This window comes from Actinomadura sp. NPDC047616 (genome assembly GCF_040642915.1).
GTDB classification, from domain to species: Bacteria; Actinomycetota; Actinomycetes; order Streptosporangiales; family Streptosporangiaceae; genus Spirillospora; species Spirillospora miaoliensis.
Genome location: NZ_JBEYTB010000013.1, coordinates 113,914 through 168,064, shown reverse-complemented (window position 1 = coordinate 168,064; position 54,151 = coordinate 113,914). Strand labels below are relative to the sequence as shown.

General features: G+C 73.9%; 60 protein-coding genes, 1 pseudogene and 1 riboswitch (2 of these 62 running past the window's edge). Of the genes and pseudogenes, 24 read left to right on the top strand and 37 right to left on the bottom strand.

Annotation, left to right across the window (positions count from 1 at the left end; genetic code table 11):
- The 7 genes from ABZ801_RS28685 to ABZ801_RS28655 form a co-directional block, all read right to left on the bottom strand.
- A protein-coding gene (locus ABZ801_RS28685) for an ATP-dependent DNA helicase (protein WP_360703494.1) crosses the window boundary here: on the bottom strand, positions 1–1,806 show its 5' portion. Its footprint begins 1,320 nt before the window's first position; 1,806 of the gene's 3,126 nt are visible here — the first part of the coding sequence; the start codon lies at positions 1,804–1,806; its stop codon lies off the left edge, out of view.
- A gap of 181 nt (positions 1,807–1,987) precedes the next feature.
- A complete protein-coding gene (locus ABZ801_RS28680) occupies positions 1,988–2,671 on the bottom strand; it encodes a PucR family transcriptional regulator ligand-binding domain-containing protein (protein WP_344954049.1) in 684 nt (227 codons plus the stop codon).
- A gap of 106 nt (positions 2,672–2,777) precedes the next feature.
- The gene (locus ABZ801_RS28675) at positions 2,778–3,101 is read right to left on the bottom strand and encodes an MGMT family protein (protein ID WP_344954047.1); all 324 of its coding nucleotides are present in this window, start codon (positions 3,099–3,101) and stop codon (positions 2,778–2,780) included.
- Positions 3,102–3,151: 50 nt separating this feature from the next.
- Positions 3,152–4,393 (bottom strand): S8 family serine peptidase, encoded by a 1,242-nt coding sequence (locus tag ABZ801_RS28670; protein WP_344954045.1) that lies wholly within the window; start codon positions 4,391–4,393, stop codon positions 3,152–3,154.
- Between the two features lie 25 nt (positions 4,394–4,418).
- Positions 4,419–5,246: a hypothetical protein gene (locus ABZ801_RS28665; RefSeq protein ID WP_360703489.1), complete on the bottom strand. Its 828-nt coding sequence runs from the start codon at positions 5,244–5,246 to the stop codon at positions 4,419–4,421.
- Positions 5,247–5,504: 258 nt separating this feature from the next.
- Entirely contained in the window at positions 5,505–5,699 is a 195-nt protein-coding gene (locus tag ABZ801_RS28660; RefSeq protein ID WP_344954041.1) for a CsbD family protein, read from the bottom strand.
- A gap of 108 nt (positions 5,700–5,807) precedes the next feature.
- A complete protein-coding gene (locus ABZ801_RS28655) occupies positions 5,808–5,999 on the bottom strand; it encodes a hypothetical protein (RefSeq protein ID WP_344954039.1) in 192 nt (63 codons plus the stop codon).
- 215 nt (positions 6,000–6,214) lie between these two features.
- Here ABZ801_RS28655 and moeZ point away from each other — a divergent pair, with 215 nt between their 5' ends.
- Entirely contained in the window at positions 6,215–7,396 is a 1,182-nt protein-coding gene (gene moeZ, locus ABZ801_RS28650) for an adenylyltransferase/sulfurtransferase MoeZ (RefSeq protein ID WP_360703485.1), read from the top strand.
- A 109-nt stretch (positions 7,397–7,505) separates the two neighbouring features.
- Here moeZ and ABZ801_RS28645 read toward each other — a convergent pair whose 3' ends face one another.
- Together ABZ801_RS28645 and ABZ801_RS28640 are read right to left on the bottom strand one after the other, a co-directional pair.
- On the bottom strand, positions 7,506–7,814 hold the full coding sequence (locus ABZ801_RS28645; protein WP_360703482.1) for a transcription initiation protein: 309 nt from the start codon (positions 7,812–7,814) through the stop codon (positions 7,506–7,508).
- Positions 7,811–8,530 carry a TetR/AcrR family transcriptional regulator gene (locus ABZ801_RS28640; RefSeq protein ID WP_344954029.1) on the bottom strand — a complete coding sequence of 240 codons (720 nt, stop codon included), beginning with the start codon at positions 8,528–8,530 and terminating at the stop codon, positions 7,811–7,813. The genes ABZ801_RS28645 and ABZ801_RS28640 overlap by 4 nt, the downstream gene beginning before the upstream one ends.
- A gap of 155 nt (positions 8,531–8,685) precedes the next feature.
- Here ABZ801_RS28640 and ABZ801_RS28635 point away from each other — a divergent pair, with 155 nt between their 5' ends.
- Both ABZ801_RS28635 and ABZ801_RS28630 read left to right on the top strand, forming a co-directional pair.
- Entirely contained in the window at positions 8,686–10,854 is a 2,169-nt protein-coding gene (locus ABZ801_RS28635) for an MMPL family transporter (RefSeq protein WP_360703479.1), read from the top strand.
- Between the two features lie 195 nt (positions 10,855–11,049).
- Entirely contained in the window at positions 11,050–11,571 is a 522-nt protein-coding gene (locus ABZ801_RS28630) for a superoxide dismutase family protein (RefSeq protein WP_344954025.1), read from the top strand.
- 40 nt (positions 11,572–11,611) lie between these two features.
- On the opposite strand, the gene ABZ801_RS28625 is transcribed toward ABZ801_RS28630, so the two are convergent.
- The gene (locus ABZ801_RS28625; RefSeq protein WP_360703476.1) at positions 11,612–12,550 is read right to left on the bottom strand and encodes a Ku protein; all 939 of its coding nucleotides are present in this window, start codon (positions 12,548–12,550) and stop codon (positions 11,612–11,614) included.
- Between the two features lie 183 nt (positions 12,551–12,733).
- Here ABZ801_RS28625 and ligD (ABZ801_RS28620) point away from each other — a divergent pair, with 183 nt between their 5' ends.
- From ligD (ABZ801_RS28620) to ABZ801_RS28580, 9 genes are all read left to right on the top strand, one after another.
- The gene (gene ligD / locus ABZ801_RS28620; RefSeq protein ID WP_360703473.1) at positions 12,734–13,708 is read left to right on the top strand and encodes a non-homologous end-joining DNA ligase; all 975 of its coding nucleotides are present in this window, start codon (positions 12,734–12,736) and stop codon (positions 13,706–13,708) included.
- The gene (ligD, locus tag ABZ801_RS28615; protein WP_360703470.1) at positions 13,698–14,597 is read left to right on the top strand and encodes a non-homologous end-joining DNA ligase; all 900 of its coding nucleotides are present in this window, start codon (positions 13,698–13,700) and stop codon (positions 14,595–14,597) included. The genes ligD (ABZ801_RS28620) and ligD (ABZ801_RS28615) overlap by 11 nt, the downstream gene beginning before the upstream one ends.
- Before the next feature lie 135 nt (positions 14,598–14,732).
- The gene (locus tag ABZ801_RS28610) at positions 14,733–16,097 is read left to right on the top strand and encodes an NAD(P)/FAD-dependent oxidoreductase (RefSeq protein ID WP_360703467.1); all 1,365 of its coding nucleotides are present in this window, start codon (positions 14,733–14,735) and stop codon (positions 16,095–16,097) included.
- 62 nt (positions 16,098–16,159) lie between these two features.
- Positions 16,160–16,354, top strand: coding sequence for a hypothetical protein (locus ABZ801_RS28605; protein WP_344954015.1), 195 nt, complete (start codon positions 16,160–16,162; stop codon positions 16,352–16,354).
- Positions 16,355–16,491: 137 nt separating this feature from the next.
- Positions 16,492–17,112 carry a TetR/AcrR family transcriptional regulator gene (locus ABZ801_RS28600; RefSeq protein WP_344954013.1) on the top strand — a complete coding sequence of 207 codons (621 nt, stop codon included), beginning with the start codon at positions 16,492–16,494 and terminating at the stop codon, positions 17,110–17,112.
- 32 nt (positions 17,113–17,144) lie between these two features.
- Positions 17,145–17,378, top strand: coding sequence for a DUF3107 domain-containing protein (locus ABZ801_RS28595; RefSeq protein WP_344954011.1), 234 nt, complete (start codon positions 17,145–17,147; stop codon positions 17,376–17,378).
- A 216-nt stretch (positions 17,379–17,594) separates the two neighbouring features.
- Positions 17,595–17,876 (top strand): hypothetical protein, encoded by a 282-nt coding sequence (locus ABZ801_RS28590; RefSeq protein WP_360703462.1) that lies wholly within the window; start codon positions 17,595–17,597, stop codon positions 17,874–17,876.
- A gap of 538 nt (positions 17,877–18,414) precedes the next feature.
- Positions 18,415–19,950 carry a DEAD/DEAH box helicase gene (locus tag ABZ801_RS28585; RefSeq protein ID WP_360703714.1) on the top strand — a complete coding sequence of 512 codons (1,536 nt, stop codon included), beginning with the start codon at positions 18,415–18,417 and terminating at the stop codon, positions 19,948–19,950.
- Between the two features lie 212 nt (positions 19,951–20,162).
- A complete protein-coding gene (locus tag ABZ801_RS28580; protein ID WP_360703459.1) occupies positions 20,163–20,318 on the top strand; it encodes a hypothetical protein in 156 nt (51 codons plus the stop codon).
- 196 nt (positions 20,319–20,514) lie between these two features.
- Here ABZ801_RS28580 and ABZ801_RS28575 read toward each other — a convergent pair whose 3' ends face one another.
- Both ABZ801_RS28575 and ABZ801_RS28570 read right to left on the bottom strand, forming a co-directional pair.
- Positions 20,515–20,709 carry a hypothetical protein gene (locus tag ABZ801_RS28575; RefSeq protein ID WP_360703456.1) on the bottom strand — a complete coding sequence of 65 codons (195 nt, stop codon included), beginning with the start codon at positions 20,707–20,709 and terminating at the stop codon, positions 20,515–20,517.
- 229 nt (positions 20,710–20,938) lie between these two features.
- The gene (locus tag ABZ801_RS28570; protein WP_360703453.1) at positions 20,939–21,628 is read right to left on the bottom strand and encodes a glycerophosphodiester phosphodiesterase; all 690 of its coding nucleotides are present in this window, start codon (positions 21,626–21,628) and stop codon (positions 20,939–20,941) included.
- A 69-nt stretch (positions 21,629–21,697) separates the two neighbouring features.
- Here ABZ801_RS28570 and ABZ801_RS28565 point away from each other — a divergent pair, with 69 nt between their 5' ends.
- Together ABZ801_RS28565 and ABZ801_RS28560 are read left to right on the top strand one after the other, a co-directional pair.
- Entirely contained in the window at positions 21,698–22,594 is an 897-nt protein-coding gene (locus ABZ801_RS28565) for an alpha/beta hydrolase (protein WP_360703450.1), read from the top strand.
- A gap of 137 nt (positions 22,595–22,731) precedes the next feature.
- A complete protein-coding gene (locus ABZ801_RS28560) occupies positions 22,732–23,640 on the top strand; it encodes an oxygenase MpaB family protein (RefSeq protein ID WP_360703447.1) in 909 nt (302 codons plus the stop codon).
- Between the two features lie 45 nt (positions 23,641–23,685).
- Here the strand turns inward: ABZ801_RS28560 and ABZ801_RS28555 are convergent, their stop codons facing one another.
- From ABZ801_RS28555 to ABZ801_RS28540, 4 genes are all read right to left on the bottom strand, one after another.
- On the bottom strand, positions 23,686–23,877 hold the full coding sequence (locus tag ABZ801_RS28555; RefSeq protein ID WP_360703445.1) for a hypothetical protein: 192 nt from the start codon (positions 23,875–23,877) through the stop codon (positions 23,686–23,688).
- Positions 23,859–23,924: riboswitch (guanidine-III (ykkC-III) riboswitch) on the bottom strand. Its footprint overlaps the gene before it by 19 nt.
- Before the next feature lie 674 nt (positions 23,925–24,598).
- Positions 24,599–25,309, bottom strand: coding sequence for an MBL fold metallo-hydrolase (locus tag ABZ801_RS28550; protein ID WP_360703442.1), 711 nt, complete (start codon positions 25,307–25,309; stop codon positions 24,599–24,601).
- A gap of 63 nt (positions 25,310–25,372) precedes the next feature.
- Positions 25,373–26,215, bottom strand: coding sequence for a PHP domain-containing protein (locus ABZ801_RS28545; protein ID WP_360703439.1), 843 nt, complete (start codon positions 26,213–26,215; stop codon positions 25,373–25,375).
- Positions 26,216–26,230: 15 nt separating this feature from the next.
- Positions 26,231–26,878, bottom strand: coding sequence for a DUF6758 family protein (locus tag ABZ801_RS28540; RefSeq protein WP_344953991.1), 648 nt, complete (start codon positions 26,876–26,878; stop codon positions 26,231–26,233).
- A 104-nt stretch (positions 26,879–26,982) separates the two neighbouring features.
- Here ABZ801_RS28540 and ABZ801_RS28535 point away from each other — a divergent pair, with 104 nt between their 5' ends.
- Positions 26,983–27,444 carry an NUDIX domain-containing protein gene (locus ABZ801_RS28535; protein WP_360703711.1) on the top strand — a complete coding sequence of 154 codons (462 nt, stop codon included), beginning with the start codon at positions 26,983–26,985 and terminating at the stop codon, positions 27,442–27,444.
- A 13-nt stretch (positions 27,445–27,457) separates the two neighbouring features.
- Here the strand turns inward: ABZ801_RS28535 and ABZ801_RS28530 are convergent, their stop codons facing one another.
- Both ABZ801_RS28530 and ABZ801_RS28525 read right to left on the bottom strand, forming a co-directional pair.
- Complete coding sequence (locus tag ABZ801_RS28530) at positions 27,458–28,888, bottom strand: lysostaphin resistance A-like protein (protein ID WP_360703435.1); 1,431 nt, start codon at positions 28,886–28,888, stop codon at positions 27,458–27,460.
- Between the two features lie 106 nt (positions 28,889–28,994).
- Positions 28,995–29,933, bottom strand: coding sequence for a CoA ester lyase (locus ABZ801_RS28525; RefSeq protein WP_360703432.1), 939 nt, complete (start codon positions 29,931–29,933; stop codon positions 28,995–28,997).
- Positions 29,934–29,972: 39 nt separating this feature from the next.
- On the opposite strand from ABZ801_RS28525, the gene ABZ801_RS28520 reads away from it, so the two are divergent.
- Complete coding sequence (locus ABZ801_RS28520; protein ID WP_360703429.1) at positions 29,973–30,485, top strand: hypothetical protein; 513 nt, start codon at positions 29,973–29,975, stop codon at positions 30,483–30,485.
- Between the two features lie 18 nt (positions 30,486–30,503).
- Here ABZ801_RS28520 and ABZ801_RS28515 read toward each other — a convergent pair whose 3' ends face one another.
- Positions 30,504–31,472: an RNA polymerase sigma-70 factor gene (locus ABZ801_RS28515; RefSeq protein ID WP_360703426.1), complete on the bottom strand. Its 969-nt coding sequence runs from the start codon at positions 31,470–31,472 to the stop codon at positions 30,504–30,506.
- Entirely contained in the window at positions 31,469–32,044 is a 576-nt protein-coding gene (locus tag ABZ801_RS28510) for a carboxymuconolactone decarboxylase family protein (RefSeq protein WP_360703423.1), read from the bottom strand. The genes ABZ801_RS28515 and ABZ801_RS28510 overlap by 4 nt, the downstream gene beginning before the upstream one ends.
- A gap of 142 nt (positions 32,045–32,186) precedes the next feature.
- On the opposite strand from ABZ801_RS28510, the gene ABZ801_RS28505 reads away from it, so the two are divergent.
- Together ABZ801_RS28505 and ABZ801_RS28500 are read left to right on the top strand one after the other, a co-directional pair.
- Positions 32,187–33,536 carry a CBS domain-containing protein gene (locus ABZ801_RS28505; RefSeq protein ID WP_360703421.1) on the top strand — a complete coding sequence of 450 codons (1,350 nt, stop codon included), beginning with the start codon at positions 32,187–32,189 and terminating at the stop codon, positions 33,534–33,536.
- Between the two features lie 11 nt (positions 33,537–33,547).
- Positions 33,548–34,132: a DUF1003 domain-containing protein gene (locus tag ABZ801_RS28500; RefSeq protein WP_360703418.1), complete on the top strand. Its 585-nt coding sequence runs from the start codon at positions 33,548–33,550 to the stop codon at positions 34,130–34,132.
- Positions 34,133–34,215: 83 nt separating this feature from the next.
- Here ABZ801_RS28500 and ABZ801_RS28495 read toward each other — a convergent pair whose 3' ends face one another.
- On the bottom strand, positions 34,216–34,722 hold the full coding sequence (locus ABZ801_RS28495) for a MarR family transcriptional regulator (RefSeq protein ID WP_360703416.1): 507 nt from the start codon (positions 34,720–34,722) through the stop codon (positions 34,216–34,218).
- 89 nt (positions 34,723–34,811) lie between these two features.
- Here ABZ801_RS28495 and ABZ801_RS28490 point away from each other — a divergent pair, with 89 nt between their 5' ends.
- Positions 34,812–35,951, top strand: a complete 1,140-nt coding sequence (locus ABZ801_RS28490) for an Mrp/NBP35 family ATP-binding protein (RefSeq protein ID WP_344953962.1) — start codon at positions 34,812–34,814, stop codon at positions 35,949–35,951.
- Between the two features lie 134 nt (positions 35,952–36,085).
- On the opposite strand, the gene ABZ801_RS28485 is transcribed toward ABZ801_RS28490, so the two are convergent.
- The 5 genes from ABZ801_RS28485 to sigE all read right to left on the bottom strand — a co-directional run bounded on the left by ABZ801_RS28485 (position 36,086) and on the right by sigE (position 40,966).
- A complete protein-coding gene (locus tag ABZ801_RS28485; RefSeq protein WP_344953959.1) occupies positions 36,086–36,436 on the bottom strand; it encodes a sec-independent translocase in 351 nt (116 codons plus the stop codon).
- A 218-nt stretch (positions 36,437–36,654) separates the two neighbouring features.
- Positions 36,655–38,331 (bottom strand): trypsin-like peptidase domain-containing protein, encoded by a 1,677-nt coding sequence (locus ABZ801_RS28480; RefSeq protein ID WP_360703413.1) that lies wholly within the window; start codon positions 38,329–38,331, stop codon positions 36,655–36,657.
- A 91-nt stretch (positions 38,332–38,422) separates the two neighbouring features.
- Positions 38,423–39,514 (bottom strand): sigma-E factor regulatory protein RseB domain-containing protein, encoded by a 1,092-nt coding sequence (locus tag ABZ801_RS28475; RefSeq protein WP_360703410.1) that lies wholly within the window; start codon positions 39,512–39,514, stop codon positions 38,423–38,425.
- A complete protein-coding gene (locus ABZ801_RS28470; RefSeq protein ID WP_360703407.1) occupies positions 39,511–40,170 on the bottom strand; it encodes a zf-HC2 domain-containing protein in 660 nt (219 codons plus the stop codon). Before ABZ801_RS28470 ends, ABZ801_RS28475 begins: the two co-directional genes overlap by 4 nt.
- Before the next feature lie 52 nt (positions 40,171–40,222).
- Positions 40,223–40,966 (bottom strand): RNA polymerase sigma factor SigE, encoded by a 744-nt coding sequence (sigE, locus tag ABZ801_RS28465; RefSeq protein WP_360703404.1) that lies wholly within the window; start codon positions 40,964–40,966, stop codon positions 40,223–40,225.
- A gap of 211 nt (positions 40,967–41,177) precedes the next feature.
- Here sigE and ABZ801_RS28460 point away from each other — a divergent pair, with 211 nt between their 5' ends.
- Positions 41,178–41,780, top strand: coding sequence for an O-methyltransferase (locus tag ABZ801_RS28460; protein WP_344953945.1), 603 nt, complete (start codon positions 41,178–41,180; stop codon positions 41,778–41,780).
- Positions 41,777–42,406 (top strand): hypothetical protein, encoded by a 630-nt coding sequence (locus ABZ801_RS28455; protein WP_360703401.1) that lies wholly within the window; start codon positions 41,777–41,779, stop codon positions 42,404–42,406. Before ABZ801_RS28460 ends, ABZ801_RS28455 begins: the two co-directional genes overlap by 4 nt.
- Before the next feature lie 36 nt (positions 42,407–42,442).
- Here the strand turns inward: ABZ801_RS28455 and ABZ801_RS28450 are convergent, their stop codons facing one another.
- Both ABZ801_RS28450 and ABZ801_RS28445 read right to left on the bottom strand, forming a co-directional pair.
- A complete protein-coding gene (locus ABZ801_RS28450) occupies positions 42,443–43,918 on the bottom strand; it encodes a leucyl aminopeptidase (protein ID WP_360703398.1) in 1,476 nt (491 codons plus the stop codon).
- Positions 43,919–44,117: 199 nt separating this feature from the next.
- Complete coding sequence (locus ABZ801_RS28445) at positions 44,118–44,285, bottom strand: DUF3117 domain-containing protein (protein WP_083952185.1); 168 nt, start codon at positions 44,283–44,285, stop codon at positions 44,118–44,120.
- Positions 44,286–44,545: 260 nt separating this feature from the next.
- On the opposite strand from ABZ801_RS28445, the gene ABZ801_RS28440 reads away from it, so the two are divergent.
- A complete protein-coding gene (locus tag ABZ801_RS28440; protein ID WP_360703395.1) occupies positions 44,546–45,334 on the top strand; it encodes an enoyl-CoA hydratase-related protein in 789 nt (262 codons plus the stop codon).
- A 5-nt stretch (positions 45,335–45,339) separates the two neighbouring features.
- On the opposite strand, the gene ABZ801_RS28435 is transcribed toward ABZ801_RS28440, so the two are convergent.
- Genes ABZ801_RS28435 through ABZ801_RS28420 form a run of 4 tightly spaced genes read right to left on the bottom strand, consistent with a single transcriptional unit; the run spans position 45,340 to position 49,530 of the window.
- Positions 45,340–45,993, bottom strand: a complete 654-nt coding sequence (locus ABZ801_RS28435; protein ID WP_344953933.1) for a response regulator transcription factor — start codon at positions 45,991–45,993, stop codon at positions 45,340–45,342.
- Positions 45,981–47,222, bottom strand: coding sequence for a sensor domain-containing protein (locus ABZ801_RS28430; protein ID WP_360703391.1), 1,242 nt, complete (start codon positions 47,220–47,222; stop codon positions 45,981–45,983). The genes ABZ801_RS28435 and ABZ801_RS28430 overlap by 13 nt, the downstream gene beginning before the upstream one ends.
- Positions 47,219–48,376, bottom strand: a complete 1,158-nt coding sequence (locus ABZ801_RS28425) for a glycosyltransferase family 4 protein (RefSeq protein WP_360703388.1) — start codon at positions 48,374–48,376, stop codon at positions 47,219–47,221. Before ABZ801_RS28425 ends, ABZ801_RS28430 begins: the two co-directional genes overlap by 4 nt.
- Positions 48,361–49,530 (bottom strand): glycosyltransferase 87 family protein, encoded by a 1,170-nt coding sequence (locus ABZ801_RS28420; RefSeq protein WP_360703708.1) that lies wholly within the window; start codon positions 49,528–49,530, stop codon positions 48,361–48,363. The genes ABZ801_RS28425 and ABZ801_RS28420 overlap by 16 nt, the downstream gene beginning before the upstream one ends.
- 220 nt (positions 49,531–49,750) lie before the next feature.
- Here ABZ801_RS28420 and ABZ801_RS28415 point away from each other — a divergent pair.
- Positions 49,751–50,086, top strand: a pseudogene (locus ABZ801_RS28415) (ATP-binding cassette domain-containing protein); the annotation flags it as partial.
- A 123-nt stretch (positions 50,087–50,209) separates the two neighbouring features.
- Here the strand turns inward: ABZ801_RS28415 and ABZ801_RS28410 are convergent.
- The 3 genes from ABZ801_RS28410 to ABZ801_RS28400 form a co-directional block, all read right to left on the bottom strand.
- On the bottom strand, positions 50,210–50,785 hold the full coding sequence (locus tag ABZ801_RS28410; RefSeq protein WP_360703385.1) for a DNA-3-methyladenine glycosylase I: 576 nt from the start codon (positions 50,783–50,785) through the stop codon (positions 50,210–50,212).
- A gap of 166 nt (positions 50,786–50,951) precedes the next feature.
- Positions 50,952–51,398, bottom strand: coding sequence for an SRPBCC family protein (locus ABZ801_RS28405; protein ID WP_360703382.1), 447 nt, complete (start codon positions 51,396–51,398; stop codon positions 50,952–50,954).
- Positions 51,395–51,904, bottom strand: coding sequence for a hypothetical protein (locus tag ABZ801_RS28400; RefSeq protein WP_360703379.1), 510 nt, complete (start codon positions 51,902–51,904; stop codon positions 51,395–51,397). Before ABZ801_RS28400 ends, ABZ801_RS28405 begins: the two co-directional genes overlap by 4 nt.
- A gap of 55 nt (positions 51,905–51,959) precedes the next feature.
- On the opposite strand from ABZ801_RS28400, the gene ABZ801_RS28395 reads away from it, so the two are divergent.
- Positions 51,960–52,283 carry a hypothetical protein gene (locus ABZ801_RS28395; protein WP_360703376.1) on the top strand — a complete coding sequence of 108 codons (324 nt, stop codon included), beginning with the start codon at positions 51,960–51,962 and terminating at the stop codon, positions 52,281–52,283.
- A 59-nt stretch (positions 52,284–52,342) separates the two neighbouring features.
- Here ABZ801_RS28395 and ABZ801_RS28390 read toward each other — a convergent pair whose 3' ends face one another.
- Together ABZ801_RS28390 and ABZ801_RS28385 are read right to left on the bottom strand one after the other, a co-directional pair.
- Positions 52,343–53,656, bottom strand: coding sequence for an alkaline phosphatase PhoX (locus ABZ801_RS28390; protein WP_360703373.1), 1,314 nt, complete (start codon positions 53,654–53,656; stop codon positions 52,343–52,345).
- 189 nt (positions 53,657–53,845) lie between these two features.
- On the bottom strand, positions 53,846–54,151 hold the final stretch of the coding sequence (locus ABZ801_RS28385) for a TIGR00730 family Rossman fold protein (RefSeq protein WP_344944463.1). The gene runs 309 nt beyond the window's last position; only the last 306 of its 615 coding nucleotides appear in the window; its start codon lies beyond the right edge, outside the window; its stop codon occupies positions 53,846–53,848.

Below are 54,151 nucleotides of genomic sequence, written 5' to 3'. Positions count from 1 at the left end.
CCGCACCGCCTCGCCGTGCGGGGCCTGCTCGGCGAGGGTGTCCCCGGCGATCTCCTGGGAGGCGATCGAGTCGACGAACAGTTCGGGACCGGCCTGCGGCATGCGGTCGACGAACCGGGCGGCGTGGTCGAACAGCGCGACGACGGCGTCCAGGTCGCGGTCGGCGGACGCGCCCCGGGAGCCGCCCCTGACGCTCTGCTCCAGCAGCTCGTCGGCCAGGCCGCTCTCCCGCCACACCGCCCACAGCACGTCCTCGGCCGTGCCGCCCTTGCGGGCGCTTTCGCGGGCCACCTCGATCAGGTGCGCGATGCGTTCGGCGGGGGCGCGCACCTTCTCGTGGACGGGGATCAGCTCGTGCGGGTCGTTCACGGCGGCGACCAGCAGCTCGCTCAGCGGACGCTGCCCGCCCGACAGGTCCTCCAGGTCGCGCAGCGCGCGCTTGAGGCGGCGCATGGCCAGGGCGTCGGCGCGTCCCAGGGGGCCGGTGAGCAGCTCCTCGACGACGAGCTCGTCCAGGAACCCGCGTTTGAGGGCGGCGCGCAGCAGCATCAGGATCGGCCGGACGGCGGGTTCGGCGATCAGCGGCACCTCGTCGCCCGCGACGACGACCGGAACCCCGGACTGCGCGAGCGCGCGCCGCAGCACCGGGACCTGGCGGGTGGCGCTGCGCACCAGCACCGCCATCCGCGACCACGGCACGCCGTCCAGCAGATGGGCGCGGCGCAGCTCGTCGGCGACCAGCGCGGACTCCTGGCTCTCGCTGTCGGCGATCACCACGCGGACCTCGTCGGCCGGGCCGTCGTCGCCGTCGGCGTCGCGCACCGGGCGCAGGTCGCGGTGCTCGGCGGCCAGCGGACCGGCGGGCAGCCGGCGCGCGATGCGGCGGGACGCGGTCAGCACCTCCGGGCCCATGCGGCGGCAGTCGCGCAGCGCCACGACGGGGGCCGGGTCGCCGGTGATCGTGGGGAACCGGGTGGGGAACTGCAGGATGTTGCGGACGTCCGCGCCCCGGAACCCGTAGATCGACTGGTCGGGGTCGCCGACGACGACCAGGTCGCGGCCATCCCCCGCCAGCTGCTGGAGCAGGTACTCCTGGGCGGGGTCGGTGTCCTGGTACTCGTCGACGAACACCACGTCGTAGGAGTCGCGCTCGCGCAGGCGCACGTCCTCGTCCGACAGCAGCGCCGCCGCCACCTGGATCAGGTCGGCGTAGTCGTAGGTGGGGACGGGGTCGACGGCGAACCGGTCGGCGTAGCGCTCCATGAACCGGCCGATCGCCGTCCAGTCCTCCCGGCCCCGGGTGCGGCCCAGCGCGACGAGTTCCTCGGGGCCGTAGCCGCGTTCGGCGGCGCGCAGGCAGAAGTCGCGCAGCTCCTCGGCGAACCCGCGGGTGGCCAGGGCCGGACGCAGCCGTTCCGGCCAATCCCGCGCGCCGTCCAGCAGCTCGCCCTGCAGCAGCCTGCGCACCTCCAGCAGCTGCTCGGGCCCCGACAGCAGGCGCGGCGGGGGCTCCTCGTTCAGGACGGCGTCGCGGCGCAGCAGCGCGTAGGCGTAGCTGTGGAAGGTCAGCGCCAGCGGCGTGCGCGTGGTGCGGTGCAGCCGTCCGGTGATGCGTTCGCGCAGCTCCCCGGCGGCCTTGCGGCTGAACGTGAGCACCAGTACCCGCTCGGGGTCGACGCCGCGGTTCTCGATACGGTCGACGACGGCCTCGACGATGGTGGTCGTCTTGCCGGTGCCCGGCCCGGCCAGCACCAGCAGCGGCCCGCCCGTGTGCTCGACGACCTGCCGCTGCCGCTCGTCGAGCACGGGTGGGACGGCGCGCGCGGGACCGGCGCGCCGTACGAGGCGGTAGGACGCTGACGGCACAACAGACGATTCCAGCAGATCATCGGGGCAGGTCTGACCAGAATCGCCGCATGACGCGAACGCGCCCGGTGGGAAAGCGGGTGAGAGAGAAGGCGGAACGCGGAGGCCGGCCGGCCGCCGGCTACTCGGCGCGCAGGGCCAGGAGCAGGTCGACCCGGTCGTCCAGTGACGACAGGTCACGGCCCGTGAGTTCCTCGATGCGGCCGATGCGGTAGCGCAACGTGTTGACGTGCAGGTTGAGGCGGCGCGCGCAGACCGTCCAGGAGCCCGAGCAGGCCAGGAACTCGGTGAGCGTGGCGAGCAGCTCGCCGCGGTGGCGGCGGTCGTAGCTGATCAGCTCGCCGAGGACGCGGCGGCGGAACTCGCGGCGGGCGTCGGCGGGCAGCCGCTCCAGCAGCGCCGCGTGCGTGGCCGGGACGTCGCCGAGGGCGCCGGCCTCGGCGTCCAGGCGGCGGACCACGATCGCCATGAGGCGCGACAGCGGCGTCTCGCGCGGCACCGCGACCAGCGGCAGGCCGTAGCGGTCGCAGGCGGCCACCAGGTCGTCCGGCACGGGCAGCACGGCCTCGCCCGCGCCCAGCGCGGCGACCTGCTTGGCGACCAGCGCGGCCACGAAGGGCGCCGAGTCGTAGGGGCCGCGCCGCCACATCAGACCGGTCAGGACCAGCTCGCCGCCGTCCAGGTAACGGCTGGGGTCGGGCAGGTCGGTGACGAACACCTGCCGCACGGGACGATCCAGCCGGTCGCGGCAGGCGAGCGGGCGCAGCCGCAGTTCCGGATCCTCGAGCAGCTCGGCGACCCTCACACCGCACATGTTACGAACCGGATGTTCGAGGAAAACGCCTCAACTGTTACGGCCGTGCTACAGCTCCGTCAGCCCGCCGCGCGCGGCGGGGTCGCGCAGCCGGGGCTCAGGGGCGGCCGTCCCAGCGGGCGCGGCGCATGTCGACGCGGCGGCCGTCCGGGCGCAGGGGCGTGCCCTCGACGCGGTACTCCTCCAGTGCCCGCACCTCGTGGCCGGGCGGGGGGCTGCCGTCGGCGCGCAGTACCCGCCACCAGGGCACACCGCCGCCGTACCGGGCCATGACGCGGCCGACCTGCCGCGGCCCGCCCGCGCCGAGCATCTCGGCGACGTCCCCGTACGCCAGGACGCGGCCTGGCGGGATGCGCTCCACCACGTCCAGCACCGCGTCGGCGTAGTCGTCCAGCGTGTCGGGCGGCTTCTCAGAGGCCAAGGGTGACTCCGTCGTGTCCAGGGGCGGATGCACCCAGAAGTGTGCCCTGCCTAGGCTTCGAAGGGCGCCGCCTGCGGTTCGGGCGACGGCCGGTCCCGGGGGTGGCGGCGGGCCAGGGTGACCGCGACCACGACCGCCATCACCGCTCCGGCGATGCCCAGGACCGTGACGAACAGGATGAGCGGGCGGACCCAGGCGGGCCGGTCGATCACCGCGACCGGGCCGGGGTCGTCCGCCCCGAACCGCTGCCACGGCGGCTGGCCCACCGTCTGGCGCGGCGCCACCAGCGCGTCCGCCGCGCGGACGGCGCGGGCCGCGCTGACCTCGCCGAACCCCACGTTGGGGTCGTAGGTGGCGGACGGGCCGTGCCGGGCGCTGTTCAGCAGCGCCTGCGTGACCAGCGCCGGGGGCAGCTTGGGATGGCGGCTGCGGATCAGCGCCGCGATGCCCGACACCAGCGCGCTGGAGTCGCTGGTGCCGTCGGTGACGTAGTAGTCGCCGCCCGGCGCCGCGACCGGGATCGCGGTGCCCGGCGCGGACAGCAGCACCGAGTAGTTGCGGTTGGAGTACGCGGCGCGCCCGTGGTCGGGGTCGGTCGCGGCGACCGCGATGACGCCGGGGTAGGCGGCCGGGTAGGAGTAGGGGGCGAACCCGTCGCGGTCCAGGCGCTTCTTGGACTCCCCGTCGTTGCCGACGGCCGACACCACCACCACGCCCTTGCCGATGGCGTAGGCGATGGCCTCCCGTTCCTTCGGGTTCTCGTCGTCCTTGCCGAGCGACAGGTTGATCACGTCGGCGCCGTGGTCGGCGGCGTAGCGGATGCCGCGCGCCACCGCGTCCTCGGCCTCGTCCGACTCGGTGTAGCGCGCGTAGCTGGGGTCCTCCTCCTCGCCGATCGCGCGGATCCCCAGGATGCGGGCCTCCGGCGCGACGCCGATCACGCCGTCCCGTCCGCCCGGGCCGTGCCCGCGCCCGGCGATCAGCGACGCCATGCCGGTGCCGTGCATGCGGGCGGGCCGGGAGTCGCGGTCCACCTCGGCCAGCATGTTGGGGCCGGTGGTGACCGCCCCCGCGAGGTCCTGCTGGCGCGGGTCCACGCCGGAGTCGACGACGGCGACCGTCACGCCGCGGCCGCGCGTCACCTTCCAGGCGTCCTCCAGCTCCAGTGTCTGGATCATCGGCCGCTGCCGGTCGCGGACGCCGTCGGCATGCGCGGCGGCGGGCACGAGGGCCGGGCCGGCCCCCAGGGTCAGGGCAAGGAGAATCGCGGCGGTTCGCCGAACAAGCGTCATCAGCACAGCACTCCGGTGAGTCGCCTCAGCACCGCCACTCGCGGGACGAGCAGTCGGGCAGCGCCTGGGTGGACAGCGCCTTGGCGATGTGGCGGCCGAGTTGGGGGGCCAGGGCGAACGGCGTGCCGGGGCGCTTCTTGGTGATCGCGGCGGCGGGCCGTCCGTCGGACTGGCCGGAGGTGGTGAGCACGACGTAGGGGCCGCCCCGGTCGCTGCTGCGGTCCTGGCGGGCGGAGTCGGTGAAGCGGGCGGCGGCCGTGCCCGGGAAGGCGGCGGCGCGCAGCGCGGGCCGGACGCCGCGGGAACGGTCCGGCAGCGGCGTGGCGGGCAGCTCGCGCAGGGCCCGGTCGGCCTTGAAGGGGTCGGCGAAGGCGACCACGCCGACCGTCACCACGACGCCCTGGAGCTGGTCGGCGTAGGTGGCGCGCAGCACGGCGCGGCAGCCGTGGCGGCGCAGCACCGCGGCGATCTCCTGGTCCACCGCCGTGTCGCAGGCGGTCGCCGAGGAGATGCCCTGCAGGGAGGCGTACTCGCTGCGTCCGCCGCCCGGGCTGTAGGGCAGCCGCTCGGGGAAGATCCGCTGCGCGGGCCATGCCTGCCACCGGCGGGCGACCTCGGCGCCGGCCGCCCGCTGCATCTCGGCGGTGGTCGGCGCGCGGTTCAGCGTGGCCCAGGCGCCGGCGAGCGCGGCGAAGGTCATCGCCAGGTAGCAGCAGCCCACGACCACGGCGACGATCATCCACTGGCGGCCGTGCAGGCCCAGCACGGTCGGCCGCCGGGGGGGATCACTGTACGGGGCCGCCGGCGGGTCGGGCTGGGCGGGCGGCCGGTTGACTGGAGGCAGGAACGCCACAAACGGACAGATTAACTGTGCTTTGCCATGTTCTGCCCTGTCTTGACGGGCACCACTACCGCACGCAACACGTGAGCAGGGAAAAGGGCCCCTCGGACGAGAGGCCCTTTCTCCCCACCGCGCAAGGCTTTCGGGCGCGGCTTCCTCCCCCACCGCGCGGTCACTCGCCGCGCGGAGAACGGATCGTATTTTTTACCTGGCCGGGTCAACCCTCACAGAGGGCGGCCGGGGCCGGTGTTGACGAAGTTGTCGCTGTGGTCAGCGCTCCATAGTGCGACGGACTTCCTTGGCGGCGTCCTTGACCTGCTCGCCGGCCTGCTTGGCGCCACCGGCGACGCGGTCCTTCGTGCCCTCGGACTCAAGGTAGGGATCACGGGTCTGGTGGCCGGCCTCTTCCTTGGCGCGGCCCTTGGCCCGCTGTGTCTTGTTCTTGAGCTTGTCGAGGAAACCCACGGTTCCTCCTTCGGTACGGGGTCGTACGTGCCACGTTTGCCCGCGTTATGGCGATCTATGCGTGCCACCGGCGCGGCAGTGTCGCGGCCGGGCGCGGGCCGGCGGCGGCTAACCCCGCGAACGCAGGTCCACGCGAATGCGCGCGGCCTCCTGATGGATGCGGGCCTGCGTCTCCAGCAGCCTGGCCTCGGCCTTCTCCGTGCGCAGCCGCGCGCGCATTTCCCGGAAACTGGGCGCGCGGCGTCGCGCCGCCTTCCGCCCCGCCTGTCGCGTGCGCCCCGAACGTCCCAAGAGTCGCATGATCGCCTCCTTTGTGACGGCGGTGTCCCCGATCCGCGGCCGTTCATGCGGGCGGCGGTTGTGACGTGCGGCGCGGTGCGGGAATTCGGACGGACATGGCAAGGTTGTGCGGTGGGAGGACGTTCCCGGCGAGGTTCGCGGCCGGTCCACGGCAGTGTCCCGCGACGGGACGTCCGCCCCTGGTACAGCCGAGCGTCAGCACAGGAGCACCCACCGTGTCGTTGCCACCTCTGGTCGAGCCCGCAGCGGAGCTCACCCGCGACGAGGTCAACCGTTACTCGCGACACCTGATCATCCCCGACGTCGGGATGGCCGGGCAGAAGCGTCTGAAGAACGCCAAGGTCCTGTGCGTGGGCGCGGGCGGGCTCGGTTCCCCGGCCCTGATGTACCTGGCCGCCGCCGGCGTGGGCACCCTGGGCATCATCGACTTCGACGTCGTCGACGAGTCCAACCTGCAGCGGCAGGTGATCCACCGGCAGTCCAGCCTCGGGCAGCCCAAGGCCGAGTCGGCCGCCGCCACCGTGCGCGAGATCAACCCGCGGATCGATGTCGTGGTCCACAACACCGCACTGGACCGCGACAACATCATGGACATCTTCGCCCAGTACGACCTGATCCTCGACGGGACGGACAACTTCGCCACCCGCTACATGGTCAACGACGCGGCGGTGCTGCTCGGCAAGCCGTACGTGTGGGGGTCGATCTACCGGTTCGACGGCCAGGCCGCGGTGTTCTGGGCCGAGCACGGCCCCTGCTACCGCTGCCTGTACCCCGAGCCGCCGCCGCCCGGCATGGTGCCGTCCTGCGCCGAGGGCGGGGTGCTCGGCGTGCTGTGCGCCTCGATCGGCTCCATCCAGGTCAACGAGGCCATCAAGCTGATCACGGGCATCGGCGAGCCGCTGGTCGGCCGGCTGATGATCTACGACGCGCTGGAGATGACCTACCGGTCGGTCAAGGTCCGCAAGGACCCCGAGTGCACGCTGTGCGGCAAGAACCCGACCCAGACCGAGCTGCTGGAGGACTACGAGGCGTTCTGCGGCGCGGTGTCCGACGAGGCCGCCGAGGCCGCCAAGGACTCCACCATCTCGGTGCACGAGCTGAAGGCCATGCAGGACCGCGGGGACGACATCTTCCTGGTGGACGTGCGCGAGCCCAACGAGTTCGAGATCGCCTCGATCCCCGGCGCGACGCTGATCCCCAAGGGCGAGTTCCTCAACGGCAACGCCCTGGAGAGGCTGCCGCAGGACAAGAAGATCGTCCTGCACTGCAAGTCGGGCGTGCGCAGCGCCGAGGCGCTGGCCGTGGTCAAGAACGCCGGTTTCGCCGACGCGGTGCACGTCGGCGGCGGCATCGTGGCCTGGGTCAACCAGATCGACCCGAGCCTGCCGTCGTACTGACGCCTGACCCCTGCCCCCTGAACTCCTGAGCCCGGTTCCAGCCGGGACGTGAGGGCCCCGGACCGGCCGGTCCGGGGCCCTCACGCGTTCAGGCGGGGCCCTCGTGGGTTCAGGCGGTGAAGCGGGCGGCGTCCCTGCCGCGCAGGTCCCCGGCGGGCAGCCGCCGGCCGCAGATCACCAGCAGCAGGTCCTGGGCCGCGCCGGTCAGCGGCTCGTCGGTGAGCAGCACCCGCTCGTCGCGCACCCGCACCGTGGTGGCCTCGGCGGGCGGCCGCAGCCCGGCGCCGCCGCGCACCACCCCGCGGCGCCGCATCTCCTCCGACCAGCCGCCGCAGCCCTCCTCGGCGTGCGCCGCCGCGGACTCGTCACCGCAGATCAACAACATGTACTTCACCCGCAGCAGGCTACGCGCGGTCACTGACGGGACGGCGGGCTGTACTTCAGGCCGAGCGAGGGCGCCAGCTCCTCCAGCATCAGCTCGAACATCGGCTCGGGGTCGTCCAGGGCGAAGTCCAGGTGGCCGAAGACCTCCAGGCTGACGCTGCCCTGCAGGCGGACCCAGCACTGCAGGAACCGCTGGATGACGCCGACCGGCAGGCTCACCCCGCCCAGCGCCTCCTCGTTGTAGCGGCGCAACTGCTCGCGCAGGTCGGGACGGACCTCCTCGTCGGCCGGGACGGGGAACGGGCGCTTGCGCCACAGCTCCAGGAACAGGTTGACGAACGTCCAGCCGAACGCCCGGGCGCACTCCTCGGCGAAGTCGGCGTCCTGGCTGCGCGCCACGCCGGGCACGGGGGCGCCGAACAGCAGCTCGTACTCGCGCCGGTGGTCCAGCGCCCAGCGGCGGAACGCGCGGGAGGCGGCCAGGAACTGGCCGTCCAGGTCGCCGGCGCAGTGGATGGCCTTGTGCAGCTCGTCGGTCAGGTCCTGGAACATATCGCCCACGACGTGCCGGACCAGCTCGTCGCGGCTGTCGAAGTAGCGGTAGAGCGCCGGCGCGGTCATGCCCATCTCACGGGCGATGGCGCGCAGCGTCAGCGCGTGCGGCCCCTGCTCGACGAGGATGCGGCGCGCGTTCTGCGAGATCTCCGCCACGGTCGCCGCGCGCAGCCGGTCGCGCCGGGTCTCACCCACTGTCCTCGTCTCCCTCCGCCCGCCGTCCGCTGTCCCTTTCGATGATGTCGCATGAACCGCCTTGACGATAGTTAACGCTGTATGCAAGATTAACGGCGTTCACTAGTTAACGCCGTTCATTGAAGTGACGCTCAGTCACGGCGAGGAGGCATCCCATGTTGGAACGGTGGGGCAGGCTGGCGTACCGGCGCCGGCGGCCCGTGCTCGTGCTGGGCGCCCTCGCCCTGGTGGCCGCGGCGGTCTGGGGCACCGGCGTGTTCGGCGCCCTCACCGGCGCGGGCGGCTTCGAGACCCCCGGCAGCGAGAGCGCCCGCGCCGCGGAGATCGCCGAACGTGACCTCGGCCGCGACGAGGCCGACGTCGTCGTCCTGTACAGGGCGCCGCAAGGCCGCACGATCGAAGACCCGGCCTTCCGGAGCGCGGTGACCGGCGCCCTGGCCGCGCTGCCCAAGGACAAGGTCGCGGGCGTCGTCACGCACTGGTCCACCGGCTCGCCCGACCTGGTCAGCCGCGACCGCACCGCCACCTACGCCGTGCTGCGGCTGGCGGGCGCCGACTCCGAGCGGCGCGCCGAGAACTTCGCCGACGTCGAGGACGCGCTGCGCCACCCGGCGGGCGCGGCGGGCACCGCGCGCCTGGGCGGCGCGGTCGCCACCGAGGTCGCCATCAACGACCGGGTGAGCGAGGACATCGCCCGCGCCGAGATGCTGTCCATGCCGGTGCTGCTGGTCCTGCTGACGGTGATCTTCGGCGGGGTGGTGGCGGCCGGCCTGCCGCTGGTCGTCGGCGGGATCGCGATCCTGGGCTCGTTCGCCGCCCTGCGGCTGCTCACCCTGGGCACGGACGTGTCGATCTTCGCGGTCAACATCACCACGTTCCTCGGCCTCGGCCTGGCGATCGACTACGGGCTGTTCGTCGTAGGCCGGTTCCGCGAGGAACTCGCCGCGGGCCGCGACACCGAGGAGGCGCTGGCGCGGACGATGGCCACCGCCGGGCGCACCGTCGCCGTCTCGGGCGTCACCGTCGCGGTGTCGCTGGCCGGGCTCACGCTGTTCCCGCAGATGTTCCTGCGCTCGATGGGCTTCGGCGGCGTCGCCACCGTCGTGGTCTGCATGGTCGCCGCGCTGACCGTGCTGCCCGCGCTGCTGGCCGTCCTCGGCCCCCGGGTCAACGCCCTGCCGATCCGGCGCCGCCGCCGGACGTCGGCACGGGCCGCCGGCGGGGGCGGCGGCTGGTACCGGCTCGCCCAGAGCGTGATGCGGCGTCCCGTCCTGTACCTGGTGGGGGCCATGGTCGTGCTGCTGTCGCTGGGCGCCCCGTTCCTCGGCATCAGCTGGGGCGGCGTCGGCGGCAAGGCCCTGCCGGCGGGCACGGAGGCGCGCGTCGTCACCGAGACGCTCGAACGCGACTTCCCGCGCAACGCCACCGCCCCCATCGAGGTGGTCGTGTCCGGACGCACCGACCCGGCCGCGTACGCGCGGCGGCTCGGCCAGGTGCCCGGCGTGACCCAGGCCGCCGTCACCGGCGCCGCCGGCACCACGGCGAAGATCTCGCTGCGCTACACCGGCGACCCGATCTCCACGCAGGCCCGCGACCTGGTCGAGCGGGTGCGCGACGTGCCCGCCCCGCCGGGGACGCGGGTGTACGTGGGCGGGCAGACCGCCGCGCTGGTCGACCAGCTGTCCGGCCTGGGCGCACGCATGCCGCTGCTGGCGGTCACGGTCGGCGGCGCCACGTTCGTGCTGCTGTTCCTGGCGTTCGGCTCGGTGGTGCTGCCGCTCAAGGCGATGGTCACCAACATGCTGTCGCTGTCGGCCACCTTCGGCGTCATCGTGTGGATCTTCCAGGAGGGGCACCTGTCCGGCCCGCTCGGCTTCACCGCCACCGGCGCGCTCGACCCGGCGATGCCGATCCTCATGCTGGCCATGCTGTTCGGGCTGACCATGGACTACGAGGTGTTCCTGCTGTCGCGGATCCGCGAACGCTACGACGCCACCGGCGACAACACCGCCGCGGTCGCCTCCGGCCTGCAGCGCAGCGCCGGGGTGATCACCGGCGCGGCCCTGCTGTTCATCGTGGTCATGGGCGCGTTCTCCACCTCGGGCATCTCGTTCATCAAGATGACCGGCGTGGGCATGGTCACCGCGGTGCTCATCGACGCCACGATCGTGCGGGGGCTGCTCGTCCCGGCCGCGATGCGGCTGCTCGGCCGCGCCAACTGGTGGGCTCCCGGACCGCTCGCCCGCGTCTACCGCCGCTACGGCATCCGCGAGGAGGACGGCCCGGCCCCCGCCGTCCGCCCGCTGGAGCCCGCCGGCACCTGACCGGCCCTGGGGCCATGCCCGGATACGCCGGACACCGCACCGCAAACAGGACGTTTCTCCAGCTCAGCACGGTGGACGACACGATCCGCCACCCCCTCGGATGCATGCATTGATCTTGTCGTCGGGGGCATGATCAGGTCTGCGTGTGACGTCTGCGTGACGTCACGACAACACAGGGTGAACAGGGAGACGACCATGACACTGGTGCGGCGCACGGCCGTCACGCTCACCGCGGCGGGGGTCGCGCTGGGCCTGCTGACGGCCCCGGCCCTCGCCGACGCGAAGGTGCGAGACATCCGGGCCCAGGGCCCGACGTACGTCTACAAGGATCCCCGCTACGCCAAGACGAAGACCTGGGCGCAGGTGTCGTACGGCAAGCGCTCGACCACCGTGCGGCTCCAGGCGGCCGGGCTGCCGAGGAAGGCCGTGGGCAGGACGCTGGGCGTCCACGTCCACAAGAACAAGTGCGGCCGCAAGCCCGCCGCGGCGGGCCCGCACTACCAGCACCCGAGGGCCGGGCGCGGCACGCCGGTGCGCGCCAAGGAGATCTGGCTGGACTTCAAGGTCCGGCGCGACGGCACGGCGCGCTCCATGGCCAGGGTGCCGTGGCGGGTCGGCAAGGGCCACGCCGGATCGATCGTGATCCACGCCAAGCCGACCAACCACCGGACCGGAGACGCGGGCGACCGGCTCGTCTGCACGAACGTCCCGTTCTGACCGGGCCCGTCCCGGACGGCGGCGGCCAGGCCCGTCGCGGCTAGGCGCTCTTGCGGCTCCGCGACGACGGCTTGGCCGCCGTCTTCTTGCCCGTTCCCTTGCCCGGCGCGCTCTTGCCCGACGTGCTCTTGGCGGACGCGGCCTTGGCCGTCCGGCCGCCGGACGACGCCGCCTTCTTCCCCGGCTCGGGCGCCTTCTTCTCCCCGCGGCTCTTCTTGGCCGCCTCGACGCTGGCGCGCAGCGCGCTGAGCAGGTCGGCGGCGGGCTCCTCCTCGGCGGCCTCCTCCGGCCGCGTCACCTCCCGGCCCTCCACCTTGGCCTCGATGACCGCCTGCAGCGCCTCGCGGTAGGCGTCCTTGTACTCGGTCGGGTCGAAGTCGCCCTCCATGGTCTCGATGAGGGACGTCGCCATCGCCAGCTCCTGCTTGCGGACCTCGATGTCCTCCTCCAGGAACGGGAAGTCGGGGGTGCGGATCTCGTCCGGCCACAGCATGGTCTCCAGGACGAACACCCCGTCGCGCACGCGCAGCGTCGCCAGCGACTCGCGCTGGCGCAGCGCCACCTTCACCAGCGCCACCCGGCCCGACTCCTCCAGCGCGTCGCGCAGCAGCACGTACGGCTTGGTGCCCTGGGCGTCCGGCTCCAGGTAGTACGACTTGGCGAAGTAGATGGGGTCCACCTCCTCCTCCGCCACGAACTGCAGCACGTCGATGCGGCGGCTGGTGGACAGCGGCAGCTCGGCGAAGTCCTCGTCGGTCAGCACGACGATCTCTCCGCTGGGCAGCTCGTACCCCTTGGCGATGTCGGCGTACGGGACCTCCTCGCCGTCGACGGTGCACACCCGGCGGTACCGGATGCGTCCGCCGTCGGTGCGATGCACCTGGTGGAAGGAGACGTCCCGCTGCTCGGTCGCCGAGTACACCTTGACCGGGATCGTCACCAGACCGAACGAGATGGCGCCCTTCCAGATACTGCGCATGACCAGTCCTTACCCCGAGATCTCCGCACTAGCGTCGCAAGGACCCCCGGTTTGCGCCAGGGCCCCTCCACTCCGCACGTGCCGTCCGGCGCCCGGCGTCCCGCCTCTTCCGGCGTGCCGAACACCCGCCGTCCCGGCGCACTGATCCTTTTCCGTCCGGTCGGCCCCGGGTAAGACGCGGGTATGACGATGCCGTGGCCGGTCCGGCCGATGATGGCCGAGACCGGGAACCTGCCCGAGGACACCGGGCGGTGGGCTCTGGAGATCAAGTGGGACGGCGTCCGCGTCATCGCCTACGTGTCCGCCGACGGCGTGCGGGCCACCGGACGGCGCGCCACCGAGCTCATCCGCCGCTACCCCGAGCTGACCGGGCTGGCCGACCTGCTGCCGCACCACGACGTGGTGCTGGACGGCGAGGTGGTCGCGTTCGACCGCGGCCGTCCCAGCTTCGAACGGCTGCAGCGGCGCATGCACGTCAGCCGTCCCGACCCCCGGCTGATCCGCGAGGTGCCGGTCCGGTACGTGGTGTTCGACCTGCTGTACCTGGACGGGCACGTGCTGTACGACCGGCCCTACGCCGAGCGGCGCGCGCTGCTGGCCGAGCTGGACCTGACCACCGCCGGCCCCGTCGAGGCGCCGCCCTACCTGCACGGCGGCGACGCCGCCCAGGTCGCCGAGCTGCTGGAGTTCACCCGCGAGCAGCGGCTCGAAGGGCTGATGGCCAAACGGCTCGACTCCACCTACCGGCCGGGCCGCCGCGTCGACTTCTGGCGCAAGGTCAAGCACTTCCAGACCCGCGACGTCGTCGTCTGCGGGTGGAAGCCGGGCCGGGGACGGCGCGAGGGCGGCCTGGGGTCGCTGCTGCTCGGCGAGTACGACGGCAAGGGGCGGCTGTGCTTCGTCGGGCACGTCGGCACCGGCTTCACCGACCGGGCCCTGGACGAGCTGTACGGGACGCTGTGGCCGCTGCGCCGTCCCAGCAGCCCGTTCGACGAGGCGATCCCCCGCGAGTACGCCCGCGACGCCCAGTGGGTTGAACCGCGGCTGGTCGGGGAGGTGGCCTACAGCCTGCGCACGCGTGACGGGCGGCTGCGCTTCCCGTCCTGGCGCGGGCTGCGTGACGACAAGGACCCACTAGAGGTGATCCGTGACCCCTAAGAAGCTCGGCGTGCACGTGGAGGGCCGCGACCTGCGGCTGTCCAATCTGGACAAGAACCTGTATCCCGAGTTCACCAAGGGCGAGGTCCTCGACTACTACGCGCGCGTCGCGCCGGTGCTGCTGCCGCATCTGAAGGACCGCCCCCTCACCCGCATCCGGTACCCCGACGGCGTGGACGGCGAGTCGTTCTTCGAGAAGAGCGCCCCGTCCTACACGCCCGGCTGGATCCGCACCGCCACGATCTCCTCGCCGGGCAGCTCGCGCGGCCGCGACACCATCGACTACGTGGTGGTCGACGACCTGCCCACGCTGGTGTGGTGCGCCAACCTGGCCGCGCTGGAACTGCACGTGCCGCAGTGGAAGGTCGGGCCGCGCGGCAGGCAGCACAGCCCCGACCTGATGGTGTTCGACCTGGACCCCGGCCCGCCCGCCACGGTCGTCGACGCCTGCCGGGTGGCGTGCCTGCTGCGCGACCTGCTGGCCGCCGACGAACTGGAGTCCTACCCCAAGACCAGCGGCAAGAAGGGGCTGCACCTCTACGTGCCGATCAAGGAAGACGACCGCACGTCCGAGTACGCCAAGCGCGCCGCGCAGATCCTGGCCTCCGACCACCCCGACCTGGTGGTGAGCAAGATGGACAAGCGGCTGCGCAGGGGCAAGGTGTTCGTCGACTGGAGCCAGAACAACCCGGCCAAGACCACGGTCGCCCCGTACTCGCTGCGCGCCGCGCACCGGCCGTCGGTGTCGGCCCCGGTCACCTGGGACGAGCTGGAGGACGCCCGCAAGCCCGACGACCTGACGTTCACGCCCGAGGAGGTCCTCGAACGCGTCGACAAGCACGGGGACCTGCTCGAACCCCTCCTGGAGCGCCGCCAGCCCCTGCCCTGAACGCCGTCGGCCCCCGCCCGGACGCCTGGACCTCCTGCCCGGAGCCCTATGTGTTCGAACCGGCACGCAGGGATACCGGCTTCCGCCACCATGGATGCGATGGGGGACATCGTGACCGGCGTGGAGGGATGACAGTTGGAGCGCAACCATCACTACGACGTCGTGGTGCTGGGCGGGGGCACCGCGGGCGAGCTGGTGGCCACCGAACTCGCCCAGAGCGGACGCGACGTCGCGCTCGTGGAGAACCGCCTGGTCGGGGGCGAGTCCCCGTACTTCGCCTGCGTGCCGTCCAAGTCGCTGCTGCTGTCGGCCCGGCGGGGCGAGACCTGGGAGCTGGCGATCGCGCGGCGCGACGAGGTCACCGGCCACCTCGACGACGACCGCGTCGTGGCGCGCATGGCCGAGGACGGCGTGACCGTCCTGCGCGGCTGGGGCCGCGTCACGCGTCCTGGAACGATCGAGGTGGACGGCGCCGAGCACGGCTACACCGACCTGGTGGTCAGCACCGGCAGCGAACCGGTCGTCCCGGCCGTGCCGGGCCTGGCCGACGCCCCCACCTGGACCAGCGACGAGGCGCTGACCGTGCCGGACCTGCCGCGCCGCCTGGTGGTGCTCGGCGGCGGTCCCGTCGGCTGCGAGATGGCGCAGGTGTACGCGGCGTTCGGCTCCCAGGTCACGCTGGTCGAGCCGGCCGGGCGGCTGCTGACCGCCGAGGCGGCGTTCACCGGCGAGATCCTGGCCGACGCGCTGCGCCGGATCGGCGTGGACCTGCGGCTCGGGTCCGAGGTCGTCCGCGTCGCGCGCGGCGACGGCGGCGCCGGGGCCCGGCTGTGGCTGGCGGACGGCGGTGTGCTCGCGGCCGACCGCATCCTGCTGGCGTCCGGGCGGCGGCCCCGCGTCGAGGGCCTCGGCCTGGAGAACCTGGGCGTCGCCGTCACGCCCGGTCAGCCCCTCGCGGTGGACGAGACCTGCGCGGTCACGCTCGGCGACGGCGCCCCAGAGACGGACACGCCGGACCTGCCGGGTGGGCTGTGGGCCGCGGGCGACGTGACGGGCGTGGCGCGCACCGCCCACGCTGCCCGCTACCAGGCCCGCGTGGTGGTGTCCAACGTGCTCGGCAAGCGCCGCGAGGCCGACTACCGGGCCGTGCCCCGCGTCGTCTACACGACCCCGGCCGTCTACGCGGTCGGCCTGCCGCCCGCCCAGGCCGAGGAACGCGGCATGGATCTGCTCACCGCCGGGTACGACCTCGCGGCCACCACCCGCGCGGCGGTCGAGGCCGACGACCGCGGCCGGGTCGAGCTGTACGCCGACCGTTCGCGCGGGCTGCTGATCGGCGCGGCCGCCGTCGGGCTCTACGCTGAGGAGTGGATGAGCGAGATCGCCCTGGCCATCCGGGCGCAGACGCCTCTGGGGCTGCTCACCGACGTCGTGCACGCCTTTCCGACGTTCGGCGAGGCGCTGGAGGCGCCGCTGCGGGAGCTGGCGGGGCGGCTGTGACGCCGATGTCGACGTCGATGGGGACGTCGATCGGGATGGGGATCGATGGGAAGGAGTCTGCCATGACCGAGACCAACGGCCCCGAGCCGGTTCTGCGCGACGAGGAGCCGGAGGCCGACGCCGCCGAGCAGCGCGCCGCGCTGCGCGAGGACGACGAGCGGCCGCAGTGGCCGCCGCAGGTGCCGCTGGACGCCAACGAGGCCGACGCCACCGAACAGAGCCTGGAGGTCGAGTTCGACGAGGACGAATACCGCTGAGCGTGAGCGTACGATCGTGCTTGGCGTCGACCGTGACCCCTGAGGTTACCGGCGCGTACGATGATGGGATCAACGTCCAGCGACGACCGAGGGGCCGACCGCCCCGCCGTCGCATCGATCGGTGATCGGAGAGTGTGGTGACCGCGACCCCGGACGCCCGCCCCCGCGGCACGCGGCTGCCGCGGCTGGCGCGCCGCAGACAGCTGCTCGGCGCGGCCCAGGAGGTGTTCGTCGCCCAGGGCTACCACGCCGCGGCGATGGACGAGATCGCCGAGCGCGCCGGCGTCAGCAAGCCCGTGCTCTACCAGCACTTCCCCGGCAAGCTGGAGCTGTACCTGGCGCTGCTGGACGAGCACGCCGAGGCCCTGGTGCGCACGGTGCGCGACGCGCTGGAGTCCACCACGGACAACAAGCAGCGCGTGCAGGCGGTCATCGCCGCCTTCTACGACTTCGTGGCCGGCGAGGGCGAGGCGTACCGCCTGGTGTTCGAGTCGGACCTGCGCAACGTGGCGCCGGTGCGGGCCCGGGTGGAGCGCACCAACCAGCAGTGCGCCGAGTTGATCGCCCAGGTGATCTCCGAGGACACCGACGCGCCGCCGGACGAGGCCCATCTGCTCGGCATGAGCCTGGTCGGCATGGCCGAGGTCAGCGCGCGGTACTGGCTGTCGCAGCACCGGGCCATCCCCAAGGACACCGCCGAGAAGATCATCGCCCGCCTGGCCTGGCGCGGCATCTCCGGCTTCCCCCGCACCAGCTGACCCCCACACACCTCTTCGAGGGAGCGAAACGCGTGCAGGTACGCATCGGTGTCCAGTCCGTCCCCAAGGAACTCGTGGTCGAGACCGCGCAGTCGGCCGACGAGGTGCAGCAGGCGCTGGCCGACGCGCTGGCCGACGACGCCGGCGTGTTCGTGCTGACGGACCAGCGGGGCGGGCGGGTGGTCGTCCCGGCCGACCGGGTCGGCTACCTGGAGATCAGCGAGGAGGAGAACCGCGCCGTCGGGTTCGGCTCGCAGTACACCTGAGCGCACCGGGCGCGCCGTCGATCAGATGGAGGCCCCTGTTCGCAAGCCGTCGGCTTGCGTGCGGGGGCCTCGTCCTTTCCGGGATCCGGCCTCCGCTCCGCCGCCTGGGCCCGGTCACCTGGGGTTTGTTTGAAACGCTCATGACGGGCACATCGACCACCGACCGCGGGCCGCGCGCCTCCGCAGCGGCCCAGGACGACGAAATGGTGATCGAGAATGCTGACGATTCTCTGGTTCATCGTCATCGGTGCCGTGATCGGCGCCCTGGCCCGGCTGCTGGTGCCCGGGCGCAACCCGATGGGCATCCTGCTGACGCTCCTCGTCGGGATCGCCGGTGCGATCCTCGGCGGCATGGTGTCCAACGCCCTCGGGGCCGGATCCGTGATCGCGTTCATCTTCGCAGTGGTGATCGCCGCGATCGCGGTGGCGCTGATCAGCGGAACCTTCACCGGCGGCGGTGGCCGCGGCCGGTGGCGCACCGGGCGGCGCACGTACTGACGGCCCGCCGCCCCCCGGAGCCACCTGAGCCGGAGGACCGACCGACCCCCGCGAACGGCCGCCCTCCGGCGTTCCGGCGAAGCCCCCGCACCTGCCCAGCGGGGGCTTCGCCCTTTCCTTCCGCGTCCCGGGACTGTCCGTTCCTGGCCAGTCCGCGGGGGTTTACTCCGGGTCCGCGGCACGTCCGATCTTGGACGATGCCGACGACCCGGGAATATTCGCGGGAGTGCGCGGTGTTGCCACTTCAGATCGGCTATTGGTGTAGAGAAACCATGGTCGGTACACTGCGTCGCGGAGTGTGACCGCACGCAGCCACAGCGAGTGACTGCGCTACCCCTGACGCGGTCACCGGGGAAATTTTGACTGACGGCTGGTCCCTCCCGCGCGAGCGCGCGGCCACGCGACACGACCGGCGGGGCACCGCCCGGCCGGTGCGGATCGTGGCTTCTGCAGCTGCGCCGCGCGAGCGAGCGTCGACCCCGCACTTTGGAGGCTGGAAGCCCTGACTACGTTCCACGAACTCGGGGTCGTCCCCGAGATAGCCGATGCCCTCGCAGCCGAGGGCATCGTCGACGCGTTTCCCATCCAGGAGCTCGCCCTGCCGATCGCGCTGGGCGGGCACGACATCATCGGGCAGGCCCGCACCGGCACCGGCAAGACGCTGGCGTTCGGCGTGGCGGTCCTGCAGCGCATCGAGCACGGCGGCACCCGGCCGCGCGGGCTGGTGCTGACCCCCACCCGCGAGCTGGCCATGCAGGTCACCGACGACCTGCTGGTCGCCGGCGGCAAGCTGGGCACGCGAGTGCTGCCGGTGTACGGCGGCCGGGCCTACGAGCCGCAGATCGAGGCGCTGCGCGAGGGCGTCGACGTCGTCGTCGGCACCCCGGGACGCCTGCTGGACCTGGTCAAGCAGCGGCACCTGGACCTGTCCCGCATCGACGTGCTAGTGCTGGACGAGGCCGACCGCATGCTCGACCTGGGCTTCCTGCCCGACATCGAGCGCATCGTCGACCTGCTGCCGCAGGCGCGGCAGACCATGCTGTTCTCGGCCACCATGCCCGGCGAGATCGTCGCGCTGTCGCGCCGTTACCTGCGCCGCCCCACCAACGTGCGGGCCGAGGCGCACTCCGAGCCGGACGCCACGCCGCAGGTGGTGCAGCACGTGTGGCAGACCCACCAGCTGGACCGTCCCGAGGTGCTGGCCCGCGTGCTGCAGGCCGAGGGCCGCGGGCTGACCATGGTGTTCTGCCAGACCAAGCGGGCCTGCGACCGCGTCGCGAGCGACCTGTCGCACCGCGGGTTCGCCGCGGCCGCCGTGCACGGCGACCTCGGCCAGGGCCAGCGGGAGCGGGCGCTGCGCGCGTTCCGCAACGGCAAGATCGACGTGCTGGTGGCCACGGACGTGGCGGCCCGCGGGCTCGACGTCGACGACGTCACCCACGTGGTCAACTACGAGTGCCCCGACAGCGCCGACACCTACGTGCACCGCATCGGCCGCACCGGCCGCGCGGGCCGCACCGGCACGGCCGTCACCCTGGTCGACTGGGCCGACCTGCAGCGCTGGAAGCTGATCAACGGCACGCTCGACCTGCCGTTCGCCGCGCCGGAGGAGACCTACTCCACCTCCGAGCACCTCTACGAGGCCCTCGGCATCCCCAAGGGCGTCACCGGCACGCTGCCCAAGGAGCAGCGTGGCGAGCGCGCCGGGCTGGCCGCCGAGGAGCTGGAGGACATCGGCGAGACCGGCCGCACCCGCTCGGCGGTGCGCGACCGTGACCGCGACCGTGACCGTGACCGTGACCGTGACCGCGAGCGTCCGCGCCCGCGGCGCCGCAAGCGCAACCGCGTCCGCACCCGCGCCGGCCAGCCGGTCGACTCGGCGGGCGGGCACAACGACGCCTCGGCGTCCGGTGAGCGTCCCGCGTCCGGCGAGCGTCCCGCGTCCGACCGGCCCGACGAGGCCGCGGACAACGTGGTGCAGGCCGTGGCCACCGAGCCCCGCCGCACCCGCCGCCGTCGCCGCACCCGTGGCGGCAAGCCCGTCACCGCCGACGAGAGCACCCAGACCGTCTGACCTGACGGAACCTACTCCACGGGACGTCGCCGCCTGCCACGCCCCGTCACAAACCGACCCATCCCGCCCGACGAACGGCCCAGTCCTTCGTCGGGCTTTCCCATGCCCGCCCACAGGGATCACCTCCCATACTTGCGAACGGCCCCGCGCTCCGGACGGTACGCGTCGGCGCATCAATCGTGGCGAGCGCCAACGCAAGAAGGGAGAACGCAATGGGTCGTCAACGCAAACCCAGCATCGAGGCCCCGGGTATCAAGATCAAGGGAGTGAAGACCACGCCGGTCACACTGCCGGACGGCCGTGAGGTCGGCGGAATCGAGACCGAAGATCTGGAGATCCCCAACAGGCGCATCCGGGAACGGCGGTAGTAGGCCGCAGTTCTACTCAAATGGGCCCGGCTCGCCCCCGACGCGAGCCGGGCCTGTTCCATGTCGGGCGGCGGCAGGGTGATTCCACACACGGAGAGCTGAACACACGCAGGAAACGCGAGGCCCCGCGCGCGGTGCGCGCGGGGCCTCCGGATCATCCTCAACGAGCCGCCTAGGCCGCTCGCCTCGGACTACATCACCGGCGGTGCCCCCTCCTGGAACCGTACCTGGTCCACGAGTAGTCGGGGTCGCCCTCCTCGCAGTGGGACTCCGCCACAGGCTCGCCCGCGGCGTCCACGCAGCGGCGGTCCTCCTCGCAGGCGGCGAGGGAGGGCACCCCCAGCGCAACCGTGGCCACCACGGCGGCCACAGAGCCAATCCGCTTCTTCATGCCGAATTCTCCTTTTGTTGGGCCTTAGTGAAACCACGTCCTCAGAAGGCGAGGACGCTTCCTGGAACCGTCCGCACAAAGGACCGGTTGGCAAGGCACTGCTTGCACGGCGCGTTCCAGGGGGCCGGCGGAGACGCGGCAGGGGGCGGTCAGCGGTCGTTGCTGGTCGGCGTCGCAGGTCCGCGCCCGTGCGGCCGCCGGCGCGCGGCGACTGATCCTCTGGCTCGGGTCAGCCTCGTCGGGAGGTGTGAGCGTCGCGCAGGCGCAGGGCCGTGTGGGGGTGGTCGGTGACGAGCACGGCCACCCGGGGGTCGGCGAGGAAGCGGCGCATCAGCGCGCGGGCGTTGACCGTCCAGACCATGGCGGGCACTCCGGCGCGGGCGCACTGGCGCAGCACGCCGACGCGGGCCAGGCGGTGGTTGAGGGCGACCATGTCGGCGCCCGAGTCCAGCAGCGGGCGCACCGGCGCGAAGTCGCCGACGGCGCCGCGTTCCCACAGGCCGCGGCCCACCGACAGGGCCGTGGTCACGGTGGGGAACGTGTTCTTGATCGTGGCGACGGAGGCGGGCTCGCCGGTGGTGACCACGAAGCGGCCCGGGCCCAGCACGTCCAGGGCCAGCGCGACCGCCTCGTGCTCGCAGCCGCGCTCCTTGAGGTCCAGGTGGCCGAGGGAGCGGCCCGCCATCATGCGCAGGGCGTCGGCGAACCGGGGTACGGGGCGCGGCGCCAGCGCGCGGACCCGCTCGTAGGTGCAGCGGCTCAGCGGCAGCCCGCCCACGGTCCGGTCGTGATGGACGATCAGCTCGCCGTCGGCGGTGCGGCGCACGTCGAGTTCGACATACTCTGCACCAGAGGCGATCGCCGTCCGCAGACCCGCCAGGCCCGCCGCGTCCCGGCGGTGCGCGGAGATGGCCGTCACGTCGGTGACGCTACCACCGAACGAGCTTCGCCGGTGTTCCAGAATGCATATTTAGTATGGTGGCACCCTGTGAGTACGCCCCGGTTCCTGACCCTGCCCCCGAACGTGCGTCGGACCTACGTGGAGACCTCCCGTGGCAGGTTCGCCGCCCTTGAGGGCATGCCGGGCTCGGGCGTAGCCGAACACTGCCCCGCCCTCCTCGTCCCGGGCTACACCGGCAGCAAGGAGGACTTCCTCGCCGTCCTGCAGACCCTGGCGAACGCCGGGCGGCGCCGCGTGGTGGCCGTCGACATGCGCGGCCAGTACGAGTCCCCGGGCTGCGAAGACCCGTCCCTCTACACCCGTGCCGCGCTCGGCGAGGACGTCGCGGCGCTGGCGGAGGCCCTCGGCCCCGACCCGGTGCACCTGGTGGGCCACTCGTTCGGCGGCCTGGTCACCAGGGAGACGGTGCTGGCGGGCCGGGTGCGGCTCATCTCCTACACGCTGATGAGCTCGGGCCCCGCGGGCGTGGACGGCCCGTCGGCGGCCAAGGCGCGGGCGCTGATGGAGGCGATCCCGCAGCTGGGCATGGACCGCATCTGGACGCTCAGCCTGGAGCCGGACGCCCGCTCCCGCGGCCTGGCCCCCGAGATCGTCGACTTTCTCCGGGCGCGCACGCTGGGCAACTGCGAGCTGGGCCTGCGCACCATGGCCGCCGAGCTGCTGACGGCGCCCGACCGGGTGGACGAGCTGGCCAAGGCCGCCGAGGACGCCGGGCTGCCGATCCTGGTGCTGTACGGCGAGGACGACGACGTGTGGGACCCGCGCGAGCAGGCCGCCATGGCCGAACGGCTCGACGCGGCCAAGGTCGTCATCCCGGGCGCCGCGCACTCGCCCGCCGTGGAGGCGCCGGAGACCACCGCGGGCGCCCTCACCGACTTCTGGAACGCCTCCGAGCGGCGGTGGCGCTGCGGGTCGTCCTTCTGACCCCCGCCCTCCGCGACCTCGCTCCGCGAACACACCGGCCCCTGTGGTGAGGCTCGTCACAGGGGGATGCCGCCCCGCGGATGTAATGACACACTTACTGAAGTTTGTCTCATCGGCGACCCTTGGCGAGGTGGCGAATGCCGGCGACCGTCCAGCCCCCTGAGAGCGTGACCTGGCGGGTGCACATCGACCGGTCGATGTGGGTCGGCGGGGTGCGCGGCCTCATGCTCCAGGCCCTGCATCCGGTGGCGATGTGGGGGGTGTGGCAGAACTCGACCTTCCAGGAGGACCCGTTCGGCCGCCTGCGGCGCACCGCCGACTTCGTGGGCACCGCCACCTTCGGCAGCCCTGAGGAGATCGACGCGCTGGCGGCCCGGGTCCGGGGCATCCACCGCAGCCTGCGCATCCTCAACCACGACACCGGCAGGAGGGAACGGCTCGACCAGCCCGAGCTGCTGCTGTGGGTGCACTGCGCCGAGGTGTACTCCTACCTGGAGGTGGCGCGCCGCGCCGGGCTGCCGCTGACGGACGCCATGGCCGACCGGTACCTGGACGAGCAGCGGCACACCGCGACCTACGTGGGCCTGCACGCCGACGAGGTGCCCGGCAGCGTGGCCGAGATGGAGGCGTACTTCGCCGAGACGCGGCCCGTGCTGCGCGTCACCGACGAGGCGAGGGCCGCGGTGCGGTTCCTGCTGTGGCCGAACCTGCCGGAGAACCTGCGGTTCCTGAACGCCGGGAAGCCCGGCTACGTCCCGTTCGGCGCGCTGTGCTACTACTCGCTGCCGGACTGGGCCCGCGCCATGTACGGGATCCTGCCGGAGGTGCCGCGGCCCGCCGTGACCGCGGCGCTGCGCTCGTTCCGCCTGGCGATGAACTCGGTGCCCGAGCGCGTGCACGACTACGCGTTCGCCAAGCCCACCCGGGACATGCTGGAACGCGCCCGGCTGCGGCTGGCCGCCGAGGGCTACGACGTCGGGCGCGGACTGTACGGGCTGCGCGACCCGCGCCGCTGGCCCGCGCGCCGCAAGGTCGCGGCGGCCTGACCCCGGCGCACGGCCCGGCCCCACACCTTGGTCCCGGGCCCCGGTTCAGGCTTCCGGAAGGGCCGCCCAGGGTTCCTTGGGGGAGGCGGCCTGCCGGCCCTCCGGGCAATGCCTCAGGAAGTCGCACCACGAGCACAGGCTCCCGGGACGCGGCGGGAAGTGCTCGTCGTAGGGGTCGTGCCGGACGGTGACGGGGCCGCCCTCACCGGAACGCGGCCGGGGCACCGCGTTCTTCAACCGGGTGCGGTACGCCTCGTCCGCGGCGGCCGCCTCGGCGGCGATCTGCTCGGCGCGGCGCAGGTGGCGTCCCAGCGACTCGTCGGTGTGCTCCCACACCGCGACCTCGCCGCTGGGCAGGTGGTGCAGCTCGACGCGGCGGCAGGGGCGGCGCAGCACGCGGGACGCGGCCAGCGCGTACAACGCCAGTGCCAGGGAGCCGCGCGCGTCGTCGGCGGTGAGGACGTGCCGTCCCGTCTTGTAGTCGACGACCACCAGCTCCGAGCCGCGGTCGTCCAGCCGGTCGATGCGGCCCGACACCGCGATGCGGTCGGTGCGCGTCGCCACGGTGCGCTCCACCCCCACCGGCTCGTCGTCGGGGTCGAGCCGGGCGGCGTAGCGCTCCACCATCTCGCGGGCGCGCTCGCGGTAGCGGCCGGACTGCTCGGCGTCCCGGAACCCCTCGGTGAGCCAGCCCCGCACCAGCAGCGTGCCCGCCGTCTCGGGGGTGCGCTCGGCCCGCGGCAGCCGCCACCACGCGGCCAGCGCGTTGTGCACGCTGGCGCCCAGGCTGTTGTGCGCCCACGGCGGCCCCTTGGGCGGGGACGGACGGTCCAGGTAGGTCATCCGGTAGCGGCGGGGGCAGTCCAGCCAGGAGTTCAGCCGTGACGGCGTGCACGTGTAGAGCCGCTGGGGCATGCCCGCCAGCGGCAGCTGTTCGGCACCCACGACGCGACCGCGGTCAGGCGTCTTCGCCGTCCCGGGCGAGGGCGCCCCAGCTCTCCCAGCGGGCGTCCTCCTCCCCCACCGTGGTCTCGTCGCCCTGGCCGGGCAGCACCCGCAGGTCCTTGGGCAGCGGCGTCAGCAGCGCCCCGATGGAGTTGAGCTGCTTGCGCAGGTCGTCGTAGACCCCGCCGATCGCGCCGGGGCGGCCGCGGTGCAGGGTGTCGCCGGAGAACAGCACGCCGAGCTGCTCGCTGATCACGCACACGCTGCCGGGGGTGTGCCCGGGGGTGTGCACGATCTCCAGCTGGGCCTCGGCGATCTCGAACACGCCGCCGTCCTCCAGCCAGATGTCGGGCTCGAGGGAGCGCAGCGCCGTGGCGTCGTCCTCGTCCTCCTCCTCGCGGGCCAGCCGCCCGAAGAAGTCGCGCCACAGCAGCCGGTCGCCGCGGTGCAGCGCGATCGGCGCCCAGTTCTCCTCGTCCTCCTCGCCGGCCGCGGCGACCTCCAGCACCGTCGACAGCTTGTGCTCGTTGCCGTCGGTGCAGATCACCGCCATGACCTCACGCTCGCCGACCGCCTTCAGCACGGCCTCGGCGTCGTTGGCGGGGTCGATCACGATCACCTCGTCGTCGTCTCCGACGATGTAGGTGTTGCTCTCGACTTCGTACTCTTCGTCGTCCAGGGTGACCTTCCCCGTGGTCACCACCTGATCGATGCGCGCGTCCACGTTCCGCACCCTATCGCGCGCGTCCGCGAGCCAGGGACGACCGCGCGGGGAGCCGCGGGCCTTTCATCCCGTGCGGACGGCGCCGGCGGCGGCGTCCAGCAGCGCCGCGTAGGCGGCCGCCGAGGTGGTCTCGCAGCCGATGCGGTCGCCGGTCGCCGCGCCGTGGTCGTCGCTGGAGCCGGTGACGAACAGGCCCAGCGCGGACGCCAGGTCCCGCAGCCGGGCCCGGTCGGACGCGTCGTGATCGGGGTGGTCCGCCTCGATCCCGGCGAGCCCGGCCTCGGCCAGCCGTTCCACCACGGCGTCGCCGAACACGTACCCGCGGCGGCGCGCCCTGGGATGCGCCAGCACCGCCGCGCCGCCCGCCGCGCGGATCAGCCGGACCGCCCGTGCCGGGTCCAGCGCGTAGCGGTCGGCGTACGCGCGGCCGCCCGCCCCGATCCAGTCGGGGGTGAACGCCTCGTCCAGCGTGCGCACCGCCCCGGCCTCGACCATCGCGCGGGCCACATGTGGCCGTCCGACGGCCTCGCCGCGGGCCAGTTCCCGCACCCGCTCCCAGGTGACGTCCACGCCGAGCCCGCGCAGCCGCTCGACCATGGTCCGCGCCCTGATCACCCGGTCGGCGCGGATCCGGGCGAGCTCGGCGGCCAGGTCGGGGGCGGACGGGTCGAACAGGTAGCCGAGCAGGTGCAGGCTGGCGCCGTCCTGCCGACACGACAGCTCGACGCCGGGCACCAGCGTCATCCCCGGCGGCAGGGCCGCCGCCGCGTCGTCCCAGCCCGCCACCGTGTCGTGGTCGGTGAGGGCGAGGACGTCCACCCCGGCCGCGCGGGCGCGCCGGACCACCTCGGCGGGCGGGCGGGTGCCGTCGGAGGCGTCGCTGTGGCAGTGCAGGTCGATGCGCATACGGCAGGAGGCTACTCAGGCGTCGAGACGGGGGCAGAAGGCGCCGTAGGGAAGATCGAGTTCCATGCCGGGGTCGCGCAGGTCGACCAGGTGGGTGCGGTCGACCAGGAGGACTCCGGCGTCGGCGGGCCACAGGATCACCCAGAGCCAGTTGCCCATGGCCTCGCCGACGTAGACGGCGCGGTCGGGGCCGCCCGGGATCGACCACATCGGCACCGAGTGGTCGCACACCGCGAAGGGGCCGCTGACCTCGACCTTGACGTGCGGGGGCCCGTTGTCGAAGCCCTCGCCGGGGTCGGGGCCGGCCAGCCCGGCGTAGTACGCGCCGAGCCCGATGCCCGGTTCCTCGGCGACCAGCAGCATGTCGGCCAGGCCGCTCACCAGCCCGGGCCCGGACACCGCCACGGCGGACGCGCGGGTGCCGGTGCGCTCGTCTCCCACGGTGACGAAGCCGGTGACCAGCCACCCCAGCGGCAGCGGCCAGGGCGTCCACACCGGGACGCGGGAGTCGCGGACGGCGGCGGCCAGCCCCTCGGGTTCGGGTCTGCGGGACGGCTGGCGCGGCAGCACCGCCCCGTGCACGGGGCAACTCCAGTCGCTCGACCAGAGGTTCGGCGCACCGACACGCTTGCCGCAGCGCGGGCACGTGGGCTCCGCCCTCATGGTTACCCACAGTGCGTGCCGGACCCCGTTCTCGTCAAGGTCCGCCCGGTGGCCCGGATCGCAAAACCAGGACAAAATAGGCGGAGGGGTGCGAGGGGGTGGCCATGCGGGTGCGCTGCGTGGGCGGGATCGTCCGCGACCACGAGGGGCGGCTGCTGCTGGTGCGGCGGGCCCGGCCGCCCGCGGCCGGACGGTGGTCGGTGCCCGGCGGACGCGTCGAGCCGGGCGAGACGGACGTGACCGCGGTCGCGCGCGAGCTGCGCGAGGAGACCGGTCTGCGGGTGGCGGTCGGCCCCCTGGTCGGCTCGGTGGAACGCCCCGGGCCCGGCGGCGTCGTCTACGAGATCTTCGACTACCTGGCCACGCCGATCGGCGGCGGCCTGACCGCCGGTGACGACGCCGCCGACGTCCGCTGGGTCACGCCCGAGGAACTGCTGCGCCTGCCCACGTCCCCCGGTCTGGTGCAGGCCCTGACCGAGTGGGGCGTGCTGGTCGTCCCCGGGATGCCACTACCCCCGGTGGATCCGTTCGCCGGTTCCGGCGGCGCCGTACGCGACGCACCGTAGGGACGGCGCGCGGCTAGGAGCCGGGGGCGCCGGGCCAGCCGGGCACGCCCTGCCCTCCCCCGGCCGGGAATCCGTGCCCGCCGGGTACGCCCTGCTCCCCTGGGACACCGTGTCCGCCCGGGACAGCGTGGCCGCTGGGCGCGCCGGGGACGCTTCCCACCGTGGCGCCTGGGACGCCGGTGGACGGCGGCGCGTCGACAGAGGCGTTCGGCTGGTCCGAGCCCCCGGTGACGGTCTGGATGCGCATCTTGCGCGCCAGCCACGCCACGACGGCCGCGTACAGCAGCATCGGCGCGACGTCCGCCACGACGTACTGCCACGGGATCGCGCCCTGCTCGATGTCCAGCTTGCCGACGGCGGCGGGCAGCAGGAACGCCATCAGGTTGTTGAACACGTGGACGGCGATGGCCGCCTCCAGGCCGCCGGTGCGCACCGTCACCCATCCGGCGACCGCGCCGAAGACGAAGATGTCCAGGATGCCCCAGCCGGTATAGCCGTGCCCGGAAGTGAAGAGCGCCGAGCCGACCACGATGCCCGGCCACGGGGTGCGGAACACCACGCTCAGCGCCCGGGCGACGCGCCCGGTGCCGTTCTCCAGCGTGCACGCGCCGACCGCCTGCAGCAGCCAGCCGCGGAAGACGTACTCCTCGGCCGACGCCTGGAACGGCACCAGCGCGATGATGATCAGGGCGGGCAGCAGGAACTCGCCCCAGCCGACCCAGTGATCCTCGCCGCCGCCGTTGGGCGGCGCCGCGAACTGGCCCGCCACCGACGAGGTGCCGAACGACACCAGGCAGAACCCGATCGCCAGGCCGCCGCAGACCAGCAGCCAGCGCCAGCGCAGCCGCCCGGCCACCGACGACAGCGTGCCGGGACGGCGCCGCTGCACCCACCACGGCACCAGCAGCACCACCGGCAACAGCACCGCGAGGGCGGCCAGGTTGAAGGTCAGGTCCGCGGTGGAGTCACCGAAGAACGAGGTCGCCGACTGCGAGGGCTCCGGCATCTCTCCCGTGGCGAGCACGTAGACGACCGTCCCGACGATCGTCAGCGCGAGCATGGCGCACAGGGCGCCGCCCAGGATCGTCAGCGTGCCGACCAGGGGCCGCCACCAGCGGTGCACGGCGTTGCGGGCCATGCGGTGGTAGGGAACCCCGTCCGGGACGGGCACCGTCCACGGCCGTTTGACCGGCGGCCCGTAACCCGGGTAGCCGTACCCCGGGTAGCCGTACGGCTGCTGGTAGGGAGAGCCGTAGGCCTGCGGCGCGGCACCGTAGGGCTGGGCCTGCGCGCCGTAGGGCTGAGACGGAGGCGTCCCGTACGGCTGGGGGCCGGTGTACGGGGGCGGCACAGGCTGGGGGTAGGGCTGCGCCTGCGGAGGCCCCTGGGACGATCCGGGGTCGTCAGGTGGCGCCCAGCCGTTGGCGTCCGCTGGATCCGGCACCGAACAACCCCCTCGTGACGACCAGCACCTGGGACGAATCGTACGTGCCGGTCAGTGCCTTTCGCGCCACAGCGCGCGATGTCGCCCGATGTCCTCCGCGCCGAGATCAGGACGGCGGCTCGAAGCGCCGGGTGCGCGTCAGGCCCGCGGCCCGGCCCTTAGCGGCGATCACCTGCGCCATCTTGCGGGACGCCTCGTCGATCATCTCGTCGCCGAGCACCGCCGCGCCGCGTCCCTCCACCGTCGTGTGGTACTCGTACGCCTCAAGGATCAGCTCGGCGTGGTCGTAGTCCTCCTGGGTGGGCGAGAAGACCTCGTTGCCCGCCTCGATCTGCGCCGGGTGCAGCACCCACTTGCCGTCGAAGCCCAGCGCCGCCGAGCGCCGCGCCACCCGGGTGAACGCCTCGACGTCGCGGACGTTGAAGTACGGCCCGTCGATGGCCTGCAGGTCGTGGGCGCGGGCGGCGGTGAGGATGCGCATGAGGATGTAGTGGTAGGCGTCGCCCTCGGTGTAGCCGGGCGGCTGCTCGCCCACCACCAGCGTCCTCATGTTGAGGGAGGCCATCAGGTCGCCGGGGCCGAACACCAGGGTCTCCAGGCGGGGCGAGGACGCGGCGATCTCGTCCACCCCGGCCAGGCCCCGGGCGTCCTCGATCTGCGCCTCGATGCCGATGCGTCCCGGCTCGTACCCCATGGCCAGCTCGATCTGGGTGAGCAGCCGGTCCAGCCACTGCACGTGGGAGGCGTCGCGCACCTTGGGCAGCATGACGCAGTCCAGGTTGGCGCCGGCGCCCTCCACCACCTCGATCACGTCCCGGTACGCCCACGGGGTCTCCACGTCGTTGACGCGGACGACGCGCACCTTGCCCGACCAGTCGCCCTCGTTCAGCGCCGCCACGACGCTCTTGCGGGCGTCCTCCTTGGCCGAGGGCGCGACCGCGTCCTCCAGGTCCAGGAACACCTCGTCGGCCGGGAGTCCCTGCGCCTTCTCGATGAACCGGGGGTTGCTGCCGGGGACCGCCAGAGTGGTACGTCGTGACCGCATGGCCGGATGCTACCGGGGGGCGTGTGAGACGCTGAGGGCATGGGCGAGCTGAAGGCGCTGGTGGAGGAGGCGGCCAAGAAGTCCGGGCTGATGTGGCTGCACCTGCCGGGGCTGGCGCAGCCGCGGGCGGCCTGGCACGTGTGGCACGACGGCGCGGCCTACGTTCTGACCGGCGGCGAGGGCGAGCAGCCCCTGCCCGGCCTGCCCGAGGCCGACCGGGTGCGGGTGACGCTGCGCAGCAAGGACAAGGGCGGGCGGCTGGTGTCGTTCGTCGCCGCCTGCGAGCAGGTGCGACCCGGCACGGACCTGTGGGACGAGGTCACCTCCGTCCTGGCCAAGGAACGCCTCAACGCGGCGACCCATGAGGGACAGGTGGAGCGCTGGGCGGAGGAGTCGTACGTCGTGCGGCTCTCCCCCACCGACGAGGTGATGGAGGCACCGGGCGGATACGACGACGAGTACGCCGCCGTCCGCCCGGTGCCCACCCCGGCGACCACGGCCGGCCCGCCCCCGCGCCTGATGGGCGGCAAACGCCGCAGGGCCGACCGCTGAACTCCGGCGGGTCCGGCGTCACATCGGCAGGCGGCGGCCCTCGGCCAGCGCGCGCAGCTTGTCGGGGTTGGCGACCATCAGCACCTTGGTCACGGTGCCGGCCGTGTCGACCTCGGCGGTCACGACGGTGAACGGACCGTCCGGGCCCTCGACGAGCAGCCCCGGCTCGCCGTTGACGCTGACGCGCCGGACGACCCAGTCCCGCGGCTCCACGCCCCCGAACGGAGAGCTGGACACCGCACGCAGCCAGCGGCCGACCTTGTCGGCGCCGTGGATGACGCGGCGGGCGGCGCGGACCTTGCCGCCGCCGTCGGTCCACAGCGCCACGTCCGGCGCCAGGGTCTCCATCAGCCGGTTGATGTCGCCGCCGAGCACCGCGTCGAAGAACCGCTCCGTGGCGGCGCGCCGCTCCCGGCCGTCCGCCGCGAACCGGGGCCGCCGCGCCTCCACGTGCTTGCGGGCGCGGGTGCCGAGCTGCCGGACGGACGTCTCGCTGCGGTCCAGGGCCTCGGCGATCTCGGCGTAGGAGAAGCCGAACACCTCGCGCAGCACGAACACCGCGCGCTCCAGCGGGCTGAGCGTCTCCAGCACCACCAGCAGCGCCATGGACACCGACTCGGCCAGCTCGGCGTCCTCGGCCACGTCCGGGGAGGTCAGCAGCGGCTCGGGCAGCCACGGGCCGACGTAGGCCTCCCGGTGCGCCCGCGCCGACCGCAGCCGGTCCAGCGCGATGTTGCTGACGACCCGCACCAGATACGCCTTGACGTCCTGGATGTCGGAGCGGTCCGCCGACGCCCAGCGCAGCCAGGCGTCCTGCACCGCGTCCTCGGCGTCGGCGACGGTGCCCAGCATCCGGTACGCCACCGAGAACAGCAGCCCCCGATGCTCCTCGAACAGCCGCGTGGTCGCCCCGTCCGCGTGCTGCGCCGCCTCCCCGTCCGGGCGTTCCGCCGTCCCGCCCGCGGGTTCCGCCGGGTCCTCGCTCATGCCGTGGCCTCCTTCGCGAGCCGTCCGGCCGGGATCTCGCAGTTGTCCTTGAAGCCCTGCCCGACGAGCCCGGCGGCCAGGTTGAAGCGGGAGCGCATGTTCTCCACGGCCACGCACATGGTGAGCTCCACCAGCTGGCGCTCGTCCAGGTGGCGGCGCAGCGCCTCGACCAGCTCGTCGGTGACCTGCGGCGGGTCGGCGGTCATCGCCTCGGCGTACTCCATCACCAGGCGCTCCTCCTCGGTGAACAGGCCGCTGTCGCGCCAGTGCGGCACCGCCTCCAGCTTGGCCAGCGGAATCCCGTGCGTGTTGGCCTCCCAGGTGCCGAAGTCCACGCACCACGCGCAGCCCACGTGCACCGCGGCGGCCATGACCGCCAGGTCCTTGAGCCGGTGCGGGAGCGCCTTCCACCGCAGCACCCCCATCTCCAGCATCCCGTAGGTGGCGAACACGCCCATGTGGTGGCCCATCGCCCGCATGGGGTCGAGATCCTTGCCGAACTTGCGGCGCACCGCCCACGCGAACAGCCGGTAGCGCAGGGTCTTGGGAGGGTCCAGGGAGATACGGGCCACGGCGGCCTCCTTCGCGGTCGTCTCCAACACGTCACCCCCGAAGACGGGACAGCCCCCGCGGATGTGACATGCCGGTGAACACCGCGGCGCACGTCACACCGCCGCCCGGATTACCGCCAAGATCGCGGGTAGCCTGCGTGTCATGAGCGCGAGTCCGACACGTGTGTTCATCGCGCGGCTGGCCGGGATCGCCGTGTTCGACCCGGCGGGCGACCAGGTCGGGCGCGTCCGCGACGTGGTGGTGGCGCTGCGCCTGGGCGACCGGCCGCCGCGCGTGCTCGGGCTGGTGGTGGAGGTCGCCTCGCGCCGTCCGGTGTTCCTGCCCATCACCCGGGTCATGATGATCGAGACCGACGCCGTCATCTTCGACGGCCGGCTCAACGTGCGGCGCTTCCAGCAGCGCGAGTCGGAGACCCTGGTGATCGCCGAGCTGCTCGACCGCACGGTCACGCTGACCGAGACCGGCGAGCAGGTGCAGGTCGTGGACGTCGGCATGGAACCGACCCGCACCCGGGACTGGCTGGTCGGCAAGGTCGCCGTCAGCCGCGGCCGCGGCCGGGGCCTGCGCCGGCGCCGCGGCGAGGTGTTCGTGGTGGACTGGAACGCGGTCACCGGGTTCTCGGCCGTCGAGCACGGCCAGGGCGCCGCCGGGCTGATCGCCGCGTTCGAGCGGATGAAGCCCGCCGACCTGGCCAACGTGGTGCACGAACTGTCGGAGAAACGGCGGGCCGAGGTCGCCGTCGCCCTCGACGACGAGCGGCTGGCCGACGTGCTGGAGGAGCTGCCCGAGGACGACCAGATCGAGATCCTCGGCACCCTGGACGCCGACCGCGCCGCCGACGTGCTGGAGGCCATGGGCCCCGACGACGCCGCCGACCTGCTGGGCGAGCTGCCCACCGAGCAGCGCGAACGGCTGCTGACGCTGATGGAGCCGCGCGACGCCGCGCCGGTGCGGCGGCTGCTGACCTACGCCGAGGACAGCGCGGGCGGCCTGATGACCACCGACCCAGTGATCGTGCCGCCGGACGTCACCGTGGCCGAGGCGCTGGCGCAGATCCGCAACCCGGACCTGAACCCGGCGATGGCCGCGCAGGTGTACGTGTGCCGTCCCCCCACCGCCACCCCCACCGGCCGGTACCTGGGCACGGTGCACTTCCAGCGGCTGCTGCGCGAGCCGCCGTCGACGCTGGTCAGCGGGATCGTCGACACCGAGCTGGACCCGATCCGCCCGACCATGTCGCTGGAGGCGGTGGCCACGTTCCTGGCCGCCTACAACCTGGTGGCCGCGGCCGTGGCCGACGAGAACGGGCACCTGCTCGGCGCGGTCACCATCGACGACGTGCTCGACCACCTGCTGCCGCAGGACTGGCGGGAGAACGTGATGGACGTGGCGGCGGCCGAGCGCCCCGACCCTGAGGAGGAGGCGCTGCGCGGCGCCGGACGGTACGGCGCCGGCAAGGACGACGACGCGCACCGACCGCGGAGAGGCTGAGGGGGAACGGGATGATCGAGCTTCGCGGGGAGCCGCTGGCCGGGCGCCGGGCCGGGCGCGTGGGCGCCCGCCTGGACGAACCGCGCCAGCTGACCCGATCGCTGCTGCCGCGTCCGCACTACGACCCCGAGTCGTTCGGACGGCTGTCGGAACGGATCGCGCGGTTCCTGGGCACGGCGCGCTTCCTGGTCTACATGACGGTGTTCATCGTGGTGTGGCTGGCCTGGAACAGCCTGGGGCCGCCCGGGCTGCGGTTCGACCCGTACCCGTTCATCTTCCTGACGCTGATGCTGTCGGTGCAGGCGTCGTTCGCGGCGCCGCTGATCCTGCTGGCGCAGAACCGGCAGGACTACCGCGACCGCGTGCAGTACGAGCAGGACCGGGCCCGCAACGAGCGCACCATCGCCGACACCGAGTACCTCACCCGGGAGATCGCCGGGCTGCGGCTGGCGGTCAGCGAGGTCGCCACCCGCGACTTCCTGCGCTCGGAGCTGGAGCACATGCTCAAGGAGCTGAACGGGGAACGCGGCGGCGCCAGGCCCGACGGCGCCCCGGCCCCGCGGCGCCCGGGCGGTGAGGGAGTGCCCAGGCGCTGACGGCTCTTCCGGCACGTCGTCCGCGGACACGGCGGTTCGCGGCACGCCGTCGCCGGGTCGGCCGTTCCCGGGCAGGGCGGCGGTCAGGCGGTGACGGCGGCCTCGTGGTGCCGGGCCCGCGGGGCGCGGGCGGCCGCGGCCGGCGGCTCGTCCAGCAGCTTGCGCAGGATCGCGGCGAGAGGCCCCAGGTCGTCCTCGTCGAGGCGGCTCATCAGGTACTCGCGGACGCCGCGCCGGTACGTCGGGGTGGCCTCCTCCAGGCGGCGCCGCCCGGCCGGGGTGAGCACCGCGTACAGCCCCCGCGCGTCGCTGGTGCACGACTGGCGGACCACCAGGCCCTCGCGCTGCAGCCGGTCGACCAGGCGGGTCAGGCCGCTGCGCGACAGCAGCACCCGGTCGGCCAGGTCGTTCATCCGCAGCCGCCCGCCGGGCGCCTCGCCGAGGTGCGTCAGCACGTCGTAGGAGCCGAGCGGCAGGTCGTGGTCGGCCAGCAGGTCGGCCTGCAGGCGGCGGGAGATCTGCACCTGGGCGCGCAGCAGCATGCGCCACACGGACAGCTCCGCGGAGATCGGGGTGGACGGCGGTGTCACGTCCCGATGCTACTCCCGCACGCGGCGCGACCGTCCGCTCCCGGGGTGCTGATTCGCAACGCCCGGCACCGAGTTCATACCATGGGGTCATGGCCTCCCAGCTGACGACCGAGCAGGTGACCGCGGCGCTCGCCACGGTGCAGGATCCGGAGATCCGCAAGCCGATCACCGAGCTCGACATGGTCAAGAACGTCGACATCGCGCCCGACGGCGCGGTGCGCGTCGGCATCTACCTGACCGTGGCCGGATGTCCGATGAAGGACACCCTGTCGCGCGGCGTCACCGAGGCCGTGTCCCGCCTGGACGGGGTCACCTCGGTCCAGGTCGAGCTGGACGTGATGAGCGAGGAGCAGCGCAGGGCGCTGCAGACCCGGCTGCGCGGCGGCGAGCCGGCCAAGGAGATCCCGTTCGCCAAGCCCGGATCGCTGACCAAGGTGTACGCGGTGGCCAGCGGCAAGGGCGGCGTCGGCAAGTCCTCGGTCACGGTGAACCTGGCGGCGGCGCTGGCCGCGCAGGGCCGCAAGGTGGGCGTGGTCGACGCCGACATCTACGGCCACTCGGTGCCGCGGATGCTCGGCGTGGAGCACCCGCCCACCAAGGTGCAGGACATGATCATGCCGCCGAGCGCGCACGACGTGAAGGTGATCTCGGTGGGCATGTTCACCGCCGGGAACCAGCCGGTGGTGTGGCGCGGGCCGATGCTGCACCGCGCCCTGCAGCAGTTCCTCGCCGACGTCTACTGGGGCGACCTGGACGTGCTGCTGATGGACCTGCCGCCGGGCACCGGCGACATCGCCATCTCGGTGGCGCAGCTGCTGCCGTCGGCGGAGATCCTGGTCGTCACCACCCCGCAGCAGGCGGCCGCCGAGGTCGCCGAGCGGGCCGGGGCGATCGCCGCGCAGACCCACCAGCAGGTCGTCGGCGTGATCGAGAACATGTCGTACCTGACCTGCCCGCACTGCGGCGAGCGCCAGGACGTCTTCGGCTCGGGCGGCGGACAGCAGGTCGCCGACGCGCTGACCCGCACGCTGGGCACCCGGGTGCCGCTGCTGGGCCAGGTGCCGATCGACGCCCGGCTGCGCGAGGGCGGCGACTCCGGACGCCCGCTGGTGCTGGACGACCCCGACGCCGAGTCCGCCAAGGTGCTGCGCACCATCGCCGACACCATCGGCGCCCGCGGCCGCGGCCTGGCCGGCATGTCCCTGGGGATCACGCCCAGGCGCAAGTGAGCGGGCCGGCGGACGTCAGCGGCTGAGCCGAGGACGTCGAGTCGACAGCCCGCACGTCAGGACCCGCACGTTAAGACCCGCACGTCAAAGGCCCCGGGACGCGTCGTCCCGGGGCCTTGTCGCGTGGGGCGGGCTCAGGTGGCCTCGTTGTCGAAGGGCGGGCGTTCGCCGTACTCCAGGCCCCCGCCCGCGGTGGCGTAGGCGGGCTCGTCGTCGAAGACGGCGCCGCGCATGGGGTTGTTCTCGTCGTCGTCCTCCAGCAGGTGCTTGCGGACGAACGTCTTGGGATGCAGGTCGGCCAGGTCGAAGTCCTTGAACTCCGGGCCCAGGCCCTCCTGCAGATCGGCCTTGGCGTTGTTGGCCATCTGCCGCAGCTGTCGCAGCGTGCGCCCCGCCTGCCCGGCGACCTGGGGCAGCCTGTCCCCGAAGATGACCAGGGCCAGCACGACGAGCACGACCATCTCGCCGAGTCCGACGTCGAACAACCCGTCCTCCACACCTCGCCGGGCACGCGGGCTCGCCGAGCCCGATGCACCACAGGGTATCCCGCCGGCCAGCGTATCCCCTGCCCACACAATCCCGTACCGGGCAAATCGCCCGGAACGGGCACCTCATCGCGGTTTCACGTTCCCGCAACCCCGGCGCCGCCCGCCCGCCGCACGGCGGGCGGGCGGACGGTTCCGCAGGTCTCGGCCCGGTCGGCTCAGTTGGCCTCGGACAGGACCACCTCGACGGTGGTCTCCTTGCCGCCGCGCTGGTAGGTGACCTTGATGCGGTCGCCCGGCGCCTTGCTGCGGATCCGCGCCGCCAGCTCGGACGGGTCCTCGATCGGCTGGCCGTCCAGCTTGGTGATCACGTCGCCGGGGCGGAGCCCGGCGCGCTCGGCCGGTCCGCCCTTCACCAGCGGCTGCACCCCGCCCTGCGCCTGCTCGGGGATGCGCACCCCCGGGCCGGGGAAGGTCTGGTCCATGCCGATGCCGAGCTGGGCGCGGCGCGCCCGGCCGGTGTTGATGATCTCCTCGGCGACCCGGCGGCCCTGGTTGATGGGGATGGCGAAGCCCAGGCCGATGCTGCCGCCCTGGGTCTCGCCGGTGATGCCGCCGCTGCCCAGCGTGACGATGGCGGTGTTGATCCCGATCACCCGGCCGCGGCCGTCCACCAGCGGGCCGCCCGAGTTGCCGGGGTTGATGGCCGCGTCGGTCTGGATGGCGTTGAGCACCGAGCCGTCGCCGCCGCCCTCGCCGCGGGTGGGCACCGCGCGGTTGAGCGCGCTGACGATGCCGGTGGTGACCGAGCCCTGCAGGCCCAGCGGCGAGCCGATGGCGATCACGGGGTCGCCGACCGCCAGCTTGGCGGAGTCGCCCAGCGTCAGCGCGGGCATCGAGTGGGTGCCCTCGGGACGCAGCACGGCGATGTCGGAGCTGGGGTCGCGGCCCTTGACCGAGGCGGGCAGCACCTTCTTGTCGTTGAAGACCACCCGGATCTGGCCGCCGGAGGCCACCACGTGGTTGTTGGTGATGATGTAGCCGTTGTTGACGATGAATCCGGTGCCCCCGGACTCCTCGCCGGTCGGCGACGCCACCCTGATCATGACGACGCTGGGCAGCACCCGCTGCGCCACGCCCGCGATCGAGTCCGGCGGCCGGCTCTGCTGCCCGGAGCCGCTGTCGGAGTTGCTGCCGAGGCTGACGCCGCCGCCGTTGTCGTCGGTGGCCATCACCCCGACTCCGGCGCCGATGCCGCCCGCCACCAGCGCGACGATCAGCGCGATCACGGCCATGATGCCCAGGCCGGGGCCGCCGCGGCCGGACGACGGCGGCGCGGGGACCGGAGCCCAGTTGGGGGCCGCGCCGAACGGCTGCCCGTACGGGCCGGGCTGACCGGGCTGACCGGGGCCGCCCGGCCCACCGGGGGCGCCGGGGACGCCGCCGGGGCCGAGGCCGCCTCCCGGGCCGACGCCGGGGCCCGGCGGCGGGCCCATCGGCGTGGCGCCCGGCGGCGGGGTCGTGGACACCGGCGGGCCGGTCGGCGGCGGGGGCTGCTGCCGGCCCTGGGGCGGCCAGGCGTACGGGTCGGGCTGGGGGTCGTGCTGGTCGTACGGGACGAATCCGGGCCGCTGCGACGCCTGCTCGTCGTCGACGGCGGGCTTGTCCAGCAGTGTCGGCCGGGGTCCCGGAGAGGCGGCGTCGCCGCCGGGCGGATCGGGGGGCGCGAAACCCTGCTCGTATCCCGCGGCGTCCGCGTCGTCCCGGGCGTCCTGCTGGGACCCCTTCGCGGCCGGCCGCGCCTCGCCGGGTTCCCGCCGCTCAACCCCGGCGCCGGCGACCAGCTCGTCGTCCTGCGCCGACGCCCTGACGGGTCCGCGGCTGTCTTCCGTCATCCCCATCTCTCCTACCGAGCATGGTTCTCGCCGAGCATGTTCACGTATCCAGGCTCATCGTGCCCATCGGGGCATGTGGTGAGCATAAGACTTATCCGAAGGGGTTGACCCACGAAGCGAGCCTGCGCAGGCCACGGCCCAGGCGGGTCCAGAGGTCCCGCCCGCCGTGGGGCAGCGCGTCCACCGCTCGCTCGGCGGTGCCCTCGGGACCGTCGGTCACCACCGTGTAGACGTAGCCGTCGTCGGCCCACACGGCCCAGTGCCGCAGCGACTCCCGGCGGAAGACGGTGTCGCCGCGGGTGACGGTGCGATTCCAGTCGGCGAGACCGCGTTCGTCCAGGCTGCCGCGCTGCACGAACACCGACACCGACTCCAGCCCGTCGGAGAAGGTCAGGTGGACGGTGCCGTCGGTGGGGCGGGTGGTGGAGCGGCGGGCGTCGGACAGGCTGAGGCCGGGCAGGGCGCGCGGCAGCGGCCAGCCGTGGTCGCGCAGGTCGCCGAGCTCGGCGGGTTCGAGGGGGTCCTCCCAGGGGGAGACGTTCCACGCGGAGGAGGTCGCCGCCTCGCCGAGCGTGCCGCCGCGCACGGACGAGCTCTTGCCGGGACGTCCGCCGGGCGCGACCCGCACCTGGTCGAACCCGGTCGCGGTGATCGTGCGTCCGGTGCCGTCGAGCAGCTCGCGGTGCAGCATCAGGCCGGTCTCGGCGTCGATCCAGAAGCGCCCGGCCGGGGTGCCGTCGCGGCGGCGGGCCTCCACGACCCGGGAGGCACGGCCGCAGATGGACGAGTCGCTCGCGCGCACGACGGCGTAGTTGCGGGTCAGCAGCTCCAGCGTCGCGGCGGTGAACCCGGTGAGCGCGCCCCCGGCGGGCTGGTAGGTGGCCCGGTCGCGGTCGCCCTCGCGGGCGTCGGCGTACGTGCCCTCCCCCGGCGTGTGCGCGACGTTCACCCGGGAGGTGACGGGGCCGCGGCGGTTCCAGGTGGTGACGACCTGAACGCCTTGGTACGGGACGCGGCGGGCCGCGTCGGCGGCGTCGCGCAGCAGCCGCACCGCCTCGGGGTCGCTGGGCGCGCGGCGCGCCGCGGCGGCGTCCCCGGCGAGCGCGCAGACCAGCACCAGGGCACCTGCGAGACCGCAGGCGAGCACGGCCTTGTCGAACGCGGCCCAGGTCCGCGCGGTCACGGCCCCGGCGAGGTCTGGACGGCCTGCTGCAGCAGCGGATCGGTGATCGGGACGTCGCCGGAGGTCAGCGCGTGCTCCACGGCGAAGCGGTCGAAGGCGGGGTTGACGGTGGGCGCGTCCTGCTCGCCGCCCGCCAGGTAGGAGGCGGTGCCGAGACCGAGGAACAGGGCCGCTCCGACGGCCAGGTAGCGGCGGCGCGGCGAGCGCGCCGGGCCGGGCCTGCCCGGCCAGCCGACCGGGTCGGCGGCGAAGGCGGCGGCGGTGACGGCGGCGTGCCGGCGGGTGCGGGCGGGGCCCGCGAACGGCCGGTGCGAGCGGCCGGAGACTCGGTCGCCGCCGCGACGGCCCGCCGGTGCGGGCGTCACGTCGCCGGACGGGCGCGACGGCGGCGGAAGGTCATCGGGTCCGGGTGCGGCCTGCGGCGGGCGGCCCAGCTCCTTCAGGCGGGCCAAGAAGTCGCCCGTCGGGAGGTCGTCGGCGCCCTCGGCGGCGGGCGGATCCGCCAGCCCCCGCAGCCGGCTCTTGAGCCCCCGCAGGGCCTCGGCCTCGGCCCTGCACCGCGCGCACACCGCGAGATGGGCCAGCGCGCGATCGCGCTCGTCGTGACCCAGCTCACCGTCGACCAACGCGGTCAGACGCTCCCCCAGACAGCTCACGCGGCTCCCTCGTCGATCAAGTCGGTCACGCGCGGCGGCGCGTGGCGAAACCCTATGCGCCCTCCGGTCGCGGGGCCTCGCCGGTGTAGGTCGACGCGTCCCCCGTGGCCGGTCGTCCCGCGGCGGCCGCTCCGGCCGGCAGCGCCGCGGCCAGGTCGCCTGCGTCCGCGGCACCGCGCCGCTGCGGCGCCCGGTGCTCCAGTGCGGCGCGCAGCTGCGCCCTCCCCCGGTGGATGCGGCTGCGCACGGTCCCCAGTTTGACACCCAACGTCGCCGAGATCTCCTCGTACGACAGGCCCTCGATGTCGCACAGCACCACGGCGGCCCGGTACTCGGGCGCCAGGGCGTCGAGCGCGGCCTGGACGTCGGCGTCGAAGTTGCGGTCGTCGTAGGCCTGCGCGGGCGTCGGCTCGCGGCCCTGCAGGCGCTCGGCGGCGTCGTCGGCAAGTCCCTCGAAGCGGATGCGCTGGCGGCGCCGCGCCATGTCGAGGAACAGGTTCGTGGTGATGCGGTGCAGCCAGCCCTCGAACGTGCCGGGCGTGTAGTTCGACAGCGAACGGAACACCCGGACGAAGACCTCCTGGGTGAGGTCCTCGGCGTCGTGCTGGTTGCCGGTCAGCCGGTAGGCCAGCCGGTACACGCGTCCCGAATGCTCGCGGACGACCTCGTCCCACGACGGCGGGGCCCATTCGGCCTCCGGCGCGTTCTCGCGGGTGCGCGTGGCCGCCGTGGTCCCGAACCCCTTGCGGGGGCCGACCCCCACAGCGCCCTTAAATGTAAGTGCTGCCACTCCCATGGTGCTGGGTTGTTCCTCTCTGGTGGCCAACGCTCTCGCTTTGGAACGACACGGTCGCGCCTGGGCTGGGGCGGTTAGTGGACCGACGACTGTTACAACGTGCTGAAACGCCGGTTGGTTCCCGGTCGGCGATAATGTCTTTCCAGCATGAGCCAGGCGGGGGTCCCGCGAGGAGGCAGCCATCGACGCCATTCAGGCCACCCTGGCCTACGTGGAGGAGTACCTCCCCGAAGACGAGGCGCTGGTGAACGCGCGACGGCGGGGCGAGGAGGTCGGGGCCAAGCCCATCGGCCCGGCCGGCGGGGCGGCCCTGCGGTTCCTGGCCACGGTCATCGGCGCCCGGACGGTGGTGGAGATCGGCACGGGCTGCGGGGTGTCGGGCATCTGCCTGCTGCGCGGCATGCGCAGGGACGCGGTGCTGACCAGCGTGGACGTCGAGCCGGAGCACCAGCGGCTGGCCAAGCTCGCCTACGCCGAGGCCGGGCTGGGCGCCTCCCGCACCCGCATGATCGTCGGGCGGGCGCTGGAGGTGCTGCCGCGGCTCACCGACGGCGCCTACGACATGGTGTTCTGCGACGCGCTCAAGCACGAGTACCCCGAGTACCTGACGGCGGCGCTGCGGCTGCTGCGTCCGGGCGGCGTGCTGGCCTTCGACAACGCGCTGTGGCACCACCGGGTGGCCGACCCGCGCCGCCGCGACCCCGACACGCTGGCGGTCCGCGAGGTGAACCGGATGGTCCGCGAGGACGAGCGGCTGGTGCCGCTGCTGCTGCCGGTCGGCGACGGCCTGCTGTGCGCCGTCAAGCGCGAATGAGCGCCGAGGCAGGCGGACGCGCGGCGGCGGCGTTCCAGGTCCGGACGCGGCCGACGGTGCGGTCGGCCGGGCAGGTGGTGGCGCTGGCGCTGCTGGTGCTCGCCTCGGCGGGCTTCGTGACCGGCGGTGCGACGGGCCGCGCCGGGTTCGGGGCCGTGGTGTTCGTCACATTGGGCGTGCTGGGGCTGGGGCTGTTCGGCGTCGGCCTGCTGTGGGCGGTGGGCGTGCTGCTGGGGCGGCGCCCCGTGCTGGAGCTGGACGAGACGGGGGTGCGGCGTCCGGCGCGCTGGCCGCTGCCGCGCCGCGCCGACCGGGTGCTGCCGTGGCCGCGGGTGGCGGCGATGTGCGCGCTGCGCCGCGGGATGGCGGGCACCCGCCGCGGCGAGCAGGACTACCTGGTGTTCCTGCCGTCGGCGGAGCTGGCCGAGACGGCCCGCACGGCCCAGCGGTCGCTGCTGGTCGCGCTGACGTTGCCGGACGTGCCCGCGACGGCGCTGCCGGAGGCCCGGGACGCGGCGGCGTGGTGTTTCGCCGTGGACCCGGCCTGGGACGCGTCCCTGAAGGAGGTCGTGGCGGCCGTGCGCAGCCGCCACCGGATCCCGGTGATCGACCGCCGCAAGGTGTGACCCGGCCGGGTGGGAGCCCGGGGGGCGGTACGCGGCTCAGGCGGGCGGTGCGCCGAGCCAGGTGAGCAGCAGGCGCGCACCGAAGCCGGTGGCGCCCCTGGTGATCTCGGCGTCGTCGCCGGTGGCCCGCGCGGGACCCGCCACGTCGAGGTGGGCCCAGCGTCGCCCGCCCGCGAACTCGCGCAGGAACAGCGCCGCCATGATCGAGCCGCCGCCGAAGCCGCGGCGTTCGATGTTGGACACGTCGGCCACGTCGGAGTCGATGGCGGGCCGGTAGTCGTCGATCAGCGGCATCCGCCACAGCGGCTCGCCCGCGGCGCGCCCGGCGGCGGTGAGGGCCGCGGCGAGGTCGTCGTCGGTGGCGTACAGGGCGCCGTGCCGCAGCCCCAGCGCGACCTTGGCCGCGCCGGTGAGGGTGGCGACGTCCACGATCACGTCGGGGTCGAGCTCGGCGTCGGCGTAGGCCAGGGCGTCGGCGAGGACGAGGCGTCCCTCGGCGTCGGTGTTGAGCACCTCGGAGGTCCGCCCGCCGAAGTGGGTGATCACGTCGCCGGGGCGCATGGCCGACCCGGACGGCATGTTCTCGGCCGCCGCGACCAGCCCGGTGACCCGGCTCCGCACGCCGAGGTCGCGCAGCGCGCCCATGACCGCCATGACGGCGCCGCCGCCCGCCATGTCGGTCTTCATGGTCTTCATGTTCTCGTTGGGCTTGAGCGACAGCCCGCCGCTGTCGAAGGTGATGCCCTTGCCGACCAGCACGACGTGGCGTCCGTCGGCGTCCTCGGGCGCGTAGGTCAGCTCGATCAGCCGGGGCGGGCGCGGTGAGCCCGAGCCGACGGCCAGCAGCCCGCCGAAGCCGCCCTTGGCCAGCTCCTTCTCGCCGAGCACGCGCAGCCCGAGGCCGGCCTCGGCGGCGATGTCGGCGGCCCGGTCGGCCAGCCACGACGGGCCCTTGTCGGTGGACGGCTGGTTGGCCAGGTCGCGGGCGCGGGCGGCGGCCCGCGCCAACGCGACGCCGCGGTCGACCGCGCGCGCGTCGGCGGCCTCGGTGGCCAGTGCCAGCGTGCCGAGGGGGGCCTTGCCCTTCCCCTCGTCGCCGGAGCGGATCGTGAATTCGTAGCCGGCGAGCAGGGCGCCCTCGACGAAGGCGGCCAGCCCGTCGGCGGAGGTCTCGGGCAGGCCCGCGACCAGCGTGTCGCGGCCCCGGCCGCGGCGGGCCAGCGCGGCGCCCGCCTTGCGCAGGTCGGCGGGGGCGGCCTCGCCGATCCCGTACAGCAGCAGCTCGCAGAGCTCGCCGCCGATCCGCGCGGGCGCGGCGACGATCTCGCCGGGCTCGCCCTTGGCGCCGTGCAGGGCCAGCAGCTCGTCGAGGGAGAACGGCAGTTCGGGCGGGGCGTCCGCGGGGGCGGTCGGGCCGGGACGGACCGGCAGGGCCACCGCCTGCGCGCCGAGCGACGCCGCCGCCTCGACCGGCCGTCCGCCCGCGTCGCGGACCCGGGTCTGGATGGGCATGCCGGTGATCCCCCTGTGCGTGCTGTTCGGCCTGCTCGTGAGCCTGCCGCTCATGGAGCCTGCCTGCGTGATCTGCTGTGTGGAAGTGCCGCGCGGACCGTCACGCGGTCGCGGCCGGCTGCGCGGCCGACACGGTGCGGGCCCCCGGCGCGGCGCCGGGGGCCGTCACCGCACGTGCCGTGACCGGCCTCGTCGTCTGTCAGCCGACGACCTGCTTGAGGGCCTCGCCGAGCTCCTTGGCCTCGTCGGCGGACAGTTCGACGACGAGGCGTCCCCCGCCTTCCAGCGGGACCCGCATGACGATGCCGCGTCCCTCCTTGGTCACTTCGAGCGGACCGTCTCCCGTCCGCGGCTTCATCGCCGCCATGCGTGCATCCCCTTCCTGCCTAGGGCCGCGTGGGGCCTCCGGGCACCGTTGGCCGCGTGGCCGCCTGTCGCATCCGCGTCATCAGTAGTGGTCCATTATCCCGTGTTCAGGGCGCGAAGTGGTAACGATCAGCGACCGGGGAGGCGACGGCCGGGCGGGCGGACGGCCGCGCGGACGGGCCGGGCGGCGGCGCGGCTCTTGCCCGCGGCCTCCGGTTTCGCCGATCGTTGCCTGAGGCCCCTGGGGAGATTGTGAGGACGATGGTGTCTGAGACCGTGCTGTACGACGTCACCGACGGGGTGGCCACGATCACGCTGAACCGGCCGGACGCGATGAACTCGCTGACCGCCGAGATGAAGGAGGCGCTGCGCGCGGCGCTGGAGCGGGCCGCCGCGGACGAGGGCGCGCGGGCGGTGCTGCTGACCGGTGCGGGCCGGGCGTTCTGCGCCGGTCAGGATCTGCGCGAGCACGCCGAGAACCTCGCCGCGGGCAAGGGCCTGGACGACACCGTCCGCCGCCACTACAACCCGGTCGTGCACGCGCTGTCCGCGCTGCCCAAGCCGGTGGTGGCGGCGGTGAACGGGGTGGCGGCCGGGGCCGGGGCCGGGCTGGCGTGGGCGTGCGACCTGGTCGTCGCGTCCGACAGGGCGACGTTCGTGACGGCGTTCGCGGGCATCGGGCTGGGCCCCGACACCGGCATGTCGTGGACGCTGCAGCGGATGGTGGGCCGCGCCAAGGCCGCCGAGCTGCTGCTGCTCGGCGAGCCGGTGAAGGCGCCGCAGGCGCTGGAGCTGGGGCTGGCCGCGCGGGTCGTCCCGGCCGACGAGCTGGCGCCCGCCTCGGTGGAGCTGGCGCGCCGGCTGGCCGCCGGGCCGACCGTGGCGTACGCGGCCATCCGGGCCGCCCTCGACCACGCGGCGTCGCACGACCTGGCGTCCAGCCTGGACAAGGAGGCCGAGCTGCAGGACCGGCTGGCGGCCACGGCCGACCACCGCAACGCCACCGAGGCGTTCCTGAAGAAGGACAGGCCCGTCTTCGAGGGGCGGTAGGCCGGTCAGGGACGGCTCACACCGCGCAGGTGGGTGAGGACGGCCAGGACGCGGCGGTGGTCGTCGGGCGTCTGGTGCAGGTCGAGCTTGGTGAAGATCGAGCCGACGTGCTTGATGACGGCGGCCTCGCTGACGACCAGGGCGCGGGCGATCGCGCCGTTGGAGCGGCCCTCGGCCATCAGCGCCAGCACCTGGCGTTCGCGTTCGGTCAGCCGTTCCAGCGGGGAGTGCTCGCGGCGGCGCGCCAGCAGCCGCCGCACCACCTCCGGGTCGATGACGGTGCCGCCCGCCGCGACCCGCTCCAGCGCGTCGACGAACTCGGTGACCTCGCCGACCCGGTCCTTGAGCAGGTAGCCGACGCCGCCGCCGGTGTGCAGCAGGTCGGCGGCGTAGGACTGCTCGACGTACTGCGACAGGACCAGGATCGGCAGGCCGGGGCGTTCGGCGCGCAGCGCGAGCGCGGCGCGCAGGCCCTCGTCGCGGAACCCGGGCGGCATCCGCACGTCGGTGACGACGATGTCGGGCCCGTGCTCGGCGACGGCGGCGGCCAGCGCGGGGGCGTCGGCGACGGCGGCGGCGACGCGGTGGCCGAACCGGTCGAGGATCTGCGCCAGGCCCTCGCGCAGCAGCACCGAGTCCTCGGCGATCACGACGTGCATGGGATCTCCACGCGCAGGATCGTAGGGCCGCCGGGCGGTGACGACAGCCGCAGCGTGCCGTCGTACACGGCGACCCGGTCGGCCAGCCCCTGCAGGCCGCCGCCCTCGGCCGCGACGGCGCCGCCCGCGCCGTCGTCCCACACCTCCACCGACAGCGTCCTTTCGTTCGTGCGCGCGTGGACGCGGGCCCGCGTCGCGCCGCTGTGCTTGGCGACGTTGGCCAGCGCCTCGGCGACGACGAAGTAGGCCGTGGACTCGACGTGCTCGGGCGGCCGTCGCGGCAGGTCGACGTCCACCTCGACGGGGACGGGCGACCGCTCGGCCAGCGACTCGACCGCGGCGGGCAGGCCCCGGTCGGTGAGCACCGACGGGTGGATGCCGCGCACCAGGTCCCGCAGCTCCTCCAATGCGGCCCGGGCCTCGGCCTGGGCCTTGTCGATCAGTTCGGGGGCGGCGCCGTCCAGTTTCGCCAGCCCGAGCGTCATGATCAGGCCGGTGAGGCGCTGCTGGGCGCCGTCGTGCAGGTCGCGTTCGATGCGGCGCCGCTCGGCCTCGAACGCGCCGGCCATCCGGGCGCGCGAGGCCCGCACCTCGACCAGCTCCTCGTCGGATGGACGCACCAGCAGCGCGCGGGCCAGCGCCGCCCGTCCCCCGGCGAGCGCGGTGAAGGCGTACAGGCCGACCGCGAAGACGGCCACGCCGGCGGCGGCGAGCGGCCACGCCTCCCCGGGGGTGTCGACGGTGCCGGCCGAGCCGTACATGATCTGGTCGCCGTGGGAGACCAGGTTCGGCGCGGACACCGCGACGGTCGACCCCACGATCAGCACGAACGGCACCGCGAAGTCGACGCACGCCAGCACGGCCCCCAGCAGCGCGTACCCCAGCTCGCGCCAGGTGACGGACTCGCGCAGCCGGAAGCGCGCCCATTCCCACAGGCCGGGCCGGGGCGGCACGCGGTGCGGGGACGGCGCCGGACGCGGGTCGACCAGCCGCAGCCGCCGCCGTTCCACGGCCGCCAGCGGCACCGCCGACAGCGGCACGCACATCAGCAGCCCCACCCCGACCACCAGCGGCGTGAGGAGCACCCCGGCGATCACCAGCGCGTACACCGCGGCCAGCCAGACCACCGCCACGATCGGGCCCGTGGCCAGGTACAGCAGCGACCGCCACGGCCACGACGAGAAGACGAACCGCAGCGGGTTGCGCGTCATGGCCCGCCAGACGTTCACGGTGAAACGTTAGAGGACGTCCCGGATGCCCGTGACGTGCCGGCGGCCCGGTCGAGGAGGTCGCGGAGGCGTTCGTAGGAGCGGTCCCAGCTCCACTCGGCCCGCGCCCACTCCCGGCCGCGCCGTCCCATCGCGGCGCGGGCGTCCGCGTCGGACAGCATCTCGATCAGCCGGTCGGCGATGGCGGGGACGGACGAGGCGTCGACGACGTGGCCGTTGTCGCCGTCCCGCACCGCCTCGGGGGCGCCGCCGGAGTCGCCCGCCAGCACCGGCAGGCCCGCGGCGGCGGCCTCCAGGAACACGATGCCCAGGCCCTCGGTCTCCAGGCCGAGGCGGCGGTTCCGGCAGGGCATGGCGAACACGTCGGCGGCGGCGTAGTACGGCGGCAGTTCGGCGTGGGGGCGTCCACCGGCGAACACGACGGCGCCGGCGGGCAGGCGTCCGGCCAGGCCGCGCAGCCAGAAGTCCTGCGGGCCCGCGCCGACGATCAGCAGTGTCGCGTCCGGCACGGCCCGGCGGACGCGGGGCAGGGCGCGGATGAGCCGGTCCTGTCCCTTGCGGGGGACGAGCCGCGACACGCTCAGGACGACCGGACGGTCGCCCAGGCCGTGGTGGTCGCGGACGGCCGCGCCCGCCGCCGGGTCGGGCCGGAACAGCTCGGCGTCCACGCCGGGGACCAGGCGGGCGGTGCGGGCGCGCGGCCCCAGCGCCCCCGCGATGCGCGACCTGGTGTATCCGGTCAGGTAGGTGACGATGTCGGCGCGTTCGCCGATGCGGCGCAGCGCCCGGCGTGCTCCGGGGACGGTCGCCCACCACACCTCGTGGCCGTGCGTGGTCGCCACGGACGGGAGCCCGAGCCGTCCCGCCAGCAGCCCGAGGGGGGCGGCGGCGCCGAACCACACGCGGTCGCAGCCGTACGCCTCGGCCAGGGCGCGTGCGTTGCGGGCGACGCGCGGCGTCGGCAGCAGCGTGCGGGCACGGTCGCGTACCACCGGAAACGGCAGCCCGGAGTCGAAGACGCGGGCCTGCGGCTCGCCGGAGGTGTAAACGACGACCTCGCCGGGCGGGAAACGGCGTGCCAGCTCGTACACGAACGTCTCGATGCCGCCCCGGCGCGGCGGGAAGTCGTTGGTGATGATCAGGCAACGAGGCACAGGTCCTTCTCCTCCCGCGAGGCGGCGGCCGGGTCGGCTTCGGGGCGGCGCGGCGTGGTGGCGAACCGCGCCCACAGGGCCAGGACGGCGGGATACACCAGGTAGCCCCACCGGGAGGCGGGCATGAGGGCGGTCGCCAGTGCCAGGCCGAGGGCGAGCCGGTCGGCGGCGGCCCGCACGTCGCGCGGCGGCCGGACGATCAGCGAGACGCCCATCGCGACGGCGGCGGCGCCGAGCGCGGTCAGGGCCAGGGTGTGCCCGAAGGGGCCGAGGTCGGCGAGCAGACGGCCGGGCAGCGGGCTGTCGGCGGGGGACGCCACGTCCGCCAGTCCCAGCGGGAACCACAGGACGTTGGCCGCCATCCCGGACGGGTCGACCAGCGCGGGCGGCAGCACGCCAACCACCGTGACGGCGGCGGCCGCCGTCGCGTACCGGCGGGCGCCGCCGCGTGTGGCCGGCAGCGCGAGGCACACCAGCAGCGCGGGCCAGGCCGTCGCCTTGAGCGTCGCGGCCGCGCCCAGGGCCAGGCCCGCGGCGCCGGGACGGTCCCGTACCGCCAGCGCCAGGCCCGCGCACACCAGGCCGATCACCGGCAGGTCGTCGCCGCCGACGGTCATCGGCAGTGCCACCAGCGGCGAGGCGGCCAGCACCAGCAGCGGCCGTGCCCGGCCGCCGCCCAGCAGGCGGGCGGACGCGGCCAGCAGCGCGACGAACACGCCCGCGAACACCAGCCGCGCGTCCACCCCGGCGAGCTCGTGCGGAACGCCGAGCAGTGCCATCCCCGGCAGGTACGGGTTGTAGGCCTCGTAGCCGCCTCCGGCCAGTTCGGACGGCGGCAGGTACGGCGTGCCGTGCTCCAGCAGGTGCGCGCCCGACCGGTGCACGACGCCCACCTCCGGCTGGGCGTGACCGGTGGCCACCAGGACGGCCAGCGGCACCAGCACCGCACCGCCCGCCACCAGCGCCGGAACCGCCGGGCCGCCGCCACCGCGTCTGGCGGCGAGCACCGCGCCGAGCCCGTACGCGACGGCCGCGATCGTCCCCCAGACCCGGTGCGGGCCGAGGTGGGTCACCGCCGCCGTCACCGCCGCGAACACGGCGGACGCCCCGTACACCAGGGCCTCCGCCGGCGACCGCAGACCGGCCGCGCGCATCACCTTCACCGCATCCCTCCACAAGCCACCTGAGCTGCGTTTTCGTCGCAGACCAGGCAACCGGGAAGGAGACCGGAGATCACTACGTCTGGTTGCCGTCCCGAGGTAGACCCAGCCCTACCCCGGGCCTCCACCGCGCCGGAGGTAGGGCTGCCCCCACCACAGGTTCTCCGGGGCGCGCCAATGTGCCGGCCCCCGTCCGGGCGGTTGGCTTGACGGCATGACATCCACCACGGCCGTGCCGTCGGCCGAGCACGTCCGCGACGACCGGGTCGCGGTCGCCTCGGACCTGGTCAAGACCTACGGAAGGGGCGACGGCGCGGTGACCGCGCTGCGCGGCGTGTCCGCGGCGTTCACCCGGGGCCAGTTCACCGCGATCATGGGACCGTCCGGGTCGGGGAAGTCGACGTTCCTGCACTGCCTGGCCGGGCTGGACACCGTCACCTCCGGCACGGTCGTGATCGGCGACGTCGACATCACCAAGCTGTCGCGGACGGGGCTGACCCGGCTGCGCCGCGACCGGATGGGTTTCGTCTTCCAGTCGTTCAACCTGCTGCCGATGCTGACCGCCGAGGAGAACATCCGGCTCACCGGAAGGCTGGCGGGCCGCCGCGCGGACCGGCAGTGGTTCGACACGAAAGCCTGGAGGCCACCAAGGCGGAGTGATCCGCCTGGGGGCCTAGCGGTAGGCGCCGCGGCGGTGGCAGCCGGTGAGGTGGTCGTCGACCAGCCCGCAGGCCTGCATGAGGGCGTACGCGGTGGTCGGGCCGACGAACCGGAAGCCGTGCCTCTTCAGCTCCTTGGCCAGGGCCTTGGAGCCGGGAGTGAACGCGGGGACGTCGGCGGTGGACTCCGGGGCGGGGGCCCCGGGGTCGGCGTACCGCCAGGCCGTCGCGGCCAGGCCGCCGGGCAGGTCCAGCGCGGCCCGGGCGTTGGCGATCGCGGCCTCGATCTTCGCCCGGTTGCGGACGATCGCCGCGTCGCCCATCAGGCGTTCGACGTCGGACGCGTCGAACGCCGCGACCTTCTCGGGGTCGAACCCGGCGAACGCGGCCCGGAAGCCCTCGCGTTTGCGCAGGATCGTCAGCCAGGACAGGCCCGACTGGAACGCCTCCAGGCACAGCCGCTCGTACAGCCCCCGGTCGTCGCGGACCGGGCGCCCCCATTCGTCATCGTGGTAGGCGACGTAGTCGGGCGCCGACACACCCCAGGGGCAGCGCGCCAGACCGTCCTCGCCGAGGATCGCCGTGCTCATCGCCCCCGTTTCTACCGCACGGCTCCGACAGTTCCGGCCGCCCCGAGGCCGTCAGGCCGATCCGGCGGCGCTCGTCAGGCCGATCCGGCGGCGCTCGTCAGGCCGATCCGGCGGCGCTCGTCAGGCCGATCCGGCGGCGCTCGTCAGGCCGATCCGGCGGCTCCGTTCAGGCCGGCCGGGCGGTGCGCGAGGCGAGGCGGGCCAGGCGGCGCAGGGCGAGGGTCATGAAGCCGCGGACGACCGGGCCCGCCACCAGCCAGGCGGCGCGGCCCAGGGGCCCGAGAGGCAGGTCCAGGTGTTCGGCCCAGGTGACGCGGCTGCCGCCGCCGGGCAGCGGGGCGACCGCGAAGAACGCCTCCCCGCGGACGATCCGGCCGGTGTGGCGGACGGTGACGCGGCGTCCCGGGCGCCACCCGGTGATGACCATGGTGTCGGTGAAGCCCACCGGGCCGACGCCCGTCCAGGCCTCCAGTTCGGCGCCTTCGCCGTGCCCGCCCCGGGCGCGCGTGAACGGCATCCACTCGTCGTGCCTGGGCCAGTCGGTGAGGACGCCGAAGACGTGCTCGGCCGCCACGGGCGCGGCGGCCTCGGCGTGCACGGCGACACGGCTCACGGCTTGTCCTCGTCGTCGCGCCGTTTGGCCAGGTCGATGGGGTCGTCGGCGGAGTCGTCGCCGGGCCGGCCGACGGGGTCGTCGCCGGGGTGGGCGGCCTGCTCGGGGTCGTCCCAGGACACGCGCTCGCCCGGTCCGTAAAGTTTTGGTTCGATCTCGCGGTCATACGGGGCATACGGGTCGTCCACGGCGTCCACCTCCGCATCGCCGAGGCGGCTCCGCAGCACGTCGACCTGCCGTTCCAGTTCGGCCACGCGGACGTCCCGCTCCGACAGCGCGTACGCCAGCCGGTGCAGCGTCTCGTCGGCGACCTCCACCTGGTAGCCCCACAGGCCGCGCGGCAGCCGCAGCAGCGCCACGTCCGGCGCGGTGAGGGCGTGCCCCGGCGGCAGCCGGAACGGCGCATGGTCGGGACGGGCCGGGGCCAGTTCGCCCCCGCGTCCCATGGCGAGGACCACGACGGCGCCCAGGACGGCCAGGCCGGCCAGGACGAGCACCACAACCACGATCTCGCTCCGATCTGTCTACGCCTCCGCATGACGATCGTGCCACGATCTGGGCATGGACGTGCAGGAGCAGCGTGTCGTGCCGCTCGCCGCGGCGGTCCCCGCGGACGTCGCCGACGCGGGCGCGCCGCCCGCCGACCGGGTCGAGGCGCTGGTGGCGGCCGGACGGCCGGTGCTGGTGACGCTCGTCCCCGACGACCCGGGCAGTCCCGAGCCGGACGCGGGACTGCTGGCGGCCGCCGCCGTGTACGCGTGGCTGGGCGTGCGGACGCTGCGGGTGCCCGAGACGCAGGAGGCTGCCGTCCGGCAGGTGGTCGACATGGTCGCCTCGATCCGGGGGACCCGCCCGCCCGCGCTCACCCGCCGCGGCCTCGCCTGAACGCACGGGCCGCGCCCCGCCGGGGATGCCGGCAGGGGGCGGCCCGGGAGGGGCTGGTCTCAGGCGCGCAGGCGGTGCCAGGGACCGGTGATGGCGAAGGTGACGCCGGGCTCCTGCCGGTTGGCGAACAGCGTCCGGCCGTCCGGGGAGAACGTCACGCCCGTCATCTCGCTGTCGTTGAAGGCGTTGCGGGCGAAGGCGAACGGCTTGCCCTTGCGGGTGGTGCCGACGAGGTACTGCTCGCCGTCGCCGTCCTCGGCCAGGATCACGCCGCCGCCGTACGGGGAGACGGTGATGTTGTCCGGGCCGTCGAACCGGCCGCCCGGCTTGAACACCAGCTCCAGCTCGATCGTCTGGCGGTGCGGGTCGTACTTCCACACCTGCCCGGCGTGGTCGGCGGCGGCGCCGTCACCGGTGCGGGAGTAGCTGGCGACGAAGTACGCCTTGCCGTGGCCCCACCAGGCGCCCTCCAGCTTCTGGCTGCGGGTGATCTTGTCGAACTGCTTGCGGGTGGAGATGGCGGCCGCCGACGGGTCGGGCACCTTCACCCACGTGACGCGGAACGTGGCGCCCGGCTCCTGCACGACCGACAGGTCCGGCAGCTCGGGGACGTACATCGCCTCCAGCAGCCCGCCCGCCATGTAGCTGTGGTAGCCGCCCCGGTGCACCTTCGGGGTGAACCGGTAGAACAGGCCGAACGGCTTGCTCGCGTCCTCGGTGAGGTAGGCGATGTTGGTGCGCGGGTCGACCGCGACCGCCTCGTGCGCGAACCGGCCCATGCCCGTGATCGGCTCCGGCTTGGTGAGCCGGCCGGACGGGTCGACCTCGAAGACCCACCCGTGGGACTTGGTCTGCCCGCTGAAGCCCTCGGTCTCCTCGCAGGTCAGCCAGGTGCCCCAGGGGGTGCGGCCGCCGGCGCAGTTGGTGGACGTCCCGGCGAGGCTGATGTACTGCGAGACCAGCTTGCCGTCGCGGTCGACGTCCAGGGTGGTGGTGCCGCCGTAGGCGGCGGGGTCGTACACCAGCCCGGCGGGGGCGACCGGCTTGACGCCGCTGCCGGTCTGCTCGTGGTTGCGCACCAGGCGGGTGATCCCCGGGCGGGGGCCTTTGAACGTGGCGGTGCCGTCGTGCTTGCCGGGAACCAGCACGCCGTCCTTGATCGTGTCGCCCTGGGCGGAGATGGTCGTGTACGAGAAGCCCTTGGGCAGGTCGAGCTGCCCCTTGGGGTCGGGCACCAGCGGGCCGTAGCCGTACGCCTCACCGGCGTCGGCTCCCGCGGAGGTCTGGAAGATCGTGTCGAGGCTGCCGGCCAGGGCGATGGACAGCGCACCGGCGGCGCCGCCCTTCACCACCCCGCGACGGGACACGGACATGGGCTCTCCTTCGTGTCTGCTCAGGCCACGCGGGAGCCTGGTCGGCGCCGGTGAACCGGCGGTGAACCGGTGCGGACGGGCCCGGAAAAACCGCAGGACACCGTCCGCCCGGCGGGTCGCGACGGCCCCGCCGGGCGGATATGGATCACGGTTCCCGGGGGCGGCGCGGGCCGCCTGCCGGACCAGCGGTCACAGCTCGGCCTCGGCGTAGTCCTCCGGGGTGGCCTGGATGCGCGGCTGGGACCGTTCCAGCAGGTCGAACGCCTCGGCGACCGAGCCCGTCCAGCTGATCGCGTCGAAGATCTTCGGGCGGGCGAACCCCTGGTCGGCCAGGCCGCGCATGAGGTCGCGCAACGGCTCGTACACGCCGTACGGGTCGAGCAGCACCAGCGGCTTGTCGTGCATGCCGAGCACCCGGGCGGTCCAGATCTCGAACAGCTCCTCCAGCGTGCCGATGCCGCCGGGCAGCACCAGGAACGCGTCGCTGCGGCGGTC

What these genes read in the sequence shown, in the direction of transcription:
- ABZ801_RS28420 (WP_360703708.1), bottom strand. Translation starts at nt 49,530, where the DNA reads ATGCGCGCGGCCGGTCTGCGGTCGCCGGCGGAGGCCCTGGTGTACGGG.
- ABZ801_RS28500 (WP_360703418.1), top strand. Translation starts at nt 33,548, where the DNA reads ATGATCGAGCTTCGCGGGGAGCCGCTGGCCGGGCGCCGGGCCGGGCGC.
- ABZ801_RS28395 (WP_360703376.1), top strand. Translation starts at nt 51,960, where the DNA reads ATGGACGTGCAGGAGCAGCGTGTCGTGCCGCTCGCCGCGGCGGTCCCC.
- ABZ801_RS28625 (WP_360703476.1), bottom strand. Translation starts at nt 12,550, where the DNA reads ATGCGCAGTATCTGGAAGGGCGCCATCTCGTTCGGTCTGGTGACGATC.
- ABZ801_RS28480 (WP_360703413.1), bottom strand. Translation starts at nt 38,331, where the DNA reads ATGACGGAAGACAGCCGCGGACCCGTCAGGGCGTCGGCGCAGGACGAC.
- ABZ801_RS28630 (WP_344954025.1), top strand. Translation starts at nt 11,050, where the DNA reads ATGACACTGGTGCGGCGCACGGCCGTCACGCTCACCGCGGCGGGGGTC.
- ABZ801_RS28525 (WP_360703432.1), bottom strand. Translation starts at nt 29,933, where the DNA reads ATGCGGTCACGACGTACCACTCTGGCGGTCCCCGGCAGCAACCCCCGG.
- ABZ801_RS28390 (WP_360703373.1), bottom strand. Translation starts at nt 53,656, where the DNA reads ATGTCCGTGTCCCGTCGCGGGGTGGTGAAGGGCGGCGCCGCCGGTGCG.
- ABZ801_RS28520 (WP_360703429.1), top strand. Translation starts at nt 29,973, where the DNA reads ATGGGCGAGCTGAAGGCGCTGGTGGAGGAGGCGGCCAAGAAGTCCGGG.
- ABZ801_RS28535 (WP_360703711.1), top strand. Translation starts at nt 26,983, where the DNA reads ATGCGGGTGCGCTGCGTGGGCGGGATCGTCCGCGACCACGAGGGGCGG.
- ABZ801_RS28670 (WP_344954045.1), bottom strand. Translation starts at nt 4,393, where the DNA reads ATGACGCTTGTTCGGCGAACCGCCGCGATTCTCCTTGCCCTGACCCTG.
- ABZ801_RS28505 (WP_360703421.1), top strand. Translation starts at nt 32,187, where the DNA reads ATGAGCGCGAGTCCGACACGTGTGTTCATCGCGCGGCTGGCCGGGATC.
- ABZ801_RS28590 (WP_360703462.1), top strand. Translation starts at nt 17,595, where the DNA reads ATGCTGACGATTCTCTGGTTCATCGTCATCGGTGCCGTGATCGGCGCC.
- ligD (WP_360703473.1), top strand. Translation starts at nt 12,734, where the DNA reads ATGACGATGCCGTGGCCGGTCCGGCCGATGATGGCCGAGACCGGGAAC.
- ABZ801_RS28635 (WP_360703479.1), top strand. Translation starts at nt 8,686, where the DNA reads ATGTTGGAACGGTGGGGCAGGCTGGCGTACCGGCGCCGGCGGCCCGTG.
- ABZ801_RS28580 (WP_360703459.1), top strand. Translation starts at nt 20,163, where the DNA reads ATGGGTCGTCAACGCAAACCCAGCATCGAGGCCCCGGGTATCAAGATC.
- ABZ801_RS28515 (WP_360703426.1), bottom strand. Translation starts at nt 31,472, where the DNA reads ATGAGCGAGGACCCGGCGGAACCCGCGGGCGGGACGGCGGAACGCCCG.
- ABZ801_RS28490 (WP_344953962.1), top strand. Translation starts at nt 34,812, where the DNA reads ATGGCCTCCCAGCTGACGACCGAGCAGGTGACCGCGGCGCTCGCCACG.
- sigE (WP_360703404.1), bottom strand. Translation starts at nt 40,966, where the DNA reads ATGGGAGTGGCAGCACTTACATTTAAGGGCGCTGTGGGGGTCGGCCCC.
- ABZ801_RS28450 (WP_360703398.1), bottom strand. Translation starts at nt 43,918, where the DNA reads ATGCCCATCCAGACCCGGGTCCGCGACGCGGGCGGACGGCCGGTCGAG.
- ABZ801_RS28455 (WP_360703401.1), top strand. Translation starts at nt 41,777, where the DNA reads ATGAGCGCCGAGGCAGGCGGACGCGCGGCGGCGGCGTTCCAGGTCCGG.
- ABZ801_RS28540 (WP_344953991.1), bottom strand. Translation starts at nt 26,878, where the DNA reads ATGAGGGCGGAGCCCACGTGCCCGCGCTGCGGCAAGCGTGTCGGTGCG.
- ABZ801_RS28435 (WP_344953933.1), bottom strand. Translation starts at nt 45,993, where the DNA reads ATGCACGTCGTGATCGCCGAGGACTCGGTGCTGCTGCGCGAGGGCCTG.
- ABZ801_RS28605 (WP_344954015.1), top strand. Translation starts at nt 16,160, where the DNA reads ATGACCGAGACCAACGGCCCCGAGCCGGTTCTGCGCGACGAGGAGCCG.
- ABZ801_RS28655 (WP_344954039.1), bottom strand. Translation starts at nt 5,999, where the DNA reads ATGCGACTCTTGGGACGTTCGGGGCGCACGCGACAGGCGGGGCGGAAG.
- ABZ801_RS28575 (WP_360703456.1), bottom strand. Translation starts at nt 20,709, where the DNA reads ATGAAGAAGCGGATTGGCTCTGTGGCCGCCGTGGTGGCCACGGTTGCG.
- ABZ801_RS28440 (WP_360703395.1), top strand. Translation starts at nt 44,546, where the DNA reads ATGGTGTCTGAGACCGTGCTGTACGACGTCACCGACGGGGTGGCCACG.
- ABZ801_RS28545 (WP_360703439.1), bottom strand. Translation starts at nt 26,215, where the DNA reads ATGCGCATCGACCTGCACTGCCACAGCGACGCCTCCGACGGCACCCGC.
- ABZ801_RS28445 (WP_083952185.1), bottom strand. Translation starts at nt 44,285, where the DNA reads ATGGCGGCGATGAAGCCGCGGACGGGAGACGGTCCGCTCGAAGTGACC.
- ABZ801_RS28560 (WP_360703447.1), top strand. Translation starts at nt 22,732, where the DNA reads ATGCCGGCGACCGTCCAGCCCCCTGAGAGCGTGACCTGGCGGGTGCAC.
- ABZ801_RS28410 (WP_360703385.1), bottom strand. Translation starts at nt 50,785, where the DNA reads ATGAGCACGGCGATCCTCGGCGAGGACGGTCTGGCGCGCTGCCCCTGG.